This is a genomic window from Arcicella sp. LKC2W (assembly GCF_034931005.1).
GTDB lineage: Bacteria > Bacteroidota > Bacteroidia > Cytophagales > Spirosomataceae > Arcicella.
Genome location: NZ_JAYGIN010000014.1, coordinates 115344 through 173014 on the forward strand (window position 1 = coordinate 115344; position 57671 = coordinate 173014).

Annotated in this window: 43 protein-coding genes and 1 tRNA gene (1 of these 44 only partly in view); 17 read left to right on the forward strand and 27 right to left on the reverse strand. The window is 34.7% G+C overall.

Going from position 1 to position 57671, the window contains the following annotated elements; all coding sequences use genetic code 11:
* The 3 genes from VB796_RS12555 to VB796_RS12565 all read right to left on the reverse strand — a co-directional run.
* A protein-coding gene (locus tag VB796_RS12555) for a T9SS type A sorting domain-containing protein (RefSeq protein ID WP_323346893.1) crosses the window boundary here: on the reverse strand, positions 1–2348 show its 5' portion. The gene continues 46 nt to the left of window position 1, outside the view; 2348 of the gene's 2394 nt are visible here — the first part of the coding sequence; it begins with the start codon at positions 2346–2348; the stop codon falls past the left edge of the window.
* A gap of 132 nt (positions 2349–2480) precedes the next feature.
* On the reverse strand, positions 2481–3665 hold the full coding sequence (locus VB796_RS12560; RefSeq protein WP_323346894.1) for a trans-sulfuration enzyme family protein: 1185 nt from the start codon (positions 3663–3665) through the stop codon (positions 2481–2483).
* A 160-nt stretch (positions 3666–3825) separates the two neighbouring features.
* On the reverse strand, positions 3826–4500 hold the full coding sequence (locus VB796_RS12565) for an NUDIX hydrolase (protein WP_323346895.1): 675 nt from the start codon (positions 4498–4500) through the stop codon (positions 3826–3828).
* Positions 4501–4628: 128 nt separating this feature from the next.
* On the opposite strand from VB796_RS12565, the gene pyrE reads away from it, so the two are divergent.
* Positions 4629–5270 (forward strand): orotate phosphoribosyltransferase, encoded by a 642-nt coding sequence (gene pyrE / locus VB796_RS12570; protein WP_323346896.1) that lies wholly within the window; start codon positions 4629–4631, stop codon positions 5268–5270.
* Positions 5271–5366: 96 nt separating this feature from the next.
* Here the strand turns inward: pyrE and dprA are convergent, their stop codons facing one another.
* Together dprA and VB796_RS12580 are read right to left on the reverse strand one after the other, a co-directional pair.
* On the reverse strand, positions 5367–6482 hold the full coding sequence (gene dprA / locus VB796_RS12575; RefSeq protein ID WP_323346897.1) for a DNA-processing protein DprA: 1116 nt from the start codon (positions 6480–6482) through the stop codon (positions 5367–5369).
* A gap of 90 nt (positions 6483–6572) precedes the next feature.
* A complete protein-coding gene (locus tag VB796_RS12580) occupies positions 6573–6938 on the reverse strand; it encodes a MerR family transcriptional regulator (protein WP_323346898.1) in 366 nt (121 codons plus the stop codon).
* Positions 6939–7225: 287 nt separating this feature from the next.
* Here VB796_RS12580 and alaS point away from each other — a divergent pair, with 287 nt between their 5' ends.
* The 3 genes from alaS (at position 7226) to VB796_RS12595 (ending at position 11873) form a co-directional block, all read left to right on the forward strand.
* Entirely contained in the window at positions 7226–9898 is a 2673-nt protein-coding gene (gene alaS / locus VB796_RS12585; RefSeq protein ID WP_323346899.1) for an alanine--tRNA ligase, read from the forward strand.
* Between the two features lie 92 nt (positions 9899–9990).
* Entirely contained in the window at positions 9991–10989 is a 999-nt protein-coding gene (locus tag VB796_RS12590) for an aminodeoxychorismate synthase component I (protein WP_323346900.1), read from the forward strand.
* Between the two features lie 59 nt (positions 10990–11048).
* Entirely contained in the window at positions 11049–11873 is an 825-nt protein-coding gene (locus tag VB796_RS12595) for a hypothetical protein (protein WP_323346901.1), read from the forward strand.
* 315 nt (positions 11874–12188) lie between these two features.
* On the opposite strand, the gene VB796_RS12600 is transcribed toward VB796_RS12595, so the two are convergent.
* On the reverse strand, positions 12189–12941 hold the full coding sequence (locus VB796_RS12600) for a LytTR family DNA-binding domain-containing protein (RefSeq protein ID WP_323346902.1): 753 nt from the start codon (positions 12939–12941) through the stop codon (positions 12189–12191).
* Between the two features lie 40 nt (positions 12942–12981).
* Positions 12982–16056, reverse strand: a complete 3075-nt coding sequence (locus tag VB796_RS12605) for a two-component regulator propeller domain-containing protein (protein ID WP_323346904.1) — start codon at positions 16054–16056, stop codon at positions 12982–12984.
* 146 nt (positions 16057–16202) lie between these two features.
* On the opposite strand from VB796_RS12605, the gene leuS reads away from it, so the two are divergent.
* Both leuS and VB796_RS12615 read left to right on the forward strand, forming a co-directional pair.
* Complete coding sequence (leuS, locus tag VB796_RS12610) at positions 16203–19010, forward strand: leucine--tRNA ligase (protein ID WP_323346905.1); 2808 nt, start codon at positions 16203–16205, stop codon at positions 19008–19010.
* A gap of 92 nt (positions 19011–19102) precedes the next feature.
* Positions 19103–19744: an RluA family pseudouridine synthase gene (locus VB796_RS12615; RefSeq protein ID WP_323346906.1), complete on the forward strand. Its 642-nt coding sequence runs from the start codon at positions 19103–19105 to the stop codon at positions 19742–19744.
* 116 nt (positions 19745–19860) lie between these two features.
* Here VB796_RS12615 and VB796_RS12620 read toward each other — a convergent pair whose 3' ends face one another.
* Positions 19861–21213, reverse strand: a complete 1353-nt coding sequence (locus tag VB796_RS12620; protein WP_323346907.1) for an MATE family efflux transporter — start codon at positions 21211–21213, stop codon at positions 19861–19863.
* 174 nt (positions 21214–21387) lie between these two features.
* Here VB796_RS12620 and VB796_RS12625 point away from each other — a divergent pair, with 174 nt between their 5' ends.
* The 6 genes from VB796_RS12625 to VB796_RS12650 all read left to right on the forward strand — a co-directional run bounded on the left by VB796_RS12625 (position 21388) and on the right by VB796_RS12650 (position 28175).
* The gene (locus VB796_RS12625) at positions 21388–23076 is read left to right on the forward strand and encodes a M1 family metallopeptidase (protein WP_323346908.1); all 1689 of its coding nucleotides are present in this window, start codon (positions 21388–21390) and stop codon (positions 23074–23076) included.
* Positions 23077–23139: 63 nt separating this feature from the next.
* Positions 23140–24057 carry a sugar phosphate isomerase/epimerase gene (locus VB796_RS12630; RefSeq protein ID WP_323346909.1) on the forward strand — a complete coding sequence of 306 codons (918 nt, stop codon included), beginning with the start codon at positions 23140–23142 and terminating at the stop codon, positions 24055–24057.
* A 67-nt stretch (positions 24058–24124) separates the two neighbouring features.
* Positions 24125–25348 (forward strand): TCR/Tet family MFS transporter, encoded by a 1224-nt coding sequence (locus tag VB796_RS12635; protein WP_323346910.1) that lies wholly within the window; start codon positions 24125–24127, stop codon positions 25346–25348.
* Between the two features lie 181 nt (positions 25349–25529).
* Positions 25530–26117 (forward strand): hypothetical protein, encoded by a 588-nt coding sequence (locus VB796_RS12640; protein ID WP_323346911.1) that lies wholly within the window; start codon positions 25530–25532, stop codon positions 26115–26117.
* A gap of 146 nt (positions 26118–26263) precedes the next feature.
* A complete protein-coding gene (locus VB796_RS12645; RefSeq protein WP_323346912.1) occupies positions 26264–26998 on the forward strand; it encodes an outer membrane lipoprotein-sorting protein in 735 nt (244 codons plus the stop codon).
* A gap of 151 nt (positions 26999–27149) precedes the next feature.
* Positions 27150–28175, forward strand: coding sequence for a quinone-dependent dihydroorotate dehydrogenase (locus VB796_RS12650; protein ID WP_323346913.1), 1026 nt, complete (start codon positions 27150–27152; stop codon positions 28173–28175).
* Positions 28176–28555: 380 nt separating this feature from the next.
* On the opposite strand, the gene VB796_RS12655 is transcribed toward VB796_RS12650, so the two are convergent.
* The 13 genes from VB796_RS12655 to VB796_RS12715 form a co-directional block, all read right to left on the reverse strand.
* Positions 28556–29536: a hypothetical protein gene (locus VB796_RS12655; protein ID WP_323346914.1), complete on the reverse strand. Its 981-nt coding sequence runs from the start codon at positions 29534–29536 to the stop codon at positions 28556–28558.
* 12 nt (positions 29537–29548) lie between these two features.
* Complete coding sequence (locus tag VB796_RS12660) at positions 29549–30550, reverse strand: glycosyltransferase family 2 protein (protein ID WP_323346915.1); 1002 nt, start codon at positions 30548–30550, stop codon at positions 29549–29551.
* A 96-nt stretch (positions 30551–30646) separates the two neighbouring features.
* Positions 30647–30718 (reverse strand) — tRNA-Arg (locus VB796_RS12665).
* 309 nt (positions 30719–31027) lie between these two features.
* Positions 31028–32278, reverse strand: a complete 1251-nt coding sequence (gene hflX, locus VB796_RS12670) for a GTPase HflX (protein ID WP_323346916.1) — start codon at positions 32276–32278, stop codon at positions 31028–31030.
* Between the two features lie 169 nt (positions 32279–32447).
* A complete protein-coding gene (locus tag VB796_RS12675; protein ID WP_323346917.1) occupies positions 32448–34376 on the reverse strand; it encodes an AAA family ATPase in 1929 nt (642 codons plus the stop codon).
* A gap of 580 nt (positions 34377–34956) precedes the next feature.
* On the reverse strand, positions 34957–35793 hold the full coding sequence (locus VB796_RS12680; protein ID WP_323346918.1) for a DUF2911 domain-containing protein: 837 nt from the start codon (positions 35791–35793) through the stop codon (positions 34957–34959).
* A 140-nt stretch (positions 35794–35933) separates the two neighbouring features.
* Positions 35934–37091 (reverse strand): C1 family peptidase, encoded by a 1158-nt coding sequence (locus VB796_RS12685; RefSeq protein WP_323346919.1) that lies wholly within the window; start codon positions 37089–37091, stop codon positions 35934–35936.
* Positions 37092–37118: 27 nt separating this feature from the next.
* Positions 37119–37421 (reverse strand): hypothetical protein, encoded by a 303-nt coding sequence (locus VB796_RS12690; protein WP_323346920.1) that lies wholly within the window; start codon positions 37419–37421, stop codon positions 37119–37121.
* 160 nt (positions 37422–37581) lie between these two features.
* Positions 37582–38466, reverse strand: a complete 885-nt coding sequence (gene atpG, locus VB796_RS12695; RefSeq protein ID WP_323346921.1) for an ATP synthase F1 subunit gamma — start codon at positions 38464–38466, stop codon at positions 37582–37584.
* A gap of 173 nt (positions 38467–38639) precedes the next feature.
* On the reverse strand, positions 38640–40217 hold the full coding sequence (gene atpA, locus VB796_RS12700) for a F0F1 ATP synthase subunit alpha (RefSeq protein WP_323346922.1): 1578 nt from the start codon (positions 40215–40217) through the stop codon (positions 38640–38642).
* A gap of 527 nt (positions 40218–40744) precedes the next feature.
* On the reverse strand, positions 40745–41392 hold the full coding sequence (locus VB796_RS12705; protein WP_323346923.1) for a response regulator transcription factor: 648 nt from the start codon (positions 41390–41392) through the stop codon (positions 40745–40747).
* A gap of 42 nt (positions 41393–41434) precedes the next feature.
* Entirely contained in the window at positions 41435–42220 is a 786-nt protein-coding gene (locus VB796_RS12710; RefSeq protein WP_323346924.1) for a sensor histidine kinase, read from the reverse strand.
* A gap of 1072 nt (positions 42221–43292) precedes the next feature.
* The gene (locus tag VB796_RS12715) at positions 43293–43682 is read right to left on the reverse strand and encodes a hypothetical protein (RefSeq protein ID WP_323346925.1); all 390 of its coding nucleotides are present in this window, start codon (positions 43680–43682) and stop codon (positions 43293–43295) included.
* A gap of 234 nt (positions 43683–43916) precedes the next feature.
* Between VB796_RS12715 and VB796_RS12720 the strand changes: the two genes are divergently transcribed.
* The 3 genes from VB796_RS12720 to VB796_RS12730 all read left to right on the forward strand — a co-directional run bounded on the left by VB796_RS12720 (position 43917) and on the right by VB796_RS12730 (position 46620).
* On the forward strand, positions 43917–44234 hold the full coding sequence (locus tag VB796_RS12720; RefSeq protein WP_323346926.1) for a LytTR family DNA-binding domain-containing protein: 318 nt from the start codon (positions 43917–43919) through the stop codon (positions 44232–44234).
* A 116-nt stretch (positions 44235–44350) separates the two neighbouring features.
* Positions 44351–46102: an ABC transporter ATP-binding protein gene (locus VB796_RS12725; protein ID WP_323346927.1), complete on the forward strand. Its 1752-nt coding sequence runs from the start codon at positions 44351–44353 to the stop codon at positions 46100–46102.
* 71 nt (positions 46103–46173) lie between these two features.
* Positions 46174–46620: an NUDIX hydrolase gene (locus VB796_RS12730; protein WP_323346928.1), complete on the forward strand. Its 447-nt coding sequence runs from the start codon at positions 46174–46176 to the stop codon at positions 46618–46620.
* A 126-nt stretch (positions 46621–46746) separates the two neighbouring features.
* Here the strand turns inward: VB796_RS12730 and VB796_RS12735 are convergent, their stop codons facing one another.
* The 6 genes from VB796_RS12735 to VB796_RS12760 all read right to left on the reverse strand — a co-directional run bounded on the left by VB796_RS12735 (position 46747) and on the right by VB796_RS12760 (position 55095).
* The gene (locus tag VB796_RS12735) at positions 46747–47283 is read right to left on the reverse strand and encodes a GrpB family protein (protein WP_323346929.1); all 537 of its coding nucleotides are present in this window, start codon (positions 47281–47283) and stop codon (positions 46747–46749) included.
* 215 nt (positions 47284–47498) lie between these two features.
* Complete coding sequence (locus VB796_RS12740) at positions 47499–48419, reverse strand: hypothetical protein (RefSeq protein ID WP_323346930.1); 921 nt, start codon at positions 48417–48419, stop codon at positions 47499–47501.
* A 400-nt stretch (positions 48420–48819) separates the two neighbouring features.
* Positions 48820–49851: a hypothetical protein gene (locus tag VB796_RS12745; RefSeq protein WP_323346931.1), complete on the reverse strand. Its 1032-nt coding sequence runs from the start codon at positions 49849–49851 to the stop codon at positions 48820–48822.
* Positions 49852–50400: 549 nt separating this feature from the next.
* On the reverse strand, positions 50401–50763 hold the full coding sequence (locus VB796_RS12750; protein WP_323346932.1) for a transcriptional regulator: 363 nt from the start codon (positions 50761–50763) through the stop codon (positions 50401–50403).
* Positions 50764–50768: 5 nt separating this feature from the next.
* Positions 50769–51071, reverse strand: coding sequence for a type II toxin-antitoxin system HigB family toxin (locus VB796_RS12755; protein WP_323346933.1), 303 nt, complete (start codon positions 51069–51071; stop codon positions 50769–50771).
* Positions 51072–51228: 157 nt separating this feature from the next.
* The gene (locus tag VB796_RS12760) at positions 51229–55095 is read right to left on the reverse strand and encodes a pyruvate carboxylase (protein WP_323346934.1); all 3867 of its coding nucleotides are present in this window, start codon (positions 55093–55095) and stop codon (positions 51229–51231) included.
* 512 nt (positions 55096–55607) lie between these two features.
* On the opposite strand from VB796_RS12760, the gene pdxA reads away from it, so the two are divergent.
* Both pdxA and VB796_RS12770 read left to right on the forward strand, forming a co-directional pair.
* Positions 55608–56627, forward strand: a complete 1020-nt coding sequence (pdxA, locus tag VB796_RS12765; protein ID WP_323346935.1) for a 4-hydroxythreonine-4-phosphate dehydrogenase PdxA — start codon at positions 55608–55610, stop codon at positions 56625–56627.
* Between the two features lie 51 nt (positions 56628–56678).
* Entirely contained in the window at positions 56679–57560 is an 882-nt protein-coding gene (locus VB796_RS12770) for a TIM barrel protein (protein WP_323346936.1), read from the forward strand.
* The last annotated feature ends 111 nt before the right edge of the window (positions 57561–57671 follow it).

The following is a 57671-nucleotide window of genomic DNA, read 5'->3' on the forward strand; positions in this document are numbered from 1 at the left end:
ATAATCTTTAATATATAAACACCTTCATTTAAATTATTTGTTTTAATAGTCTTACCTTGTTGGATAACGTCAACTTGATTTCCTTTAAAATCAAAAACTTTAATTTCTCCTTCAATATTTATTTCCAAAGATTCTTGACTTGGATTAGGAAAAATCTTGAGTTCATCAATTTCATTGATAGGATCAATGCCTAATGGATTTATTACATTTATAGTAGCACTTCCAGATGTTACTCCAACTATTCCACAATTATTTACTACGGATGTTATAAAGTAAGTTTGTGTTGTAATAGGAGCAACAATTTTAGTAGTTTGAGATAATGAGGTCGCTTGGATTGTCTTCATATCAGAAGTTTGATAATACCAACCATCGCCTCCCATAAAATTTAGATTAAGTTTTACTTTTTGTCCTGTGTAAATTGATGTTGAACCTGTGATATTAGCTGAGGTAGAAAAATTTCTAACTCTTATTTCTAATGGGTCAGATTCTTCTGATAAGCATTCACCTTGCTTGCCGATTACTGTATATATTCCTGATCCAGTAACTGAGAAAGAACTAAAGAAAGGCTTTTTTTCAAAAATAACCTTATTTCGCTTCCAAATTAGGGAATCATAAATTGATTCATTACTGAATTGACTCCCCGCATCAAACGAAATTAAATTATTCTCACATAAATCAATAGGGTTCGATAGGCTATTTAAGAAATGAGGTTTTGCTAATTGCTTTCCAACCTCCACTTTTGTAGAATCTGAAAACCCACTACATGAACCGTTAGATACAAATGCTTTATAATAACCTGTTTCCTTAGGTCTATAAGTTTGAAATATCGCACCTCTTATTAGTTCATTGTTTTTAAACCACTGATAATTATGAACTGTTTTTGAATATGGATTAGCGGTAAGCTGTCCTACTCTTCCTGCACATAAAGAGGGTTGATAATTTATGATTTTGGTTTTAAGATTCTTACCAACAGAAACCTTAATTGTATCTGATGGTAAAACAACACACCCAGAGGCGGTTCCACCAACATTATATTTACCAGTTTCATTTATATCACTATATGAAATAAAATTCCTTGTTTGTATAATACCATTTTTATAAAGAGTTAAATTTAATCCAGCAGGAATTTTGTCGCTCAATAATTTTGTGATAGAACCTTCACAAATTTCATTAGAATAATTGTCAGGAATATTCAAATTTAATTTAAGTGTGTCTTTTCTCGAAATGCCTATACCGTTTGATATGACAGTACAATCACCTTGTGTTAAAGATAGTGTATATAATCCTTCGGAATTAACAGATAGGGAACTTTTATTTGCATCAGGAATATCAATACCGTTTTTTTTCCATTGATAATTGTATTGATTTAGTGGGTTTTGTTGAGTTTCAGAAATATAAAAATTCAAATATGTACCTGTCCCACAAAGATAATTATTCATTCCAATACCTGTTTGAATCGAATTTTTGATTGATTTATCAAAAAACACGTCTTTAGCAAAATTATTTTGCGAATCTTCTAAAATGGGGCACTTATCTATGAATTCAATTGTGTATTTACCCGTTTGTGTAGCCACTAATGTGTCTCTAATCATTCTGGGTAACTCTTTGCCATTTCTAAACCATTGGGAACGAACACTATCACTATAATAATCACTCTCAAATACAATAGCACCTCCTGCGCACTGGTACTCCTCTCCTCTTCTAAATAATGTGTTATATCCTACATTGCCTACAGTTAATCCGATGCTTTTTTTTGCGGCTTTACATCCTGCTTTTTGTATAGAAGCAACATAATTACCAGTAGTAGTCATTTTTAGAGAGGCACTTGTTGTTTGAATTATTCCATCTTTTTCCCATTTATAAGAAAAATCTTTTTGATTTCCAATTCCTGTTATGGTCGCTGTTAAGGCAGACCCATTACACAAAGTAGGGAATTCTTTAACCTCTCTTCCAATTAAATTTTCAACTAAAATGAATAACTCCTTTCTATCTGTAGATAACTCCGTACTTTGATTACTTATTACGGAAGGGCTTTGGGATACTATCCTAATTTTATAACTATTACTTGCTGTAAGTCCATAATATGATGGAAAAGATACCACTATAGGACTAAGTGTACCACTCCCAATCTCAAAAATTTGAGAATTAAAATTACCAGATGGATTTGATAGGTAAACTTTATAAACTGTTCCAGCGGGTAGTGTACTTGTAAATGGGACATTAATCGTTCCGCCTGGACAAAAAGATGTAATTCCTAAACTGTCAAGTATTATTGTTTGAGCAAAACCAGTGATAGAGTAGAAAGATAAAATGATAAATAGAATAATCGCTGAGTAACTCTTTTTCATGACTTGCGTTATGTACAATAAATTTAATCTTGATTCAGACAAATTATTTTTTAAATACCACTTTTAGAATAAATTTCACTGCTCCCCCCGATTTGCAATCGGGGGGAATTGGTTCAGCGACTGTGTCACAACTTACCCCACTAAAGAAGCCACCATCGCCTTCTCCAAAGCTTGTTCAAAATCTGCAATTAAATCTTCTACGGCTTCTAAACCAACGGCAATTCTTACTAAACCGTCCGTAATGCCTACTTCTGCTTTTTGGTCGGCAGAAAGTTTTGAGTGCGTTGTTGAGGCTGGGTGTGTAATAATTGTTCTGGTATCTCCTAAGTTGGGAGAAACAGAAGCAATTGTTAAATGTTTTGACATTTCGTTCACTACCTCAAAACCACCTTTTACGTCAATTGTTAGAATAGCACCACCCATTTTCATTTGCTTTTTCGCTAATTCATACTGTGGGTGCGAAGTCAAGAATGGATATTTTACTTCGTTTAACGCTGGATTTTTTTCTAAGGCTGCGGCTAATTTAGCTGCATTGTCAGAGTGTTTTTCCATACGTAAGTGCAAAGTTTCCAAGCTTTTCGATAAAACCCAAGCATTGAAAGGTGACATTGATGGCCCTGTATGACGAGCAAAGAAACGGATTTCTTTAATCAAATCTTCACGACCACAAATAACACCACCAAGCACACGACCTTGTCCGTCGATATATTTTGTGGCTGAGTGAATTATCAAATCTGCACCCCAATCGGCAGGCGTTTGGATAATTGGTGTTGCAAAGCAGTTATCAATCGCTAAAATTAAATTATGCTTGGCTTTCAACTGACAAATAGCTTCAATATCAATCAGTTCTAAACCTGGATTTGAAGGACTTTCGCAGAATAAAAATTTTGTATTTTCTTGAATGGCCGCTTCCCATTGTGCCAAATCAATGCCATCAACGAAAGTGCAAGTAATTCCCCATTTTGGAAGAATTTTTGTCAAAATTTGAATACAAGAACCAAAAAGTGCTTTTGAAGCCACCACATGGTCGCCTGATTGAAGCAAACCACCCATCGCTGCAAAATTGGCAGCCATTCCCGTAGCAAAGGCAATTCCGTCTTCGGTATTTTCAAGCATACACATTTTATCCACGAATTCGTCCACATTTGGATTCATGTAGCGTGAATAAATATTTCCTGGTTGTTCTTCCGCAAAAATGGCACGCCCTTGTTCGGCATCTTCAAAAGTGAAACTTGAGGTAAGATATAAAGGAACAGAATGTTCACGATTTTGAGAACGTTCCGCTTGGATTCTGATAGCTTTTGTTTGTTTTTTCATCTGATTAAATGTATTTAATTCAAAGGTATCAGCTCAAAACGGTGTGCGTTTCACACTAAAATTCCTTGAATGTTAATATTTCTGTAAAGTTACGGCAAAACTTAAAATGACTTGATTATTTATTACGGATAATTCGTATTCGCCATAATTTTCAAGTGCTTTATCTGTCGTAATACTTTTTAATAACATATCTGATAGAAGAATATGAATTTATTAAAGCTGATTTTACTTGACTTTTATTCATCCATTCTAATTTCTCAATATCTTCTTCCACTTGTGGTTTCATTTTAGAATCATTCAATAATTCCATAGCATACCACTTAGTTTGTTTTAAAATATCTTCATTTTTGTAAGTATAAGTGTGAAAAGTAGTACAAACTTTTTCTCCCAATTTTGCTTTTACACCACATTCTTCTTCTACTTCTCTGATGGCTGCTACTTTTGAATTTTCACCTTTATCAAGTTTTCCTTTGGGTAAATCCCATTTTTTTAAGCGATACATCATCAAAATTTGCCCAAAATTATTCATCACTATTCCACCCGCTGCTTTCAATACTTTATACTGAGATTTAATAAGTTGCTCAGTTGCTTCTTTATTTTCTGAAATTAGAATAATTGATTGTAAATGAGGTAGTTGCTCAGTTTTTATGATGGAGAAAAGGCGATTGATTGTAGGAGGGAGTACATTGATTATCATGACATGACCTTCCAAATTTTGAGGTTTGATAGACTCTAATTGAGCATCAATCAAATGGTCAAACTCGGTTGTAGATAAGGTTTGAGCCTTCTTCTGTCCGATGATTTTGATAATAAATTCGTTGATAAAAATTATCATTTGGTATGGTTGTTCTCTGTTTGGTTTGTTAGTTACGAGTTTACTAACTAATAACAAAATTAAACTTTTGTAGTGAAACATTACTGAGAGTTTCTAATTTTGTATGATAGAAATTAACAAAACCACCAATGACACAACGTACTCTCGCTGAAAATGTCGCTTCAATGTTACTTGAAGTTAAAGCTGTAAGATTGAATCCAGACCAACCTTTTAAATGGGCATCAGGCTGGAATTCACCTATTTACTGTGATAATCGTATCACGCTGTCGTATCCAAAAGTGCGTACTGCTATTAAAAATGGACTTGCCTCTGCTGTACAAGCGTATTTTGGAGATGTTGATATTATTGCAGGGGTTGCTACTGCTGGTATTGCACAAGGAGCTTTAGTTGCTGACTGGTTGGAATTACCTTTCTGCTATGTTCGTCCTGAACCTAAAAAACACGGAATGGGCAATCAAATTGAAGGAGCAACTATCAAGGCAGGGCAAAAAGTTGTTTTAATTGAAGACTTGGTTTCTACGGGTGGAAGTTCATTAAAAGCCGTTGATGCCTTGCGTGAAGCAGGAGCAAATGTATTAGGCATGGTAGCCATTTTTACGTATGGTTTTGAAATTGCCAGAAAGAATTTTGCTGAAAAAGATTTGAGTTTTTATACATTAAGTGACTACGAAACTCTTATTGGTGAAGCTGTTGAGAAAAAATATGTTACTGAAAGTCAAATAATTACACTTCAAGAATGGAGACAAAATCCTGCGGAGTGGGGAGCTTAATTTAGATTTTAGAGGATAGAGTTTAGATAATTAGGAGAAGAAAAATTCTATCCTCTATCCTCTATCCTCTATCCTCTATCCTCTATCCTCTATCCTCTAATAACTGACCTTATATTTCTTTCCCACCAAAGATTTTACAAATCCTTGAAATTCAAGATTTAATAACAACGAAGATATTTTAGCCATTGAAATTTGAGACTGCCAAGCTAAATCATCAATGTGCATTTCTTGATTTTTATGCAACAATGCCATTACCTGACTTTCTTCTTCGGTAAAACTTGAAAAATCAATTTCGGATTCTTTGTTTTTACCTTTTTCGTGTCCTGCCAAATCCCAGTTAAGGGCTTCTACAATGTCTTTTATACTCGTAAAAATCTGAGCTTTATTCTCTTTTATCAATTTATTACAACCTTCTGAAAATGACTTTCCAATCTGCCCTGGAACAGCAAAAACGTCTCTATGATAATTATTTGCATATTCTGCTGTAATTAATGCACCGCCTTTTACGGCTGCTTCTACCACAATTGTTACGTCCGACATTCCTGCAATGATTCTATTTCTTTGCGGAAAAAAACGTTGGTCGGGTTGCGTACCGAAAGTTTGTTCTGTCAATAATCCTCCAATTTCCTGCATTTGAATCGACGTATTTTTGTGTTGATACGGATAAATCAAATCAATGCCACTCGCCATTACACCAATTGTCGGAACATTATTTTTTAGACAAGATTTATGAGCAATGATGTCAATGCCATAAGCTAATCCGCTGACAATTAGTGGATTGAATGTGCTTAGTTCTGAAATAATTTGCTCCGTAACATTTTTGCCATATTCAGTAGATTGGCGAGTACCAACAATTGCAACCGTTTTGGTATTATTCAAATCAGCTTTGCCTTTGTAATAAAGCAAAACGGGAGAGTCATACAAAGTTTTGAGTCGGGTTGGGTATGTTTTATCGGTATAAAAAAGTAGTTCAACGCTTTGTTTATCAGCTTCTTGAATGATTTTCCAAGCGTTTTCTACGACCGATTTATCTTGCAAATTATGAGCAAGTGTTTTGCCAATATTCGGAATTTTAAGAAGTTTAGTAACAGGTGTTTTAAAAACCTGTTCAGCTGAACCACAATAACTAATAAGCTGACGGACAAGTACATCGCCAATTTTGGGAATGAGCGTAAGGGCAATTTGGTAGAGTTTGTCTTGTGTAGTTGACATTGAATTGTAGGGTGAAATTATTAAAAGCAGATTTTATTTTCTGAGAATGACGGATGATTTTAGGGTAGATTTATGCGTTTCGAGGAAGTTTTAATCTATTTCATCCTCTTCATTTAATTCTCCATTTTCGCTTTTTTCTAATGAATCTCTTAGAAAAGTCATGAAGGATTTTACTTCAATTAATTTATCAATAACGGCTTGATTTGTATTCTTTTTCTTCTTTTTTCCTTCCAATGCTTTTTTTGCACCTTCAATGGTATATCCTTGACCGTCAACTAATTCTACAATTTCTTTGAGGTGTTTTATATCATCTTGGGTATATTTTCTATCGCCCGCACGGTCACGTTTGGGTTGAAGCGTCGGGAATTGTTCCTCCCAAAAACGAAGCTTTGAGATATTCATTTCAAACATCTGTGCAACCTCAGAAATTGAATAATAACGTTTGGTAAGTTCCATAAATTAAAAACACGGTTAGGATTGTGTTTTGAAAACAAAGCTGATTAATTTCAGAAATCTGTATTTAGTTTTCGTAAACCTGTCAGGTATCAAAGACAATTTTATGTAAATTTGCAGACTTTTTAATTAAAATTTGAATATTTTTCAAGTTAAGACACAAATTATTCTTTCTGAAATATTCATTGGTTATTAGTTATCTGTTAATAGTTATGAGTTAATAGATTTATGCAAGAGGCTTTAATCCTGTCTTCAACTAATAACCAATAACTAATAACCAGTAACAAAACATGACTTCCAGACAAATACGTCAGCAATTTTTAGATTTTTTCGCTTCAAAAGGTCACTTAATCGTACCTTCTGCACCGCTTGTAGCAAAAAATGACCCGACTTTAATGTTCAACAATTCGGGTATGGCTCAATTCAAAGATTTTTTCTTGGGTAATGGCACGCCTCCATCAAAAAGAATTGCCGATACTCAAAAATGTTTGAGAGTGTCTGGAAAGCACAACGATTTAGAGGACGTAGGATTTGATACTTATCACCACACCATGTTTGAAATGTTGGGAAACTGGTCGTTTGGTGATTATTTCAAAAAAGAGGCTTTGCAATGGTCTTGGGAGCTTTTAACGGAAGTTTACAAATTACCAAAAGATAGAATTTACGTTTCAGTTTTTGAAGGAAATGAAAAAGATGGCGTTCCTTTCGACCAAGAAGCATGGGATATTTGGTCGGCAATGGTTGGTGAAGACCGTATTATTCTCGGAAATAAAAAAGATAATTTCTGGGAAATGGGCGACACTGGTCCATGTGGTCCTTGTTCAGAAATTCACATAGATTTAAGAAATGCTGACGAAGTTGCGGCAGTTTCGGGTAAAACGTTAGTGAATGCCGACCACCCGCAAGTGGTTGAAATTTGGAATAACGTATTTATGCAGTTTGAGCGTATGGCAGATGGTTCACTCGTGCCACTTCCTTCAAAACACGTAGATACAGGAATGGGCTTTGAGCGTCTGTGTATGGCAATTCAAGGCAAACAGTCGAATTATGATACGGACGTTTTCTCAAATACTATCAAATTTATTGGCGATAAAGCGGGTAAAACTTACGGTCGTAGCGACGAACCGTTCGATAAATGGGCTGACATTGCCTTAAGAGTAATTTCTGACCACATTCGTGCGATTGCTTTTGCCATTGCCGATGGACAATTACCTTCAAACAACAAAGCTGGTTACGTTATCAGACGTATTTTGCGTCGTGCGGTTCGTTATGGATATACTTATTTAGGATTCCGTGAACCGTTTATGAATACCATAATTCCATTATTGGCAGACCAATTTGATGGCGTTTTCCCAGAATTAAAAGCTCAACAAGACTTCATCCAACGAGTAATTTTGGAAGAAGAAAATTCATTTTTGAGAACTTTGGAAACGGGTCTGAAACGTTTAGATGATATTATTAAGATTACCCCTAAAAACGGTTCAATTGACGGAAATGTAGTTTTTGAATTATCAGATACTTTCGGTTTTCCTTCAGATTTAACGGCTTTAATTGCTCGTGAAAATGGTCTGTCAATTGACGAAGAAGGTTTTAAAACTGCTTTACAGGCTCAAAAAGACCGTTCTCGTAAAGATTCATCAAAAGAAGCAACGGATTGGGTAATTGTTTCGGATGAAGATTTTGATTTTGAATTTGTAGGTTATGACGAATTTGAAACGGAAGCAAAAATTATCAAATACCGTAAAGTGAAAACTAAGACTGGTGAAGAATATCACATCGTTTTAGACAAAACACCTTTCTATGCGGAAATGGGTGGTCAAGTGGGAGACAGTGGGCAGTTATCAGTTATCAATGAACAAGGAACCGTAAACATTAAGATATCTGATACGAAAAAAGAAAACGATTTATTTATTCATATTTCTACGGATAAAAACTTTGAGTCTTTCATTCAACTAATAACTAATAACCAATCTCCAGTAACCGCTCAGATTGACACTTCACGCAGACACAGAATTACACAAAATCACACGGCTACGCACTTAATGTTGTCGGCGATGCGTCAGGTTTTGGGTTCTCATGTTTCACAAAAAGGGTCTTACCAAAACGAAGATATTACTCGTTTCGACTTTGCTCATTTCTCGAAAGTAACAGACGAAGAATTGGCTCAAATTGAAACGATTGTCAATGAGAAAATTCGTGAAAATATCAAATTAGACGAAAAACGTAACGTACCAATTCAAGAAGCAGTTAATGCAGGAGCAACGGCTACATTTGGTGAAAAATATGGCGATTTTGTAAGAGTTATTACATTCGACCCTAACTTTTCAGTAGAACTTTGTGGAGGTACGCACGTGCCTGCAACGGGGGAAATTGGAATGTTCAAATTTGCGGCTGAAAGTTCAGTTTCTGCGGGTGTACGTCGTGTGGAGGCATATACGGGCGAAAAAGCATTGTCAGTTATCAATGAGCAGTTAGCCGTTATCAACGAAATTAAAGAGCTTTTCAAAGGACAATCTGACCTTGTAAAAGCCGTGAAAACTTTGCAAGAAGAACGCAACGCTTTAGCGAAAAAGATTGAAGTTTTAGAAAACGAAAAACTCCAAGAGACGAAAGAAAGATTGTTTGCCAAGATTATATCGGTAGGAGATATTAACATGATTGCGGAAGTAGTAGAAGTACCTTCTGCGGATGCTTTGAAGCAATTAGCTTACGAATTAAAAGCGAAAATTGGCGATTTGTACTGCGTTTTAGGGGCTGAAATTGGTGGAAAACCACAATTAGCCGTTATGATTGCTGACAATTTAGTAGAAAGCAAAAAACTTAACGCTGGACAAATTATCCGTGAAATGGCGAAAGAAGTGAAAGGCGGTGGTGGTGGACAAGCCTTCTTTGCAACTGCGGGTGGTTCAGATGTTTCTGGATTAGCAAAAGCGGTTGAAAAGGGGAAGAGTTTTGTGGCGTAGTCATTTAGTGATTATTAAAGTAAATAATCAATCAGTTTCAAGAATCCCTAAAAACGAAACTTTTTAGGGATTTTTGGTTGTTGAAATTTTAGATGTTCAAAAATCTTCCTTCCTCTGCAATTACGTTTGCCATCCAAAAAATGAATGATTTGGGTAGCAAACGTATTCCGTTTCTTTTCGTGATTGATTACGAAATGAAAGAACCAATTGTATTGACTTTGGAGGAAGTTGAGCAGGAAAATATTTTCTATAAAATTAATGAGAGAACAAATTTTTCCTTCTGTGAAAAGCCTTACGAAAAACCACTTTATTTAGAAAAATATCCCATCAGTTTTCAAGAATACCAACAATCTTTTGACGTTGTAAAAAATGCAATGTTGCGTGGTGATAGCTTTTTAACGAATTTAACAAAACCGACACCTATCAAAATAAATTTGTCTTTGCAGGAAATTTTCCAGAGAAGTCGAGCGAAATATCAGCTTTATTTTAAGGATAAATTTGTCCTCTTTTCTCCCGAAATATTTGTCAAAATTGAGAATGGAATTATTTCGTCGCACCCGATGAAAGGGACAATTTCGGCAGATATTCCTGATGCGGAAAGCGTAATTTTAAACGATAAAAAAGAATTTGCGGAACATACAACTATTGTCGATTTAATCCGAAATGATATTAGTATGGTGGCTGAAAAGGTTTGGGTTGAAAAATTTAGATACATCAGCCGAATCCATAGGCACGAAGGAGATTTGTTACAAGTTAGTTCTGAAATTTGCGGAAAATTACCCGAAAATTATCACGAACAAATTGGAACACTCTTGTTTAAACTATTACCCGCAGGTTCAATTTGTGGAGCTCCCAAACCGCAAACTTTGGCAATTATTAAAGAAGCCGAAAATTACGATAGAGGTTTTTATACAGGTGTTTTTGGGATTTTTGATGGTGAAAATTTAGATAGTTCAGTTATGATTCGCTTTATTGAAAAACAAGAAAATGGCAGATTGATTTTTAAAAGTGGAGGAGGAATAACGGTATATTCAGAGGCGAAGTCTGAATATCAAGAAATGATAGATAAAGTTTATTTGCCTATTATGTAACACGATTCTCCTGAATCGTATTACTAATTGTACGATTCTGGAGAATCGTTGTACATTTTATGTGGAAAAAAGAAATACATAAATTCTTAGAAATCAATCAGATAGCGTTTGAAGTTAATCAAACATTATCTGTTTTTGAAATATTATATTTACCTGATTTTCAACTGTATTTGCATCTAATTGACCTTAATGAATTCTCTTCAAATTCTATCTCAATTACTTATTTTCAAGACCTTTCTGAAAAAGTAAATATTCAAAACCAACGAATCATTCATCTGTGGGAAGACGTTTGGGCTGACAAAAAAGACTTAGTCCAATCTCGAATTTTAGCTATGATTGGTAAATTCTCACGCCTTAATGCCAGACATTGTTTTATTGAAAGAATTGATAAACCAACGGCTGATAAATTCTTGAATGAGAATCATCTCCAAGCTTCTGTTAAAGCAAAATTCAAGTATGGTTTGTTTCTAAAAACTCAATATGTAAAAAAGTTTTTAGATAAACAAAGTGTAGAAAATGAGTTAATTGCCGTAGCAACATTTAGCGGTGGACGAACATTGAAAGAAGGAGAACGTAAAGACTTTCGGTCGTATGAATTAATCCGTTTTGCTTCTTTAAAAGGTTTTGTGGTTGTGGGAGGTATGGATAAATTATTGAAGGCATTTATTGCAGAACATTCACCTGATGATATAATGTCGTATGCTGACCGTGATTGGTCGGATGGGAGAAGTTATTTGAAATTAGGATTTTTGAAGATAGGCTTATTAAATCCACAGTGTTTTGTAGTTGATGAAAATACTAACCAACGCTTATTAACTCATGAAGTTAATGTTGAAATTGTGAATGCAGGAAGTATAAAATATGTAAAGATTTTAAAGATTTAGGCATAAAAAAATCTTCGACTATATCAGAGGAAGATTTTATGAGTTTTCTTAAATAGTATGGTTAGACCATTAATTTGCAATCGGGAGTGGTGTAGATAATAATTGATTTGTAGAATAATACAATAATAGGAGTAGAGTAAGGGAGATTAAATTTTGACCAAACCATAAAATTTAATACTCCTTTATTAATAATTAGTAGAACTATGTTAATTTCTTCTCAAATGTAAGACGGTATCTTGAGTATAAAAAAAGACAACCCATATCTGGCATGATATGGGTTGTAGCTGGTACTTTTTAACCTTTATACGGTAATTGTCAATTGTTTGTTTTAAGCCATTCTAAGAAATCACTTTTTCTACGACGAGCAATTGGCAACTTGGTATCGCTACTCATTACAACTATTCCACCATCTTCATTAAGCACTTTTTGGACATGAAAATGAGCAATAAGATGTGAATCATGGATTCGGTAAAAATCATAATCCTCTAATAACTCTTGGTAGGTTTTTAAGTCTCTCGAAGACATCAATGGTTTTCCTTCTTGCAGGTGTATAATTGTATAGCCATTGGCGGCTTCACAATGTATAATTTCCTGAATTTCAATCATTTCCAGACCTTGTTGAGTGGGTACTGCCAATTTATTTTTTCTACTTCTTGGGTTTTGTAAAGTAGAAAGAAGGTTCTTTAAATCGCCTATTCCACGTTGATTTACCATTTGCTGTTTAGCTTTTTCGACTGTCTCTTTCAACTCATCGGCATTGATAGGCTTTAACAAATAATCTAAAGCAGAAAACTTGATGGCATTGAGGGCATACTGGTCAAAACCCGTAACGAAAACCACTTTAAAGGTAGGTTTATTGAAACGGGTTAGTAAGTCAAATCCAGTGCCGTTGGGCATTTCTATGTCTAAAAATATCAAATCTGGATTCAGTTTTGTAATCATTTCAAAGCCTTCGTTGGCTGATGATGCTACACCAAGTATTTGAATTTCAGGGCAATTTAAAGATAGCATTTTAGATAATGATTCACGTGCGTGAGCTTCATCATCAATGATTACGGTTGAAAACATCGCAGGAAATAAGTCTTTGGTTTGGTCATAAATTTATACTTCAAAGATACATGACAATCATGACTTTCGTGCCTATTGCAGTTTGATTTGTATCCTGCTTATCAATAATAGAAACTTCAATTTTAGTGTTTTCAATCAACTCAAGAGAGCGAAGTCGTTCTTCTGTAATTTCGGTACTTCTTGATTTATAAGGTTTTAGAGATTTGCTTTTAATTTCTGCTGCTTTTTGACGACCAATGCCGTTATCTTCAATAATACAGATTAATTTATTTTCATCTTGTTTAAATTGAATATGTAGAAAACCGTCGTTGTTTTCCTTGTAAACTAAGCCATGATTGATGGCATTTTCTACAAACGGTTGTAAAAGCATAGAAGGGATTTCTGTATCTAAACTTACCTCAGTATCAATTTGTATTTTGGATGTAAACTTGCCTTTAAATCTTAGCTCTTCCAATTGGATATAATATTCGAGAAGCACTTTCTCCTCACTCAAGGCAATATATTTATTGCGGGATGATTCTAAAAATAACCTCATCAATCTTGAAAATTTACTCAAAAAATTAGTGGCTTCTTCGGTATTGTTATTCAAAATAAAGTTTTGAATCGCACTGAGAGCATTAAATACAAAGTGTGGATTCATCTGTGCTTGTAAGGCTTGTAACTCTAACTCCGCAAACTTTTTATTGATTTCTGTTTTTTCTTCTTCCTTTTTTTTGATGTTTTTAGTTCTGATGAAGAAATACAAAATGATTAATGCCAAGATGACTGAGACAATAAATGTCTTAAACCAAAGAGTTTGCCAAAAAGGAGGATTAATAATAAAAGTGATTGGTTTTATAGGTTGTGAAGGAGTTCCATCAATGTCAAACCCCTGCAAATGAAATTCATATTTTCCTGATGCAAGCAATGAAAACTCTTTGTGTAAATCCTGAACCGAATGCCAAGCAGTATCAGTATTATCGTTGGAACTCAACATTTTATAATTGTATTTAATATTCTTATCGCTTTTAAAAGATAAGGCTACAAATTCTATATCCAGATTGTTTTGGCGATAATTTAGGTTGTATAAGGTGTGAATAGTGGTGTCTTGACGATTGATTTTGATGTTTTTAATAATAAGTGGGATATATTGTTTTTCTTTAGAAGATTGTGTGATTGTGTTGAGTGGAAGCGTTGCTAAGCCTTTACTTGTACCTACAAAAAGTTTTCCATCTCTTACCACAGTCGAATTTACTTCCAATGTAGGTAAGCCTTGAGCTAATGAAATCCTTTTGATTTTATAAGCGAAATGATGCCCCTTTATTATTGAATTTAAGACAAAAATTCCTTCATTGGTAGAGACAAACAAACGGTTATTTTCTTTTTCAAAATAAAGATGATTGATAATCATTCCTGACAATTCAGGGATTTCAAATGGTTTTTCTCGATAAAACCTATAAACGCCATAACCATCTGTACCTACCCAAAGAGCTTTTTCATTGTCTGTTTCAAAGCATGAAATAGGTTTAGATAAAATCGGTAATACCTTGTTGTATGGAATAAATTTAGCTACTTTTTTATTTAAATAAATTTTTTGTAACCCTTTATTTGTACCTGTAAAAATGATATGTTTTTCTCTATTGAAATACATGACATTTGTTTTCACCCCACGGCTATTAGGATGAATTGATAGTTTTAAGTAGTCAATAAAAAAAGTATTAAAATAATCTTTGAGGAGGCTTATATGCAGTGAGTTTGCTATTAAAAAAAGGTTTTCTGTCAGAAAAATGATATTTTTTACATTTAAGCCAATTAAAATATTTGAATTGTTTTGATGAACTGTAGTTTTATTGAACTCTAACTTTAACGTTTTCGGTGTTAAGTTTTTTGTATTAACCTCTGATAATGGGAAAAGCATCATGCTGGCATCATTCCATAAAATGATAGCTTTGGTAGTTGAATGTACAATTTTCTTTATTGGAATGTTTTTGTTTATATTGAGGTGTTGTAAATATAATTTGTTGTCCTTTGTGAGAATATATATATGTCCTTGATTATCTCCAATCCAAATCCTATCATATTTGTCTTTTGTTAGTGTCGTTACAGATATTTCATTTGAAATTTCTGATAAAATCTCCGATTTTAAAGCCTGTGATGATAACATAAGTAATCCTCTATTTTTAGTACAGAGCCATAAATTATTTTCATTGTCGAAGTAAATGGTATTTACATTGAAATTTTTAATAAAATCTAAACTCTTAATACGTTCTATATTTTCATTTATTACAAATGCATCATCTTCAGTTAACACTAATTTCCTGTTAATATTCCCCACGTTTAATATCAATGATAATTGTGGTGATGGAGAAGGAGATAAATCTTTGAGACGACGAGTCACATTTTTTTTATTCTTAAAAAAACAAATGCTATCATTGTTGGCATAAATGGTTTTGTCATCATCAAAAATAATTGAAACGGCTTTGTCCCAAAATTCGGGTTGTATATTAGATTTTGATTGAATAATGTGTTGTTTTTTTAAAATATTGTGTTGAAAGCCCTCTGAAAAAGCTCTTAAATGCCACACTTCAAGTCTATTATTATATTTTTTAGAGAAAAAACTATTATTCTTAATAAGAGGATATGACTCGGCATAATTAATTGCGGCAATTGAAGCCTTCTTTTTCTCAACATCAAGCAATAAAATATCTCTTTGTCCTAATATTATTTTCATTATATTTTTTGACTCACTAACGTAGCACCAGATATGTGTATCATGCAACTCCTTATAAGGATTCTCAATCACATGAAATTTCCCATCCTTCAAATCAAAATAAAAGAAAGCATTAGCATACGATAAAAACCATATTCGCTGTTGAGAATCTTCAGCACAGTGCCAAATGTCATTGTTGGGAAGTCCATTCTTGGTAGTGAATTTCTCGAATTTATAACCGTCAAATCTGGCAATTCCTTTGTCTGTACAAAACCACATAAAACCTTTACTGTCTTGAAATGCTCGATAAACGTGCGAACTCGGAAGACCATCATCAACGGTGTAGTTTCGGAAATGCGGAGTTTGGGCAAAGTTTTTTTGCGTAGTTAGGAGATATAGAAAATAGATAAGTAGCAGTTTTTTCATGACTCAAAATTACTGATTGTCTTTATCAATTCTATGTTAATTCCAATCGTTGTATTGGGTTTACTTTATTTAATCCCCATTAAGACTTATTTTTGTAATTCAGTTATGATTGATAACTGATAACTGATAACTGTTCACTGAAACAAATGGAATACAATCACAAAGAAATAGAACAAAAATGGAGACAGTTTTGGGAAGAAAAACAAACTTTCAAAACTGAAATTGATACCTCAAAACCGAAATATTATGTCTTGGATATGTTCCCGTATCCATCTGGAGCTGGTTTGCACGTTGGGCATCCGCTTGGGTACATCGCCTCTGATATTATTGCTCGATACAAACGTTTGAAGGGTTTTAATGTTTTGCACCCAATGGGTTTTGACTCTTTTGGTTTACCTGCCGAACAGTACGCTATCCAAACGGGGCAACATCCTGCTATTACTACCGAAGAAAATATTACCACTTACATCCGTCAATTAAAGCAAATCGGTTTTAGCTACGATTGGAGCAGAGAAGTGCGTACTTCGGACTCAAAATATTATAAATGGACGCAGTGGATTTTCATGCAATTGTTTAATCATTATTACGATAAGGATGCAAACAAGGCTTTGAAAATTACTGATTTAGTGGAAAAATTCGCAGCGTCAGGAAATAAATCGGTTAATGCGGTTTGTGATGAAGACACGCCTGTTTTCACTTCGGAGGAATGGAACGCAATGAGTGAATTTGACCAACAGTCAATGTTGTTAAAATATCGTTTGACTTACCCCGACGAATCGGTCGTAAACTGGTGTCCAGGTTTGGGAACGGTTTTGGCGAATGACGAAGTAAAAGACGGTGTTTCTGAACGTGGAGGTTTTCCTGTTGAGCAGAAAAAAATGAAGCAATGGGCTATGAGAATTACTGCCTACGCTGACCGTTTAATTGACGGGTTGAACGAAGTGGATTGGTCGGATGCTTTGAAAGAACAACAACGTAACTGGATTGGTAGAAGTACAGGTGCAAGCGTGAAGTTTAAAGTTGATGCTTCGACGGTTCAAGAAAATGCTCCAGAATCAATCGAAGTATTTACCACTCGTGTTGATACCATCTATGGCGTTTCTTTCATCGTAATTGCCCCTGAGCATGAATACGTGCCGTTTTTGACTACGCCAGAACAAAAAGAAGCCGTTGATGAATACGTGAAATGGGTAGCTTCAAGAAGTGAATTAGATCGTATGTCGGAAGTGAAAAAGGTTTCGGGCGTGTTTACTGGAAGCTACGTAATCAATCCTTTCAATGACGAAAAAGTGCCTATTTTCTTGGCTGATTACGTTTTGGCGGGTTACGGAACTGGTGCGGTTATGGGCGTTCCTTCGGGTGACCAACGTGACTGGAATTTTGCTACGCATTTCAACTTGCCAATTGTTCCAATTCTTGATGCTCAAACTGACGTTGAAACTCAAGCTGATAATACCAAAGAAGGAAAATATATTAATTCTGGTATCATCAACGGCATGGAATACAAAGAAGCAACCAAAACTTTAACGACTTATTTGGAAGAAAAAGGCATTGGAAAAGGTAAAATTCAATACCGTTTAAGAAATGCCGTTTTCAGTCGCCAACGTTATTGGGGCGAGCCAGTTCCAGTTTATTTTAAGGATGGACTGCCGTATTTAATTGAAGAATCGGAATTGCCATTAGATTTACCTGTAATTGATAAATATTTACCAACTGAAACGGGCGAACCACCTTTGGGACGTGCCGAAAATTGGAAGTATAAAGGCGAATATGAATACGAATTAAGTACCATGCCAGGTTGGGCGGGTTCATCTTGGTATTGGTATCGTTATATGGATGCTCAGAACGAGCAAGAATTTGCTTCTCAAGATGCTATCAATTATTGGAAAGCCATTGATTTGTACATTGGAGGTTCTGAACACGCTACGGGACACTTATTGTACAGCCGTTTTTGGAATAAATTCTTGAAAGATTTAGGATTAGTGCCAGAAGAAGAATTTGCTAAGAAATTGATTAATCAAGGCATGATTCAGGGGCGTTCTAATTTTGTTTATCGTGTGAAATCTTCGGTAGGAGCGGGCAAAAATCCTGTTTTTGTTTCTTATAATTTGAAAGACCAATACGAAACAACGGGTATTCACGTGGATGTAAATATTGTCAATAACGATATTTTGGACGTTAATGCTTTCAAAAATTGGAGAGAAGATTTTGCCAATGCTGAGTTTATCTTGGAAGACGGCAAATACGTTTGTGGTGTGGAAGTTGAGAAAATGTCGAAATCGAAATACAACGTTGTAAATCCAGATATTTTAGTGGATAAAGTGGGTGCTGATACCTTGCGTTTGTACGAAATGTTCTTGGGGCCTTTGGAACAAGCAAAACCTTGGAATACCAACGGAATTGACGGTTCATTTAGATTTATCAAGAAAGTATGGCGTTTATTTTACGACGATTTAGGTACTTTCAAAGTAAAAGACGAAGCTCCAACGCCAGCCGAATTGAAAGTTTTACATACGGCTATCAAGAAAGTGGAGGAGGATTTAGAGCGTTATTCTTTCAATACGGTTGTGTCAACATTGATGATTTGTGTAAATGATTTAGGGTCGTTGAAATGTTCTAAAAAGGCAATTTTGCAAGAATTAGTCATTTTGATGTCGTCATATACGCCACATATTGCCGAAGAATTATGGACATTATTGGGCAACGAAGCAGGAACAATTTCTTACGCTTCATTCCCCAAATTTAATCCAAGCTATTTGGTAGAAGCCAATTTTGAATATCCAATTTCTATCAATGGGAAGGTAAGAGCTAATATTTCTTTCCCTACGGATGCTATTCCTGCGGATATTGAAGCAGGTGTTTTAGCCAATGAAATCGTTCAGAAATGGTTGGAAGGCAAAGCTCCTAAAAAAGTAATTGTTGTGCCGAAACGTATTGTGAACGTAGTGATGTAATTTAATTTGTGATTGAGTGAATGGTGATTGAGTGAATAAAGGGTAAAACTTTTCCACTCAATCACTAAATCATTCAATCACTCAATATCCAATTGAAAATAGATATTCTCCACGAAGACAACGAAATTTTGGTTGTCAATAAACCCGCAGGTATTCCTTCTCAACCTGATAAAAGTGGTACTCCTTCACTACTGGAAATTCTTTCTGAAAATTACCCCGATTTATTTGTCATTCATCGTCTCGACCAACGTGTGAGCGGAATTATCGTTTTGGCTAAAACAGAAATTTCGGCATCGCAATTAAGTAAAGATTTTCAAACGAGAAATGTTACTAAAAAGTACCGTGCCATTGTAGCCAATCAACCGAAAGAAAAAGCAGGAAAATTGACACATTGGCTCTTGAAAGATGCTAAGAAAAATCAATCAAAGGCGTTTGAAAAAGAAGTGGAAAATAGCCAAAAAGCAGAATTGAAATATGAAACTGTAAAATCTTCAGAACGTTATCATTTGCTTGAAATAGAGTTATTTACGGGACGTTTTCATCAAATTCGTTCGCAGCTTTCCGCTATTGCTTGCCCTATTTTGGGAGATTTGAAATATGGTTATAAAAGAAGTTCTCCCGATGGAAGCATCTTTTTACAATCCTATTATTTATTATTCAATCACCCAAAAACAAAACAGGCACTCCAATTTGAAATTGAAATGCCTGAATTATGGGGGAAATATGGATTTTAGGTATGTGGTGATTAGTTATTGGTTATTAGGAAATGGATAAAATGCTTATTTGGGGTTATTATATTTTGAGAAAATACCCAACTACGTTTGAAAAATTATTCAAATTCTGCGTTGAATTACAAACTAATCCGCTTCACTTTATTATAAAAACGCCAGCTCAAAAGACTTGCCGAAGCGAATAAAGCCAAAGTCAAGCCAATCCAAATGCCAACGTGCTTTAAATCGTAATTAAATCCTAAAATATAACTCATCGGTAAACCTACGCCCCAATAGGTAAAAACGGTGATTAAAGTTGGTATATTTACGTCTTGAATTCCTCGTAAAATTCCCAAACTCACGGCTTGAACGCCATCGAAAAGTTGGAAGAATCCTCCCCAAATAATCAATTCTGCTGCTAAAAGTATCACCTGTTCGTCTTTGACATAACTGGCAAATTCTACGTTGAAAATCAATAAAATAACGGCACAAAATCCCATAAAAACTAAGCCTAAAACCAAAGCCGTTGTTCCTGCTCTGAAAATACCCATTCTACTTTTTTCACCTAAACTTGCCCCAACACGGATTCCTCCTGCAGCAGCAATGCCCGTTGCCGCCATATAAGTCATTGAAACGTAGCCAATTGCTACCAAGTGAGCAGCTTTGTGTTCGATGCTAATCCAGCCCATCATTACGACAGCTCCGTAAAATGCCGCAATTTCAGAAAAACCTTGTAAACCGCTCGGAATACCAATTTTTAGAATACTTCTCACAATGCTATTCAAACCGCTAAAAGAAACTTTTTCTTGAAAATAGGCTTTGAAAATATCTGTTTTGAAAGTGAAAAATACCAAAGCTGACATCATGTAAGTTCTTGAAATTAAGGTAGCTACGCCAGCTCCATTCAAACCCCATTCAGGAAAAATCCATGTGCCATTGATAAAACAATGATTGAGTATTACGTTCAGAATTAAGGCTGAAAAAGTAATATTCATGGATAATTTGGCGAAACCTAAACCGTCAGTAAAACTTTTAATAGCAGAGAAAATAAACGCAGGAATGGTTGAGATTGTAATAATCCAAAGATATTCTTGAGTTTGGGTTTTTATTTCGGCAGGTTGTTTCAAAATGTCGATATTCAGACCAATCAAAACAACTACAATGCAACAAAAAACGCTCATCAAAAGAGCAACCAAAATATTGGCTTTCAACAAACGATTGCATTCCGTAAAGTTATTTTCGGCCTGTGCTTTTGATACCAAAGGCGAAACAATTTGCAGACAGATATAGCCAATAATGGCAATGTTAATGAGAATTCCATTGGCATCGGCAGAGGCAGCAAGGGCTTGAACGGCCCCTTTGTCCATTCGTCCAACTTGTACGGTATCGGCAAAACCCATGAGCATAATGCCCAATTGTCCCGCAATAATGGGCAGTGCTAATTGGTAAGTGGCAATGATGTCGGATTTGTAGGTTTGGAAAAGCTTTTTCAAAATAAATTTGTTGATGTTTAAGATTGTTCTGCAAAATTAGTCATACCATTTTTAAGAAACTTATTTTGAAAAAAGATATGGTTGATTTTTTCAAAATTTAATATTTTTCTAATAACGCTCACGAAATATCTAAACTTTGCGTTTTTTTGTAAAAATATAATTATCCTACCATTCATGAATCAAACTCTTTTTCATCAAACTAAAAAACAAAATCTACTAATCCTTCTTTTTGTTTTATGCTCTTTTTCTCCAATTTTCGCCCAATTCTCTCGTCAGGATTCGCTCAGAGGAACACTTTCTGCGGTACGTTCTTGCTATGATGTCACGTTTTATGACCTCAAATTGAAGGTCATTCCAACGTCACAGACCATTGAAGGCTCAAATACTATTTATTATAAAGCTACGACCGACTTCAAAAAAATGCAGGTTGATTTGTTCGCCAATATGCAAATTGAAACGATTTCGCAGAATGATAAACCTTTGAAGTTTACAAGAGAAGGCAATGCAACTTTTATCCATTTTTCCGATATTCAGAAGAAAAATAAGAAATATGCAATCAAAATAGAGTATCGTGGAAAACCACAAATTGCCAGAAATCCACCTTGGGACGGCGGTTTTACGTGGAAAAAAGATCCAAATGGTAAAGATTGGATTGTGGTGTCTTGCGAAGGAACAGGGGCGAGTTTATGGTTTCCGAATAAAGACCATTTGTCGGACGAACCTGATTCTGTTAAAATCACTTGTGCCGTTCCAAAAGGTTTGATGTGTGTATCAAACGGTAATTTACGAAGTTCCAAAGAACTGAAAAATGATGCACCCGCAAGCAATAATAAATCATTGAATGGTGTTTCTTTTCAGCCTTTTATGGAATATGAATGGTTTGTGAGTTACCCAATTAACAATTATAATATTTCGTTGAATATCGCTGATTATGCTAATTTTAAAGACGTTTATACAGCTCAAGATGGGGATAAATTAGAGTTAGATTATTATGTTTTGAAGCCTAATTTAGAAAAAGCCAAAGCCCATTTCAAGCAAGTAAAACCAATGTTGGCTTGTTACGAAAAACTATTTGGCAAATATCCTTTTTGGAAAGATGGCTACGCTTTGGTGGAAACGCCATATTGGGGCATGGAACATCAAAGTGCGGTGGCGTATGGTAACAATTACCGAAATAATGAATATGGCTTTGACTTTATCATCATTCACGAGTCGGGACATGAATATTTTGGTAATTCTCTGAGTTGCAATGACCACGCCGAAATGTGGATTCATGAATCTTTTACCACTTATATGGAGGCACTTTATGTAGAATGTATGCAGAATTATGAGAAATCAATCAAGTATCTCGAAAAACAAAAAGCGGGAATTCGTAATGCTGAGCCAATGATTGGAGCTTTGGGTGTAAATTATCCGCAGCCAGATTCTGATATTTATTATAAAGGCACTTGGATGCTACACACACTTCGTAATGTTATAAATGATGATAAAATTTGGTTTGAGACTTTGAAAGGTTTAGCAACTAAATTTAGAATTTCCAATGTTACAACTGAGCAAGTAATTCAGTATTTTAATGAAAAAACAGGAATGAATTTATCCCCAATTTTCAATATGTACTTGAAAACTAAGCAAATACCAGTTTTACAATACCAAATAAATACTAAAAGTGACAATACCGTTGAGGTGCGTTATCGTTGGAAAGAAACAACGCCAACTATGCCAATCAAAGCAGGATTCGGAATTCAGAAATATGAAGTAATTTCACCAAATACAGAATGGCAAACCAAAATTTTTCCGAAAGTGGAAGGGCAAGAGTTTAAAATTGCTACGGAATTGTTTTATATCAAAACTGAAAAATTGTAACAAGTATTTTTAGTTTCAGTTTGTCTTTCAATAGAAATAATTAATCTCAAAACACTCTGAAAAATGTCTGAAATCTCACGTCGTAATTTTTTGTATCAAGCTGGCTTATTGGCTTCTGCTTCCCTAATTTCTTTAGATGGTTTTTCTAAAGTTCCCAAATTGCAATTAGCGTATTCTGGTATAACATGGGGCGGGAAAGACCTCGATGCGATGAAAGATATTGCTTCATTAGGTTTCAAAGGAGTTCAATTACGTGCCAATTCGTATGACACATATAAAACGAAAGTAAGCGAACTGAAAGACCAAATTATGGCAAATGGTTTAGCATTACCCATGTTTTCGAGTGGAAATGTAGAAATTGACCCTGCCAAAGAACAAAGTACGATTGATTATCACGTGGCACACGCCAGTTTTGTGAAAGCATTGGGTGGAACATCAATTCAATTGACCAATTCATTACGTAAAAATGGAGTACCTCCGACAACTGAACAATTGAAAAGATTGACCTTTGTGATGAATGAAATTGGTAAACAAACGGCTGATTTAGGAATTCAATCGACCTATCACAACCACATGAATCAATTTGGTGAAACGCCCGAGGAAGTTGATGCAATTGTACAAGATATGAATCCGAAGTATTTGAGATTATTGTTGGATGTTGCCCATTATCATCAAGGTGGAGGAAATCCTGCGAAGGCAGTTTTGGACTATAAAGACATTATTGAAGCACTACATATTAAAGACGTTCAAGCTCCATTGCCCGAAAAACCAGATGATAAAAAAGCCTATAAATTCGTAGAATTAGGACAAGGAAATGTTGATTTGAAGGGTGTTTTTGATAATTTACAAAAGATAAATTTCAAGAAATGGGCAATTGTAGAATTGGATGGTGTACCCGTTAAAACCCGTACACCCAAAGAAAGTGGAGAAATCAGTAAAGCATTTTTAAGAGACAAAATCGGATTTAAGTTTGCGGTCTGAGTTAATGGTTTAGGGCTTGTTTCATAAAAAATGAGTAACTTGCATATTAATCTATCCATCATTTCTCATGTCAACAAAGCGTAACCCTGCCATTATTTTCATTTTTATTACTATTGTTATTGACGTTCTTGGTATCGGAATTATTGTTCCCGTCATTCCAAAAATATTATTAGAACTTACTGGTAAAGGGCTTAGTGAAGCGTCGAAATATTCAGGTTTTTTGATGTCGTCTTATGCCATTATGCAGTTTATTTTTTCGCCAATTATTGGTGGATTAAGTGATAAATATGGAAGAAGACCCGTTATTTTAGCTTCGCTTTTTGGCTTTTTTCTTGACTATATGATATTGGTTTTTGCTCCGACCTTAGTATGGTTATTTGCTGCAAGATTAATTGCAGGTATCACAGGAGCAAGTTTTACTACTGCCACAGCGTATATTGCTGATATTTCAACGGATGAAAATCGCTCGAAAAACTTTGGTATGGTTGGTGCAGCTTTTGGACTTGGCTTTATCATTGGCCCTCCAATTGGCGGTATTTTAGGCGATATTGGTACTCGTGTTCCATTTATGTTTGCGGCTGGATTAACGTTGGTAAATGCCCTTTATGGTTATTTCGTGTTGCCCGAATCATTGGCGAAGGAAAACCGCAGAGAGTTTGATTGGAAAAGAGCAAATCCTGTTGGTTCACTCAAAAATATTGCTCGTTATCCTGCCCTTTTAGGCTTAATTGGCTCATTGTTTTGTTTGCAAATTGCAGGTCAAGCACATCCAAGTACATGGTCGTATTTTACGATGAAAGAATTTAATTGGACATTGAAAGAAGTTGGATATTCATTGGCATTTGTAGGTTTAATGGTTGCCATTGTACAAGGTGGACTTAATAGAATAATCAATCCAAAGTTAGGAGATAGAAACTCAATAATCATTGGTTTGTTGTTTTATGGCATTGGTTTTATGCTTTTTGCTTTTGCTACAAAAGGTTGGATGATGTATATTTTTATGGTTCCTTTTGGTTTGGGAGGAATTGCTGGCCCAGCTCTTCAGAGCTTAATAACTAAGCAAGTAGCACCCAATGAACAAGGAGAATTGCAAGGCGGAATTACAAGTATGCAGAGTATCACAACCATAATTGGACCTTTATTTGCATCAAATCTATTCTCTTATTTTTCTGCTGAAGATGCTCCAATCTTTTTTCCTGGAGCGGCATTTTTTATGGCAGGTTTAGTAACATTCTTCGCTTTGGCAATTGCCTTGAAATCTTTTCCAAGAAGTAAAGAAGCGGTGGTATAAGAATCAAGTTGACATTCTTAAATTCTTTAGGTTTGTAAAAGAACAAAGCTTTCAACTGATTAAAAGCCAGATTATTGCCTTGTTCGCTTTTCGCAAATCGCTTACTATATCAAAAAACTCCTCAGAAATGGCTTAATTTTTGAGGAGTTTTTTATTGAAATATCATTAACATACCGCCACTATGTTTCAGCGAAAAATATTCATAAGCCTATTTCTTGGAATAATTACCTTTCAGTTACTCTTTGCCCAAAATGTACATTATGATGTTTTGACGCTTAAAAAAGAACAATTTTCGATGCCCAATCGAAAATTTTATATTCAGAAAATCATCTGTGATTTCTCCCAACCCAAATACTTCGTTACCCGAAAAGGAGTATTGAATAAACAGAAAACCATTATTTTGGGTGATAGTATTCAGAAAGTTATTTTGACTTATCTTAAACCATCAAATACTTATCGTGGTGGACTTGTCCCCGTGTTGATGCGAATCAAAGAGTTGAAAATTAGAGAGCAACGGCATTTTTTGAAAGAAGAAGGAATTGCTAAAATGAGCGTAGAGTTTTACATCGAAACAGATGCTAAACCTGTCAAAATCTTTCAATCAAATGCTTTCAGAACCTATTCAGGTTTTATGAATATCACCAATCAACACGATGAAAATGTACGTGCAATTATAAAAGCTTGCATGATTGATTTTAATAATGCCAAAATTGATTTTTCGAAGTATGTTATTCCTAACAAAATTTTTAAAGCAAAACGTACTTCATAATATAAATATTATTTGCATTTTCTTGCCATTTATCCGTTCTTCTAACTGATTATCACGATAATATTTTGTGATGAATATTTTCCTTCCTACATTTCGTTATAATTAAAAGAGAATCTTTTAAACAGAACTTAAACTAAAATTTTAAAATGAAAATTACAAAATTTGTTGCTTCAGCGTTTATTGTTTTGGCAACTTCTGCTGCTTCTTTTGCTCAAAATGTTGATGAAATTGTAACAAAACACATTGAAGCAATGGGTGGTGCAGATAAATGGAAGACCGTAAAAAGTATGCAGATGAATAATAAATTCTCTGTGCAAGGTATGGATATCGAAAGCAAAACTACAATTGTTGCAGGTAAAAGTTTGAGAACTGAAGTTTCTGTAATGGGACAAGATATTATAACAGCAGTTGACGGAGAAACAGGTTGGATGCAACGCCCAGCAATGATGGGTGGAACAGGTGAACCAGAAGATATGCCAGGGGCATTAATTAAAGAAACCCTCAAGCAAACAAATTTAGGAGGTTCTTTACTCAACTACAAAGAAAAAGGAGCTACTCTTGAATTGGTTGGAAAAGAAAAATTAGACGGAGCAGACGTTTATCACTTGAAATTGGTTGAAAAAAATGGCGATATTACGAACTTATTTATTTCGGCATCAACTTATTATACGTTAAAGTCCGCAGGAAAAAGAAATGTTCAAGGACAAGATATTGATGCTGAGGTTAATTTTTCAAACTTTAAGCAAATTGATGGTTTGACATTCCCTTTTACAATGGAAACGCCAAGCCCAATGGGTGGAACAATGACGATTGAAACAGAATCAATCAAATTGAACCCAACAGTTGACGAAACTATTTTTAAGAAACCTGGTAAAAAATAAGTAAATATCAATTTTCTATTTCAAATAAATGAAAAACCCTGCAAGCATTTTAGTGTTTGCAGGGTTTTTCATTTTTGGTTTTCGTAAATTTGTAACTCAATCATTTATAACAGAGTTTTGGTATAATTTCACAACTCTATTTTCTAAAAAAATGTACAAATACATTCTCCAACCCCTTCTGTTTAAGCTTGATGCTGAAAAAGCTCATTATGTTACTTTCGACTTAATTAAGTTTTTATTCAAAATTCCGTTTGTTCCGCAAATATTTAGAGCCATTTATCATTACGAACATCCAAGTTTAGAACGTGAAGTTTTTGGACTAAAGTTTAAAAATCCAGTAGGTTTAGCCGCAGGTTTTGATAAAAATGCCTTGATGATTGATGAATTTTCAAATTTAGGTTTTGGCTTTATCGAAATCGGAACGCTTACACCAAAAGGTCAACCAGGAAATGACAAACCACGTCTTTTTAGACTAAAACCTGACCAAGCTATTATCAACCGAATGGGCTTTAATAATGACGGTGTAAAGGTAGCAGTAGAAAAATTGAAAGCACGGAATAGTAATATTTTGGTAGGTGGAAATATTGGTAAAAATAAAGTAACGCCCAACGAAAACGCAGTGGATGATTATTTAATCTGTTTTCACGAGTTGTTTGATTACGTAGATTATTTTGTAGTCAATGTAAGTTCACCAAATACACCAAATTTGAGAGCTTTACAAGAAAAAGAGCCTTTGAAGAATCTTCTGCAAACCCTTCAAAATGAGAATATAAAGAAGGTGAAGCAAAAGCCAATTTTGCTTAAAATTGCTCCAGATTTAACGGAGTCTCAATTAGACGACATTGTTGAAATAGTACAAGAAACAAAAATTGCGGGAGTTATTGCAACTAACACAACAATTTCGAGAGAAGGCCTAAAATCTGACCAAAATTTAGTGCAAGAAATGGGTGGATTAAGTGGAAAGCCAGTTACCAAACGTTCAACAGAAGTGATTAAATATTTGTCAGAAAAATCGAATAAATCATTCCCAATTATTGGCGTAGGAGGGATTCATACGGCAGAAGATGCGATTGAAAAACTAAAAGCGGGAGCGTCGTTAGTTCAGATTTACACAGGATTTATTTACGCTGGTCCTTCGTTAGCGAGTGATATTAATAAGGCATTGGTAAGAGGATAATTAATTTATTCTTGGTAGAGACAAGGCACAGCCTTGTCTCCATTTTAAAAATCCTCACTACAATTAATTGCCTTGTCTCCATTTTAAAAATCCTCACTACAATTAATTGCCTTGTCTCCATTTTAAAAATCCTCACTACAATTAATTGCCTTGTCTCCATTTTAAAAACCATCACTACAATTAATTGCCTTGTCTCCATTTTAAAAATCCTCACTACAATTAATTGCCTTGTCTCCATTTTTAACAATCCTCATCTACAATTAATTGCCTTGTCTCCATTTTAACAATCCTCACTACAATTAATTGCCTTGTCTCCATTTTAACAATCCTCATCTACAATTAATTATTTTTAAAATCCTCTACAATTAATTGCCTTGTCTTCATTTTTTAAAATTATCAATAAAATTGATTGCCTTCCAAGCTGCTTTTTCAATCAATCTAAACACGATATTCTTCTCTTTTTTGGGTGGATTGTATTTTCCGTAAGCAGGAATTACGTTCTTGAAAAACTGATAATGATTCTTCAATAAAGCCGAATTATAAGTTTTGAATAAACTCTTTAATACAGGGTAATTGCTTGTTTTTGAGGTTTTTATATGTCTCGAAAGTAATTCTGGTTTTTCTGGACTATAACCGCTAAAATGGAAAAATAGTAGATTTTCTTTTCCGTTCATCACATACTTCCCATCGACAAATTCTACTTTTCTTTCATGTAAATTCCAGTAAGCAAGGTTATATGCAGGGCTATATTCTATCAGAACTTTTTCGTAAAAAACAGGAGCAAAGTTGACGCATAATTGGTCAATTCCCATGCCATTACAGAAATCATAATAACCGTAATCTTTCAAATGAGTCTTCCACCAATTCAAAAATTTGAAGGTGTTTTCTGAACGCTTCATTCCCACAAATCCCGTATTGTAAAGTCCAGCGTTGAGGAATTGTTTTTCATTCCATTGTTCCTGTAAATCAATGGGTTGCGTAATGTGTGGTGTAAGAATAATATCAAAAGTATCTAAGTTTTTGATGATAGGCTCAACACTTTCTAATACCCACAAATCGGTATCGAAATATATTAGTTTATCTAAATCAGGATATTTTTCAAAGAGATAAAGCCCAAAAATAGGTTTGCAAGCCGTTGCGACTTCCATCACGGTATATTCACCTTTGAATCCTGCTAAATTAACCTCTTGAACTTCCGAAATTGGAATTATTTTGTACGGAATCTCAAAATCTGTTACAGGAATTTCGTCCACCAAACCAATCATTAATTCATAATCAGGATTTGATTTTTGTAAAGATTCGCCCATTGTGAGGGCTTGATACAAATAATTTGCCGTACAGACTGTGTATATTAATTTCATTCTATATTTTTTCTACTCTAATAAATCACCAATTGCCGCTACAAAAGGAGCTTTCCAAGAAGCTTCTTGGTCTTTATAAAGATGATAATCGCCTGATAATAATAACTTTAGCACAGGAAATAGTCGGGCTAAATGAAAAGGAGAAAGTGACCCACGAACTTCGAAGAAATTGATAATTCGGTCTAATTGCTTGAAATTAGGATTATTTTCGTCAATTCTTTCCGTTAAGGCTTTTTTCAAAGTACAAAAATAGTCGCTTTTTGCTAAGAATGGGGCAAGTTTTTCGGCTCTTGGTCGAGAAAATCTGTCTTTTAGACTAATTGCTTTGCCACTTTCTTTCGGACGAGTACCAATTTGTTGAAAACTATGCTGACGATAAGAGATTAAACGTTCTTCAATAATGCCAATTTTATCCAACATTGCCGCCATTATCGTAATCCAATTATCATGAATCATTTCGGGAATATGCATTGGAAAAGGAATGATTTTTTCAATTAATTCTTTCCTAAAACCCATCATACAACCCGCTGAACGATTTCCAGCCAATAGTATTTCGATTTCCTGTCCATTTTTCCATTGTTGCCTTTGCCATTCATGAAAACGTACAACTGACCAAAAGTTATTTCCAAGACTTTCACCTTTTTCATCAACCAATTCGGCATCAGAAAAAACGGCTACTTTATCAGTATTGTTTTGGAAATATTGGTGGATTTTAGCCAATTTATCAGCATGCCACAAATCGTCTTGGTCGCACATCAAGATAATATCTCCTGAACAAATTGAGATAGCTCGCTCAAAATTCTTGGTAACTTTTAAGGAAGTATCATTTTTGAAAAATTTGATATTTAGTACATTCTCAAATTCTTTGATAATTTCAGAAGTGTTATCTGTCGAGCAGTCATCAGTAATAATTACCTCAGTTGGCAATAAAGTTTGATTGGCTAAACTTTGAAGTTGCTCTCGTAAAAATCGAGAACCATTGTATGTACAGAGGGCAATAGATATGGTTTGCAAAAGAGGTAATTTTAATGGTCTATTATTCTCCCAAATGTTAAAATAATGTTTAAAATATTTAAAATACGATTCTGGAGAATCGTGGTACATAAAAAGTGGCTCCAGCGGGAATCGAACCCACATCGAACGTTTAGGAAACGCCTATTCTATCCGTTGAACTATGGTGCCTTTTCAGTAAACAGTTATCAGTTAACAGTAATTTGAGAATCGAAGCGGAACGCCGCTCGCTCGCATCAAACGTTTAGGAAATGTTCCGTTGTGGAGCAATATTCTATCCGTTGAACTATGGTGCCTTTTCAGTAAACAGTTATCAGTTAACAGTTAACAGTAACTATTTGCCAGTAATTTTAGAATACAAATTTCTTGAAAACTTGTTTAAAATCAAATACATAAAGAGAACTCTTCTTTCAAGGTTTCTGTTTTCGATAACTGATAACTGATAACTGATAACTGATAACTGATAACTGATAACTGATATTACTGATTATTAGTAACTGAAAACTCTTCTTCATTCAGCCAGTTAGGAAAAATCTGAATGTGTCTGTCTTTTACCAATGCTAAAATCGCATCTCTTAACTCGTCGATATTTTCCTTTTGTTCTGCCGAAATAAAAACAGTTGTTGGTTGTGGTAAATTCATAAACGAATTTTTCAAAAACTCCGTAACTTTTTGAATTCTGATTTGCTGATTTACAGGTTCATCGCCCGAGCCAATTTGCCAATCATGAATTTCAACTTCTTCGGTCGAATATAAGTCTATCTTGTTGAAAACCAATATAGTAGGTTTGTCTGCTGCACCAATATCAGCTAAGGTTGAGTTTACTACATCAATATGTTCTTGATAATTTGGATGTGAAATATCAACAACATGGAGTAAAATATCTGCTTCTCTAACTTCATCTAACGTCGATTTGAAAGACTCAATTAACATGGTAGGTAATTTACGAATAAATCCCACGGTATCAGAAAGTAAAAATGGAATCGTCTCGAAAGTTACTTTTCTAACTGTTGCATCTACCGTTGCGAAGAGTTTATTTTCTGCAAAAACATCCGCCTTTGCTAATCTTCTCATCAAGGTAGATTTGCCCACGTTGGTATAACCCACTAAGGAAACACGCACCATTTTGTCACGGTTTTTACGTTGTGTAAATGCCTGTTTATCAATCTGTTTCAACTTTTCTTTCAAGAATGAAATACGGTCATTTGCAATACGACGGTCAGTTTCCAATTCCTTTTCACCTGGTCCACGCATACCCACACCACCACGTTGTTTGGAAAGGTGCGACCACATTCGGGTTAATCTTGGTAAAATGTATTGTTGTTGAGCCAACTCCACTTGTGTACGAGCTTGTACCGTTTGGGCTCTCATCGCAAAGATGTTGAGAATCAGTAAGCTACGGTCAAGAATTTTGACTTCTTTTTGAAATTTAGCGAATTCTGTTTCAATATTTCTGATTTGAATCGGGGATAAATCGTCATCAAAAATGACCATATCTACATCTTGGTCGATTACAAAAGCAATAATATCCTGTAATTTTCCCTTTCCAACATACGTTCTATTTTCTGGCTTTTCTAATTTTTGAGTAAAAGTATAAAGCGTTTCAATTTGTGAAGTATCGGCAAGGAAAGCTAATTCGTCTAAATATTCTTTAGTTTGTTCTGCGGTTTGTTTCTGTGTTTGTACAGCTACCAACACCGCTGTTTCTTTTTGTTCTTCTGTACTGTGCATATAATTGTAGCTATTTGTTTTAGAACACTTAGCTCTGATTTTTGGTAAACGATTACTGAAAATAATCTTCAGTATAAAACATATTTTTGTAAAATAACCTTTATCTATCTAAAAAGTTAAGTTTTGACTTTGATATTATATATTCATGATTTCTAATGTGTTTAAGCTTTTACGACTGATTCAAAATCCCCTCATAATTGGCTAAATGCAAATAATTCTCTTCCTTTACTTCAAATTTATGACCAAATTGCTCGGCGATTTTTACAACTTCCACAGGTTTTAAACTGCCTTTTTGAGCTAATTCTTTGGATAAGAAAACCAAAAAATCTTGGTTTTTTTCTAAGAGTTCTTTCGTTTCGTTCGTCAAATCTCTAATCATTCTTTCAATAGCCCAATCTGTTACGCTCAAATCCATGCTATAAGGTCCAGAATGTGCATAATAGGCTTGATAATTTTTATCGAAACCGTATTTGCGAATGTATTCCATTATCATGGAAGTGGCTTCTTCACGGTCGAATGAGCGAGAAATAGTCGCTTTTTCTTCGCCAAAAATCATTTCCTCTGCAATTCCTCCTGCTAAAAATATCTTAATTTTATTGATGATATTTTCTTTAGACAAATGAATTAAATGCGGAAAGGCAAATCCTTGTGCATAACGTGAGGCAACTCTTGATTTCAATTGAAGAGGAGCGAGTCCTAACAAAATTCCGTAAGCAATAGCGTGACCAGATTCATGAACGGCAATATTTGCCACCATATCGGGTGAATTATCTTGACGAATTTGGTCGATTTTACCAACGTAATCTAATTCAATAGTCTTTTTGCCAGCTAATTGTGCGACAATTTTCTTTCTGTCAAAATCATAGTCCATTGCAATGTGCATGAGATTTCCCATGAAAGCTTCAAACAATAATTTTGATAAATTGGCTTCAACAATATCAGTTATACTCGAAAAAACAGGACGAACTCCTTGTACTGGAAATACACCGTTTTGATAAATTAATTGATTAAGATTTCCCGTAATTTCTATATCAATACCAAAATGTTCTTTGTTCTTTTTGACAATTTTGAGAATTTCTTCTTTAATTAAATTTTCAAAATCTCCTTTTCGTAAAGACTTATAAATCAGGTGAATATTGCCAAAACGAGCTACTTGTTCGGGTTTGAATTTCCGAGAAAGGGCATTTTTTATATCAACAATTGTAATTTTTTCGGTATAAGCTCTAAAAATATCGGCTTCAATGTCGGTTTCGCCCGTTTCATTTGCCATTGAATAGGCTTCGTCCAAATTTCCAGAGATGATAATCAGGGTTTTCGCATGATTGATGGGTTCATAAACCTTCTTTTTCTCACGAGTTTGTTGCATCATCATCAGGACATCTTCCTCACGCATTTCCGCAATTTCTGATACACTTTCTTTTAAATCAAAAATCTTTTTCAAACTTTGAGCTTCCCAAACGCCAACGGTTGCTTCTTCTTCGTCATAATTCCCACCCATCGGATTCATCGGGTCGGGTGGCATTGGTGGGGCATCTTTTAGCTTTTGCTTCCGTTTTTGTCGTTGCATTGCTGCATACAAATAACGTTGAAGATAGTCGTCAATGGATTCTTTGGCATCTCGTTTTGCCAATTTTCCATCAGATAATAATTCCCAAAAATCTTGGAAACGAGTATTTAAAAGCGGTTTTCCTTCTGAATCTATTGTATAAAAACGCTGAATTTCATCAAATAAAACGATAGCTGGTTTAGCATCATTTACACCATTCGTTTCTAAAATGGAAGAAACATTACTATTCCAAGTGCTTTCGCCATTTGAAAGTTCAACTTCTACAAATCGGTCTTGATATTCTAATTTTGAAACCAACTTTCGGATTAAATCCGTTTTTCCAACACCTGTCATTCCCCACAAATTGACAATAATGGGGCGGGTCAGAATTTCAGGCATCAAATACCAAATTTGTATATAATCAACTAACTCGTCAATGATGTAGTCGATACCGATAAATTCACGTTTCAACTCTGTCTTAATGGTTTCAAGACGTTGTTTTTTTGTGTTTATCTCTTCGAGATTTATATTTATTTTAGGTTGAATTGACATTTTTTTCTGAATGTGAGTGGTTATTAATTGATGGTTTGATAGAAGTATGAAAATTATTCTAACAGATTAATAACCAGTCATGATATTAAATATTATTAGGATATACACGCAAAAGCACAAATGTATTTACTCAAAAATACATATAATGATTTTATGTTTATGAAATACGCCAATAAAATGTATGAGAAATTGATAATAAATTGATTTGCCCATCGGGGGCTTGTCCATGATTTGGATTTTGCAGAAACCGAGAGGAGCTTTTTAGCAGAAAGTATGTCTTAACTTCATGATTACTATGGCTTTGTGCTGCCGTTTAAATTTTGGTGGTGCAAAGATGTGAGTAATTTCTGGGAAATGCAAATTTTGTAGATAACCGTCTGAACTGAGATTGATTTGATTATTTGGTTTTTATGTTTGAACTGAGATTGATTTGATTATTTGGTTTTAGAATTTTTTATTTCAGAACTAAGGCTGATTTGATTATTTGATTTTAGGGTTTTTTATCTCTGAACTAAGACTGATTTGATTAAATCTTAAAATTCTTTAATCAAATCAATCTTGGTTCAGACATAAATATTAATTATTTCAACGAAGCAATTAATTTCTCATTTAAAGCTACATAATCATCGTTTTTAGCTTCTTTAGCTGATTCGATAGATTTATTTGCTGTTGCAATTGCTGATGCTTTATCACCTAATTTTGCTTGAATTTTAGCTTTTAAGTGAATAATCCAGAATGCTTTAGGATTTAATTCGATAGCCTTGTCAGCCCAAGTTAAAGCTTTTGAAAGGTCTTTTCCTGTTTCAAAATAATAACTTGCCGCTTGAAAATACGGACGATTATCAACTGTCATTGCTGATTCAATTGATTTGGCAATCTTAGCATCAATATCTGCCACAACTGGAATAGCAATAGCTGTTTTTTCCCACATCACTTGAATATCAGCACTTGCAGGCATAACATTGGTAATTTGCATGGTAAAAGTCTCTACCGACGTTGGTAAAGTCATAGGTTTTACTTTAAATTTAGCAACATCTTCGTCTGCTTTGTAGCCATCAATTCCCCAATTGTTGAGACCTTTATTAAGGATAACTTCCCACTCATCTTTGTTTGGAATAGAATAAAGCACATAAGTTCCTGCTTTAACAGCAACTCCACCAACTTTAACATCTTCGCCGAAAGTAATTCTGGTTGCCGCATTGGCACCTGTTCTCCATAATTTCCCGAAAGGTGCTAAATCTCCAAAAACAGTACGTCCTTTAATATTTGGACGAGAATAAACGATTTCGATTGAAGATAAGGCAAAATCTTGCTTGATAGTTTGGGTTGGACTTGGTGCTGGGGTTTTGATTCCTTGAGCATTTACACCGAAGCTTACTAATACAGTCGCAATGATTGCGTAAAATAATTTTTTCATATAATATGTTTTGTTTGAATATCGGCAAAATGAGCGTTTAAATTTTGCCTGATTTAGTTTGAAAACGTCGTAAAAATACTAATAGTTTCCTTCAACAAAAAATACCTTCAGCTTTCAGTCGAAGGTATCTTATTGTATCTTTAGCGTTTTCGTTTTTTAGGAGATTCTTCCTCTTCTTCCTCCTCTTCTTCTTCCTCATATCCTGAAACTTGATAATCATATTCTTCATCATCAACAGCATATTCGATACAGAGTTCTTCAAGAGCTTCAAGGAATCCATCTTCGTCTTCAGTATCAAGATAAAAATCATTCATAGAAATTTCACAATTCCCGTCTTCATCTTCTTCTGATACTTCATAGTCGAAATAATAGCCTTCTTCTGATTCTGTGTATTCTTCTAATAATGCTTCTAAATCCTCAATAAAACCGTCAGGGTCTTCAGTGAGTAAATAAAAATCTTCAATCACGGTTGATTCCTCATCGGTAAATGAAGAACTTTCGTCTTCATCCCAAACCTCTTCTCCATAATTAGACTCGTCGATTGCCTTAATAATCCAAGAATCATGTCCATTATATTCATCGTGAATTACATAGGCGTAGGGAATATAGCAATATCCTTTATCGCCCCACTCTTCTCCCCAAGAATTTCTAACAATAAAAACCTTGTCAGGGTCAGAATAACCAACCGCCAACATTGCGTGCCAACCATGAGTATCACGAGTTTTCTCCGATTTTTTGGGCATTGGCACACGTCCTTTATTGTTACAGGCATCATCAAAAGAGTCAAAAGTATTCAGAGCAAAAGCAATTGGATAACCTTCCGCTAAAGCACTTTTCCAAACCATTAAATCTGTTTCTAAATGTTTTGAATCTATGATTTTAAAACTTTCTGCTTCTGAATATGCTTCTGAATTGGGTTCTTCCAATATTAAATCATCTTCATTTGGCCAGTTGCTTTCTGAACACGCACCATATTCTTTCAAACCGTTAATGGCAGTTTCCATATATGAGCCAGCATCTTCTTGGTGCATATCGTCTAAATATCGAGCATTATAATATACAAATAGTCGGCTAACGTCGGTATCATCTTCTAATTCTCTTTTTGTTAGATACTCATACGCACCAGCAAGAGCATTGGCTACGCAACTATTACCGACTTGCTCTTCAACGGCAGTCATGAATTTTCGTAAATCTACTTTTGGAGGAAGTTTGTCTATTTTGTTATTTGCCTTGTATTTATTGATACTTGCAGGAGCTTTGGCAGGCAAACGATACCCGCCAATTTTGGGTGAATTCATGGTTTGTAATTGTGTGCTTGTGTGTAATTATTCAGTAAAACTGCCTATAATAAAGAAAATCAATCCAATGAGAAGGATGTCAATGGTGGGTAAGGCATTGATGGTTATTGCCAAGACATAGTTTTTCTTAAAAAATGCTATCCAAGAAATTATTTGAGCAATAACAATTAGAATTGGCAATACAATCATGCAGCTAAATAGAATCCATGTTTTGGAAGATTTTTCAGAGCCTGGTGAATCAAACATCATCGGTGACATGATTGCACTCATTACCGAAGGAATCAATATTAGTAAAAAGATAATATTGATAATAATTATAGCAGTTTTCATTTTGTGTTTAGTGATAAAAATTTGCTGAAATAACATAATTTTTTGAAATTATCAAATCATTTTTTAGGATGCGGTAGATGAAAATTAGGGAATGAGCCTAAAACAAACAAAAAAGGCTTTCCAATTTCTTGGAAAGCCTTTTGAAGAATATTCTTTAATACTATGCTGCTGCCAATGCTTCTGCACCACCAACGATTTCGAGGATTTCGTTGGTAATAGCTGCCTGACGTGAACGGTTGTATTGTAATTTCAATTCTTTAATTAATTCGCCAGCGTTATCAGTTGCTTTATCCATTGCTGTCATTCTTGCTCCGTGTTCTGAAGCATTAGATTCTAAAACAGCTTTGTAAACTTGCAATTTCAATGCTTTTGGTAATAATTCGTTGATAATTTCTTCTTCTGATGGTTCAAAAATATAATCAACACTTGATACTTTTACTTTCTCTTCTTGTTTCTCAATGATTGGCAACAATTGCTCTGCTCTTAAAATTTGAGTCGCAACGTTTTTAAATTCATTGTACACAACTTCTACGGTATCATATTTGCCATTTTCAAAACCAGTCATGGCTTCTTCTGCGGCTTCACGAACTGAAGTAAAGCTTAAACGAGTAAAAATATCAGCATATTTTGTATTAACATTATAACCACGACGAGAAAGATATTCTCCTCCTTTCTTACCGATAGCCATAATTTCTACATTACCAGCGGCTTGTTGAGAAGCATATTTTTCGTTAATAAGATTAACTACCGCTTTCCCTACATTGGCATTGAATGCTCCACACAAACCACGGTCAGAAGTAACAGTAATGATTAATACATTATTTACTGGACGTACTTTTGTATATGGATTATCTTTAGCACCTTCAGCATTTGCCGAAACTGTGGCAATCATTTCAGTTAACTTCTGCGAGTAAGGACGCATTTGAGTAATGGCATCTGTTGCACGACGAAGCTTTGCTGCCGAAACCATTTTCATGGCTTTGGTTATTTGCTGAGTTGAATTTACCGATACTATTCGGTTACGGACTTCTTTTAATGAGGCCATGTTTGTTTTAGTTATGAGCGATGAGTTATGAGTTTTGAGATAATTGCCATTACTGGTATTTGCTCAATTTCATATTTTCATACTCTTGACTTCATAATTCGATTGTAAATTATAAGGTACAAATTATCGGTGATAACACCTTATAATTTATACCTTATAACTCATACCTAAAATTAAGCATATTTAGGAGCTACTTCTTTTGATACTTTCGTTAAAACGTCAGTTAAAGAATCATCAAATTTACCTGCTTTCAAGGCTTCCATTGTTGATTTTTGCGTAGCGTTCATTACGTTTACGAAGTCTTTTTCAAACTCACGAACTTTACTTACTGCTACATTATCTAAAAGACCTTTTGTTGAAAGGAAAATCATCGCAACTTGGTCTTCAACACGTTGAGGCTGACCGTTTTGTTGTTTCAACATTTCAAGGTTACGCTTACCACGCTCGATAGTCAATTTAGTAGAAGCATCAAGGTCTGAACCAAACTTAGCAAACGCTTCCAATTCACGGAATTGTGCTTGGTCAAGTTTCAAAGTACCTGCTACTTTTTTCATTGATTTAATCTGAGCGTTACCACCCACACGTGATACCGAGATACCTACGTTGATTGCTGGACGAATACCTGCGTTGAAAAGGTTTGATTCTAAGAATATCTGACCGTCAGTAATTGAGATTACGTTAGTCGGGATATAAGCAGAAACGTCACCCGCTTGTGTTTCGATGATTGGAAGGGCTGTCAATGAACCACCACCTTTTACCAAATGCTTGATAGATTCTGGAAGGTCATTCATGTTTCTTGCAATCTCGTCAGAAGTGTTAATCTTTGCAGCACGTTCTAATAAACGACTGTGAAGATAGAAAACGTCTCCTGGATATGCTTCACGTCCTGGAGGACGACGAAGAAGAAGAGAAACTTCACGGTAAGAAACCGCTTGTTTCGATAAATCGTCATAAATAATCAATGCTGAACGACCTGTATCACGGAAGAATTCACCGATAGCCGCACCCGTAAACGGAGCAAAGAATTGCATTGGAGCAGGGTCTGAAGAAGATGCCGCAACGATTACAGTGTAATCCATCGCACCAGCTTTACGAAGCGTTTGCTCGATTTGCTTGATTGTAGATGCTTTCTGTCCACAGGCTACATAAATACAGTAAACTGGCTTGCCTGCGTCATAAAACTCTTTTTGGTTGATGATAGTGTCAATACAAACGGTAGTTTTACCAGTTTGACGGTCACCAATAACCAATTCACGTTGTCCACGACCTACTGGAATCATTGCGTCAATCGCTTTGATACCTGTTTGTAATGGTTCTGTTACAGGTTGACGGAAGATTACCCCTGGAGCTTTACGTTCCATTGGCATATCGTACAAGTCTCCTGCGATAGGTCCGTTACCATCGATTGGTTCACCAAGCGTGTTAACTACACGACCGCAGATACCGTCACCAACTTTGATTGATGCAATTTCGTCAGTACGTTTTACGGTATCGCCTTCTTTAACGCCTTTTGCATCTCCTAACAATACTGCCCCTACGTTATCTTCTTCGAGGTTCAATGCTAAGGCTCTAAGGCCATTATCAAAAACGAGTAATTCACCCGCTTGTACTTTAGTGAGTCCGTAGATACGGGCTACACCATCACCGATTTGCAATACGGTACCTACTTCTTGGAGTTCAGCCTCTGATTTCGCTCCTGAGAGTTGTTCTCTCAAAATGGCTGACACTTCATCTGGTCTGACTGATGCCATTATTATTATTGTTTTGTGATTTTTTTCAGTGAATAGAGAATTTTAACAGGATTGAAGTATTGAAAAGTGAAAAATATTGATTTCTCATATTTTGATACCTCATTTGCTAAAACACTCTATATTTTCGGGTGCAAAATTATGGAAGAAATTTAACAATTCCATGATTTAAAGAAATTTTCGTGCTGAAATGTTATACTTTTTTGGGATTGAGAAAATGAGGGGGTAAGAAGCTTTCGCTTTTTGTGGTATAAAACGGACTTGTTTGTGATGTTTTATACGCATATTGATAATTTAAAGAGCGTGGTTGTCGTTGAAATAATCAGTTTTGATTTTGGAATGCTATTACTTTGATTGATAAAAATGTTTACGGAATTATCAACTATTTGTCGCAGGACAAAATTAGACTATTGATGAAACAGATAAATACCCCCAAGTGAGTTATGATTTTTCTTTCAATTTATCCATATTAATCCGTTGAATAAGTACAGTTTGTGGTCTATCTTTATTCTCCGACAAACTCCGAATGTTTATAATACAACGATGCCTAATCTGATGGCTTCAACGGCAAGACCAACTCTGGATTTTACACTTATTTTTTGAAAAACCTGTTCTCTATATCCATCAATTGTTCGTGGGCTACAACACATTTTATTTGCGATTTCTGTATAGGTTAATTCTGTACAAGCCATTTTGATGAATTCAAGTTCACGGTCATTTAAGCCTAATTCTAATAGGGGATTTTTAACTTGTTCTGGGTTTAAGCTTTTGAGTAGTTTGTCTGTAATGTATTCGGTATAATAAAATCCCTTTTGAATAATGGAATCTAAAGCTAAGGTTAATTCTGAAGGACGACATCCTTTTAATAGGTATCCCTTTGCTCCATTTCTCAACATTTCCACAATTGCTTCTTCTTTATCATACATAGAAAGTGCTAAGACTTTGACATCGGGGTAGTTGTTTTTGAGCCATAAAGCTGTTTCATAACCATCCATTTCAGGCATATTAATATCCAAAAGTACAATGTCAGGAATTAAATGAAGCTTGAATTGTTGTATTAATTCTACTCCATTTTCTACTTCGTACATGACTTCATAGTTATCCATTCGTTGGATTAGTCCTGCTAAAGCTTTGGCAACCAATGCGTGGTCATCTGCGATTACTATTTTATATTTCATTAGAACGGAAAGTGGTGAATACAATCATTTGAATTTTCTAACTCACAACTTTAGAAGGATTTGTGTTCCTTCTCCTAAAACAGAATTAATTTTACATTGTCCACCAATTAAGTCCATCCGTCTTTGGATATTCCGTAAACCTGCACCTGATGAATTGATGTTGTTGGTTTCAATGGCTGAAATGTCAAATCCTTTACCATTGTCTGTTGCGGATAATTCAAAATTATTGGAAAAATAATGAAGTGTAATGTTGATTTTCTTGGCTTTGGAATGTTTGATGGCATTATTCAAAACTTCTTGCACAATTCTAAAAAGAACAATTTCTCGTTCGTAACCTAATTTTCGTTTTTCACCTAATACCGAAATTTCGGTTTGAAATCGTTTCGTTTTGCGAATACGTTGTAACTCATGTGAGATACTTTCTTCCAAACCAAAATCATGTACAAAATCACCATCGAGGCTTTTAGTTAAAGCTCGTAAGTCATTGATTGACTGAGTGATAATTTCATTTGTTTGTTTGATAGATTCGTGTTCAATATTGTCTGATTCTTCCAAAACATTCAAATTTATCTTTGCTACCGAAAGCAACTGCCCTATATTATCGTGCAATTCCTGACCAATGTGCTGAAGCGTTTGATTTTGTACCTCTATCTGAGATTTTAGAATTTCTTGGTCGTAAGCTGTTTTTAGGGCTTGCTTTTCTTGGAGGTTTTGCGTTTGCTTTTTATAAAAAAAAGATAGAAACAATACCACAAAAAGAGCCAAACTAATAAAAATTAAGGTGCCTAAAACAACCGTAATAACTATTGGTAAACTTGTTTGTTGCATAAAATTGCTTTTGTAAACATAGAATATAAAAAGATGTTTAATATCGGGTTAATAGAATATAATAAATCTCCCATTTGAGGATCAATATTTCTAATTGGAGTTATTAAAGCTACTGTAAAGAATGTTCCTGTCCAGAAAAACAAGTTGCCAATACCTATCCAAAATATTGATTCGTTTTTTAGGTTTATTACTTCTTTTGTGCTGTATAATTCTTTAAAATAGAGCAAAGTAATAATGATAATGAAAAAGCCTCTTAGATTAAATATAAAGTAATGTTTGGTAAAGCCTAAAATGAAAAAATACCATAAACAAATAAGGAAATAAAAAATTTGAGAGAAAATTATTCCATACTTTATGGTTTGATTATTAATATACTGATAGAAAAAAAATGAGATAAAAAAGTATTCGATAGGGGCAAAGATGATATATACGTATTGGCAGTTCTCTCCAAAATAATCAATATATTCTGAACACAAGTCAACCAATAATGTAAGCATCAGATAGACTGGTAAAAATTTAAGAGTTTCCTTTAACTTTTTGATGTTGAGAATTCCTATAATATTTGCAGTTATCAGTGATATGAAATAAAAACAGATAAAAATATTATTAATCATTTAGGATGAATAAATGTTGCTTCTGAAGCAGTTTTAAGTTTAATTCATTCCAATTAAACTCAAAACTGTTTCGAAGTAAGTATTCGTTAAAATTAGTTTAATACTGCAATTGATTAATTCAAAATAAGTTATAGCAATAATACATAGTAAGCAAGAAGAACAAATAAATTGATATTATAAATATTGTCGTCATGTCGTAGGGACGTATCGCATACCAATGCTGTCAACTTAATAAATTTATTTGTCTAACGCTGTCAGGGTTTTGAACCCTGACAGCGTTGAAACTGGAATTGTCTCAATTTTGGAACAATTCAAAAGCCCTTAAATTGACAGCATTGGTATTAGATACGCCCTTACACAATATCAATTTATTAATTCTAAACAATTAATAGAACCAGTTTTAAGCAAATAACTACTCAGGTTCTTTTGCCATGACGATTGGAGTGAATTAGAAATAGTTACTTCCCATTTCTTGGACAACAACAAATTATATTTTCATCGATTTCACCTGTTTGAAGAGCTTCAACTTTCATTAGTTGTTTTTCGTTCGAATCTAACGTGTTAGTGGTGTTAATACTACCAAGAGTTATGCCAATCACTGACATTGTTAATCTATCATTTTCATCTAATCCTGGGTAAATTCGTATTCCAATACAATCAGGTTGTTTTAATAACTCTGAAATAATTGTTGTTCCAAAATCATAAAAAAAGGTATGTCCGTCAGGGAAACCCAATTGTGTTTGAAAGGTATTTGAAAACTTTGTAATAGTCTGAGAAAGACGAGTTTCATTCGAAGAAATGATTCCTCCAATAGGATGTTGTTTTTGAGGGTCACAGAAATCTAACATAACGATTAGGGGTTTAAAATGGAAGTATTTTTTATCTCCTAAACCTAAAAATTATTTCTCAATTTCACAATCAAATCTTATTATATGGTCGTAATTCTCATAAAATAAGGCACTTGTCAAAAAATACCGTAAAAATACGGTAACAGATTCCGTATTTCTCCCCTTGATTTTTAGTTATGCTTATTCGCAATTTTACTGTATAAATTATAGTTGAAACTCAACCCATACAAATCTATGCAAACTGCTACTACTAATCTTTTCGGAAATCCTTATGTATTGGGCAAACGGACAATACTTTTTGCGAATGAAGTGCTTTATTTTGAAGGAGATATAAATTATACTTATATCCATCTTGTTTCAGGGAAACAAAAATTGCTCTCTAAAACTTTACTTTTTATCGAAAACCAAGTTGATTCTGAAAAATTTATTAGAATTAGTCGGAAACATTTGGTCAATAAAAAATTTGTTTTGAAAAGCGGACGAAGTTTTGTTGTATTGATAAATGGTGACATACTACCCGTTTCTCGTCGCCGAAGAGGAATTTTAAGGTAGCTATTTTCTCAATTTTATTCATAAGGACTTTTTGATTTCTATGTTATTCCAGCATTCCAAACCATTTCTAATTTTCTTATGTTAATTTTGAGAAGACAAACCAATTATTGCTCAAATTGAAAAAAGAAGAAAAAAGCGGTCAAATATTTGACGTTCAAATACTCAGTAGAATTTATAGTTTTCTTAAACCTTATCGTTTAAGATTTTGGTCGTTAGTGACACTTATTATGGTTTCAGCGTGCGTTGTGCCACTGAATCCTCTGTTGATTCGTTATACGATAGATAATTATATCTCTTCGGGCAATTACCCTAAACTCGCTCTGATGCTTTTGGCAATGATTGGGGTTTTGCTTTTGCAGGGCTTACTTCAATTTGTAAGTGCCTTTATGGCAGGTTGGCTTGGGCAAACGGTTATCCGTGATATTCGGGTGAAATTATACGCCAAAATTCTCCGTCTTCGTTTAAAATTCTTTGATGACACACCTATTGGGCGTTTGGTTACTCGTACCGTTTCGGATATTGAAACGCTTAATGACGTATTCTCTGAGGGTTTGGCGGCTATTGCAGGAGATATTTTACAGTTGGTTTTGATTACGGGTGTAATGCTTTATACCGATTGGCGTTTGACGCTCATTTGCCTTTGTACCGTACCTTTTATGGTAACATCGACCTACATTTTCAAAGAATATATCAAAAAGTCTTTCAATGAAGTTAGGCTTGCCGTTGCCAATCTCAACTCTTTTGTGCAGGAACACATTACGGGTATGAATATCGTTCAGATTTTCAATGCGGAGAAGTTAGAATATGATAAGTTTTTGAAAATCAATGAAGTACACCGTGATGCTAATATTAAATCTATTTGGGCGTATTCGGTTTATTATCCTGTGGCGGACGTTATTTTGGCGGCTGGTACGGGTTTGATTGTGTGGTTTGGGTCAAAGCAAATTTTGGCTCATGACATGACTTTGGGTACGCTCACGGCATTTATTATGTTTATGAATTTGTTTTTCCGACCCATCCGTTTTCTTGCTGACCGTTTTAATACGCTCCAAATGGGAATTGTTTCTACGGAAAGAATTTTAACGCTCTTAGATTCAGAAGATTATGCCGTAAATGATGGAAAAGTGAAGGCTGATAATTTGAAAGGGGATGTTCGTTTTGAAAATGTTTGGTTTGCGTATAATGACGAAGAATATGTACTGAAAGATATTTCTTTTCACGTAAAAGAAGGTGAAACGATTGCTTTGGTAGGAGCAACGGGGGCAGGTAAATCTTCTACGGTGAATCTTTTAAGCCGTTTTTATGACATCAATAAAGGCAAGATTTTTATTGACAATATTGATTTGCAAGAATACGAATTGGATAGCCTTCGCAAGCAAATTGGGGTCGTTTTACAGGACGTTTTCTTGTTTTCGGATACCATTGAGTATAACATTACTTTAGGAGATAAGCGAATTACGAGAGAAAAAGTAATTGAAGCCGCAAAATTGGTTGGGGCTCATGAATTTATCGAAAGATTGCCCGATGGCTACGATTATAATGTAATGGAGCGTGGTGCAACGCTATCGGTTGGACAACGTCAATTGATTTCTTTTGTGCGAGCATTGGTGCATAATCCTAAGGTAATTGTGTTGGATGAAGCAACGTCGTCGGTGGATACAGAAACCGAAGAAATGATACAAAATGCCATTGCTAAATTGATGAAAGGACGTACTGCTATTGTAATTGCCCATAGACTTTCAACGATTCAAAATGCGAGTAAAATTTTGGTTTTGGACAAAGGAGAAATTAAAGAATCAGGTACGCACGAAGAACTTTTAAGTAAAGACGGCTGGTATGCTGATTTACATAATATGCAATTTGTGTAGTGGTGAATTAATTAGTGGTGATTTGTGAATTAAATCACTAAATCACCATTCACTAACTCACTCAATAATAAATGAATCAAGAAATTATTAACCAATACGGAAATCACCTTCGAGTGCGAGTATGCGGAATATGCGTAGAAGACGGTAAAATTCTCTTGATAAATCATTCGGGTATGAATGCAAGCGGAGAGTTTTGGTCGCCCCCAGGAGGTGGTTTACAGTTCGGCGAAACTATTGTGGATTGTCTTAAACGAGAGTTTTTAGAAGAAACGAATACAATAATTTCTGTTGGTAATTTCCTCAAAATCAATGAATTTATAAAACCTCCGCTTCATGCCATTGAGTTATTTTATGAAGTAAAAATCGAATCTGGCGAAATTCAAATTGGCTTCGACCCCGAAATGGAAAAACAAATTATTAAGGATGTAAAATGGCTGAGTTTTGAGGAGGTTTTACAAAAAGAGGAGGGAAGGTTTGCGAGGGTTTTGTCGGAAATATTGCCCACTTTAGATATTTGATTTCGGAACCATAAAGAGTTTGTCGCAAGATAAAATCAGACACGGATAATACAGATTTTCACTGGGACGTACAGTCTGATAAAATCAAGAATAATCTGTTAAATCTGTGTTCTATTTTTGTCTGCTTTAATAACCTTTGCCAATTTTTGCTCTTTCTATGATGCCATCAATAAAATCTTTCGCTTTCAATTCTTTCAGTGCTGCATATTTCTTTTTGTCTTGATTGATAGCTTCTGCAATTTCATATTTTAGCTTTTGATATTGGATTCTTGCCGTTTCATCCGACCGTAGATAATCTCTGAATAAAATATGCCTTTGTAGTTCTTCGCTATCATTTGGACAAACGTATAAATGGTGAGTTATTTTGTCTAAAACTTCATTTTTTACTATCTTACTTCGTTTAAAAACTTCTCTGTTTTCAATGCCTTGATTGCCATTATGAAAATACCCGATTGACTCTAAACGTGTTTTAATTGCTTCAAAATCGGTATTCCTGTCGTAAATAACGTCAATATCAATAATGTGTTTTGCGGCCAGATGAGGTACAGAAGTGCTTCCGATGTGTTCAATGGCAATAATATGATTGGATAGTGTTTCATGCAAAACTTTATGGATTGCCTCAAAATCATTTTTCCAATTTGGATTATATTCTTGAATGAGCATTTTGCTGAGAATTTGAGAGTATTTGTTAAATATTCAGTTGCTTGCTTCTGGCGAGTAACGACTATTCTACGGCTTCAAGCCGAAGTCCCAGCTCACACCGATTTGAAATCGGTTTGGTAATGGTCTTGCGTTTTTAACGCAACATAAATACGTCAAAGACGCTTAACCAAACGACCCTGATTGCAAATCAGGGTCAGCGAGGCACACTCATACTTTTATAATTCTGGTAAATAAATTACGTTTAATTCTTTTAGACATTCTTCTTTTGATTTGTAGTTAGAATCTTTTACGAACTTTATTTTCTCATTTTCAATAAATTCTGCACGGGAATGAGGAAATATTTTTGTATTTCCCTTATTTTTATAAATGAAATTTTCTCCTGCTGCACTTAACTTTATGCTCTTTAGTGCAGTTTCTTCTGTTATCGCAACATTGAATCCCTTACCTGCTGCTCTTACACTTGGATACATTATACCATCAAATCTTTTGTTTGTTACAATTTCTGAATAAATCGCTGAAATCATATAGTCTTTATGATCCTGAATATTTGCTTCAGAAAACTTTTCTGCTAGAAAATCAAAAAACGAAATAGACTTGTTTTTTAGATTTATCTCAGCATTTGAAAGAAATGTTTGATATGCTTCATCTAATTCTTTGAGGTATTTACTTGCATCAATAAACTTATCACGAGGGATTATAGCTAAAAGCTTAATTGGCTTTATTAATGTCCATTTCCCATAAGTTATTTTTTTTATTCCTTGTAAAGTTTTATTTCTAAAACTTGGAAGAGCTTCTAACATTCCTACACATCTCGGGTTTACACCTTCTATTATTTTAGTAGGGACTATAACGCCATAAAACATAGTTTTGTTTGGAGTGCTTGCCCTTTGATAGCATTCATTTACTGCCTGTGGTTTAAAATTTAAGTCGCTAAAATTGATAAATGTTTCATATTCCTCATTGTCCATTCTTTTATTTGGTCTGGCTCTAATGAATGCATTGCCTATGTCCAAAGTAACTTCTACAAATGCTACACCACCTACATTTTTTAAAATTTCTTCAATCCTTTCTCTTGCATTATCTTCTTGAACATTTATTGATTTTAAATTCTCAATAATAGATTGTATTTTACTCATGATTTTAAATGTCTAACGTGTAAAATTTATTTTTTTAGTAGGTAGCTTCGCCCCGTGGCATCCTTACCAGACAACTTGTTAAAGCGGAAATTTGGAAGATATTATTCGCAATTAACTAAAAATCAAGTATTTGTATTGATGTTATGACAAATTGTCAAGCGAGGATACCGTGACATGAAATAGAGCGGTTCTACCGACCCCTGATTACAAATCAGGATAAACGATGTATCCATTGGTCTTGTAAATGCCATTAGAAGCCACGTAATTGCATATTTATCTTTGGTTAAGAATAAGGAATCAGCTAAATATAATTTAGTCCAGCATACACTAATTATTAATCGGTGTGGTAATGGTCTTGCGTTTTTAACGCATCATAAATGAGTCAAAGACGCTAACCTCGCTAACCCTGATTGAAAATCAGTGTTAGCGAGGTATCAAGACATTTTATGCAACACTCAAAATTATAATCCTCAAGTTTGATATTTAACAGTGCATTTTGTCTATGATTAAATTTCCACTTTAATAAATTCATAAACTCATTTCTTGCTTTATATTTTATAATTAAGTGTGCTTTCCAAAATGTAATTATATTTTCCCATCCCATATTTTCTAAATAAGTCAAATTAACATCTTTTAAATAATTATTTGATATACTATCTATGAGACTACTCTTTATTTCAGTAATAGGTTTTGAATGTAAAAAATCATATTTACTTAGATTCCACAATTGATTACTATGTTTGCATAGATTATTCCTTTCTCTTATAATATCATTAACATTATTTTGAAAATCTTTCATGTCAAATTCTTTATCAATTTTAACTGAATCTGATTTTTTTTCAGTATACCATTTAAATTGTGTGCAAGATTGGCTAATAATAATTTGCTCAATGTTATATTTTAGAGGGAAGAACTTGTTGAAGGTTTCAGTTAGAAGTTTGTCATTGATTTCATTATTTAAATATCTTTCTATGGTATAATTGTTAGATTTAAACCAATTCCTAATTTCGGTTACTAATTCAGTTTTTCTAAATTCATCTTCTATTCTTGTAATAGGTGCTGGCATAATAAAGTTCCTAAATCCTCGGTTTAGTCCCTCACAATTTGGATTCAAATGGTATTTTAATTTACCTTTAAGTTCAATAATGTAGCCTAAATCATCTTTTCTTTCTTCTACCTGACGATAATAAATATTATTTTCTTCACCCGATAGTAAGGAAAAATTTTTATATAAAAATTTTATATCATTTTTATTGAACATTTTGTAAAATCTCCAATTGTCATAATATTGTTTGAATATTGCCATTGCATCTTCAAAATTAAAAGATTTTATATCAGTATTGTTTATCAATTGTTTGTAACTACTTTCGGTTAGATAGACAAATTTTTCGTTTCCTTTATCCAACTGGTCATTAGGTTTATTTTCGCTCATCGTGTTTTTGATTTTTCTAAGAAATTATTTATTGAACTAATATTTTGAAGTTACATACAACTCTTGTATTATAGGAATAAATTTATTTTAATTTACTCTATCATAGATGTTTCGAATGATTATGTCGAATAGCGTAAGTACCCACAATTTCCAAACTACCCTCCAAACCACAAAAAACAAGGGTGAGAATTGTAAAATCCTCACCCTTGTTTACTGATGACTGATTACTGAAATTATCTCCCCATAAAATCCCCGCCTGCAATTTCCTTTAACCCTTCCACAGAACGATTAAATTCGTAAGCGTAAGATTCTACTGATTGCCCGTCTAAGTTAACGTTAATTGTATTTCTGATGAAAACACTGTTTACGTTGTCGTTGGCAAAATATTCTTCATAAGTAAGAATAACAAATTAATTAATAATATTAAATATTGTCATCATGACGTAGGGGCGTATCGCATACGCCCAAAAAGTCGAGATGTGGGCGTATGCGATACGCCCCTACACAATATCAATTTATTTATTCCAAATACTTATTCGTCTAAAACTACTAATATGCCAATAAAGTAGATGCTGGGATTCCAAAATTCTGATAAAGCGTTTTTATCATTTTCAAAGTCAAAGGTTTTTTTCTGTTTAACACTTCTGAAACCCTTGATTTTGTGCCAAAATATTTGACCAAGTCTTTTTGTGTAAGATTATTTTCTTCCATTTTATACTTGATAGCCTCAATGGGGTCAAGCTGTGGCATGGGATAATGTTCTGCTTCGTATTTTTCAATCACCATTAAAAGCAATTCTAACATATCTCCTTCCTTGGTATTGGGTTTTGCAGCCCAAACCTCATTCAATTTTTTAAACGATTCCTTGTATTCAGCTTCGTTTTTTATTGGTTTGATTTCAAAATTTTCCATAAGATTTAATGATTTTCTACTGTTTTAGCATCTATTTTGTCATACTCTTTGTGAGTGCCAACAAATTTTATCCAACACGCTTTAAATTCGTAGTTGAAGGAGACAATTAGCCTGAATTTATTTTTAGCGATATTAAAAACGATTCTTTCATTGCCCACATAGTCAGCACCTTTAAAATCTGCAATTACTTCCTGTGGAGTATCATAATTTTCATTATTCATTTTTTCATACCAACTCAATAAACCCGTTTTAGAGTCTATATAAATCTCCCAAAATTCTTTCAAAGTGCTTTTTGCAACTATTCTCATAATGATACAAATATACTATTAGTTCCAGTATTTGGAACTTTGTTTAGGCTAAATTTATTGCTTGTTTCCAAACTACCCTCCAAACCACAAAAAACAAGGGTGAGAATTGTAAAATCCTCACCCTTGTTTACTGATAACTGTTTATTGTTTACTGAAATTATTTATTCATAAAATCCCCCCCAACAATCTCTTTCAACCCCTCAACAGAACGATTAAATTCATAAGCGTAAGATTCAACGATTTGTCCTTCAAAATGTACGTCAATCGTATTTCTGATGAAAACACTGTTGACATTATCTTCGGCAAAGAATTCTTCGTATTCGTCTAAAATAGCTAATAATTTGATTGGGCTGGTTAATTTGTATAATTCTCCAACGGTCTTATCTGCTTGATTATCAGTTGATACGAATGCAGGATAGCCTTCTTCTTCAATCATGAATAATTTACCTTGAGCGTTTGCCATACCAACAAATTCAGCGTTTTTCTCAATGAATTTGTGCAATTCGTTTCCTGCTTCTTTGCGGAGTGTTCCATAAACGAAAAGGTATTCTTCGGTGTTTGGCTCTGGTAATTTCGCTTCTTCAACCGTCAATACTAAATCGTCTTGCTCAACTACCGTTCCTTCTGTGAGTACCACTCTGCCCACAATTCCTTCAAATGGTGATGATACAATTGATTCCATTTTCATGGCTTCAATGATGTATAACGGTGCATTTTTCTTGATTTCGTCGCCCGCTTTTACCAAAACTCTGCTCAAACGTCCTTGTAATGGAGCTCCAATATCACCTTTTGCAGATGCTTTATCGTGTTTCTGACGTACCACTTTGATGGTTTTGTCTAACACTTTAATTCTACGAGCTTGTCCGTTCAATTCAAAAGTAATATTTCTTAAACCTGCTTCGTCTGGTTCAGATTGGTTTAAGTATTTGACAATGATCGTTTTACCTTCGTCAATCGTAATTAAAATTTCTTCGTCTGGTTTCAAGCCGTACAAGAATGCAGGCGTTGGAATCAAAGATACCTCACCGTAGATCTGTTGATTTTTGTAGTAATCTTCATATACTTTCGGGTACATTTTGTACGAAAGATAATCTAATTCTCCTTGCTCATTTTCTGGGAATTTAGACTGGAAATCAGCGAAGTCTTTTTCAAACTCAATCGGCAAAATTGAATCATTTGGGCGAGTCGTCATTGCTGCTTCACCTTTCAAGATAATTTCTTGCAATTGTTTCGGGAAACCTCCGTAAGGCTGACCCAAACCTCCTTTGAAGAAATCTTTAACCGACTCAGGGAACGAAAGCGTTGCCCCACGAGCATATACGTCTTCGGGTTTTAATGAATTGGCAGTCATGAAAATTGCCATATCACCCACTACTTTCGACGAAGGCGTAACTTTCACGATGTCGCCAAATAATTTGTTGGCTTCGTGGTAGTTATGCTTCATTAATTCAAATTTATCACCCACGCCCAAAGCAATTGCTTGTCCACGTAAGTTGGTATATTGTCCACCGGGAATTTCATTATCATACACCTCAGCCGTACCTGCTTTCAATTCAGATTCAAATGGATAATACATTTGGCGTACATCTTCCCAATAGTTTGAATATTGGTTCAATAACGGTAAATCCATTGCACATTCACGCTCGTGTCCTTGCATCATGGCAACCACTGAGTTGAAGTTTGGTTGAGCCGTCAAGCCTGACATAGCACCCAATGAACAATCCACAATATCAACACCTGCTTCGATGGCTTTCAAATAGGTTGCCGCTTGAATTGAAGAAGTATCGTGCGTGTGTAAATGCACAGGAATTGATAATGCTTGGCGTAATTCTGTTACCAAAAGATTGGCTTGGAATGGACGCAAAAGTCCTGCCATGTCTTTAATACACAAGATGTTAGCTCCTTCGTCTTCCAAAGTACGAGCCATATCTAAGTAATATTGTAACGAATATTTTTCATTCGTGAAAACATCACCTGTATAACAAATTGAGGCTTCTGCAATGGCATTGGTACGTTCACGAACGGCTCTGATGGAAACTTTCATAGCTTCAACCCAATTCAATGAGTCAAAAATTCTGAAAACATCAATACCCGTTTCGGCAGATTTTTCTACAAATTTCTCAATCAAATTATCAGGATACGCCGAATAACCAACTGCATTTGAACCTCTGAAAAGCATTTGCAAAAGCATATTCGGCATTGCTTCACGAAATTCTTGCAGGCGTTTCCAAGGCGATTCGTTCAAGAAACGCATCGCTACGTCGAACGTGGCACCACCCCAAACTTCCATTGAGAATAATTGTGGGAAGTTTTTAGAATAACTTTCGGCAACTGCCATCATATCTTTGGTACGCACACGAGTAGCGAGTAAAGACTGGTGACCATCTCTGAAAGTGGTATCGGTATATAAAATTTGCTTTTGTTCTTTGATATACTGACTGAATTTCTCAGCACCCATTGAGTCCAGAAGTTGTTTGTTACCTTTTGGATGTTCGCCAAAAGTATCAAACGCAGGAACTACTGGTGTTCTGAAAGAACGGTCTAATTTTACTTTTACATCAGGATTTCCATTAACAACCACATCACCTAAATAATAAAGGATTTTAGTAGAACGGTCTCTTGAAGTTTTGAAATTGAATAATTCTGGATGTGAATCAATGAATTGAACTACGCATTTTCCTTGTTGGAAAACGGGGTGAGCAATTACATTACGCAAGAAAGGAATGTTTGTTTTTACCCCACGAATACGGAATTCAGTCAAGGCACGAGCCAAACGTTGAGAAGCTCCTTTAAGTGTACGTCCACGTGCGGAAACTTTCACCAACATTGAGTCGAAATAGGGTGAAATTTTAACCCCTGGATAAGATGACCCTTCATCTAAACGAATACCAAAACCAGCGGCATTACGATAAGCGATGATGGTACCAAAGTCTGGTTTGAAACCATTGGCAGGGTCTTCTGTGGTGATACGACATTGAATGGCATAACCATTTAAAGGAATATCTTCTTGCTTTAAAATATAAATTCCGTTGTCCGAAAGTTTATAATTCATTGCAATTAGAATCTGCGTTCTCACAATATCCACACCTGTAACTTCCTCAGTAATAGTATGTTCTACCTGAATACGTGGATTTACTTCGATAAAGAAAATGTTTTCGTCTTTGTCAACCAAAAACTCAACTGTACCTGCATTGTAATAATCTACTGCTTTACCAATTGCCAAAGCATGAGCGTATAATTTTTGACGAGTTTCTTCTTTCAAGCCAAAAGAAGGAGCAATTTCTACCACCTTTTGGAAACGTCTTTGTACCGAACAGTCACGCTCATAAAGGTGAACTAAATTGCCGTGTTGGTCGCCAAGTAGCTGAACTTCAATATGTTTTGGTTGGTCGATAAATTTTTCAATAAAGATAGTATCGTCACCAAAGGCATTTTTTGCTTCGTTTTTTGCTTCGTTGAATGCTTTTGAAAATTCTTCTTCTTCACGAACAACTCGCATACCACGTCCGCCACCACCTGCGGCGGCTTTTACCATGACAGGGAAACCGATTTTCTTAGCTTCCGAAAGAGCAATTTCTCCATTGATTAATTCCTCTTTTGAGTCTTCAATCATGGGAACATTGGCTTTGCGAGCGGCAACTTTTGCAGCAACTTTATCGCCCAATGCGTCCATTGCTTCGGGAGATGGTCCAATAAATTTGATTCCTTCTTCACGACAACGACGAGCCAACGTTACATTTTCAGAAAGAAAACCATAACCTGGGTGAACCGCATCTATTTTCTTTTCTTTACAAAGTTTGATAATTCCTTCAATGTCCAAATAAGGTTTTAAAGGCTCATCATCTTTTCCGATTTGATAAGCTTCATCAGCTTTATATCGGTGAAGAGAGTAACGGTCTTCAAAGGTATAAACCGCTACCGTGCGAATCCCCAATTCGGAGGCAGCACGCATAATACGAATCGCAATTTCACCACGGTTGGCGATAAGGATACTATTAATTTTTTGAACGTATGATTGAGCCATTTTTATATTTATTACTTATCTAAAATTAAGGACTAAATTGAACTTTAACCGAATAAAACACTTTATACCATACAAAATTCAAAAAATAATTGGGTATTTTGTATAATTCCAATAATAAAATTTGGTTATATTGGAAAGATGCAATTTTCTTTGGGTTCGGTACTATTTTTACTATCCAATACGATTTTTATAGAATGTTGATTTATTTACAAATGTGTTTGTACATATTTTGTTGGAACAAATTTAAGGGATAAAAACATTTTTATCTGTCCTGCAATCAAAGTAATCTGCGAGTTTTAAATACTCAAGGAATGGCTATATTTTAATAATCAAAAAACAAAAAAGGTTTGGGTAATGCTCAAATCTTTTTTGTTTCAATAGAATTTATGAAATTGCAGGAATGTTTAGAGATTGGTTATCTGTAATTAGTTGCTGAATCTTTAGAATTTATCTTTTAAACTTCACCAAGAACAAATAACCAATTGCTAATTACCAATAACAAATTACAAAACGTGGAACATCAAAAACCAATTATAGGCATTACCCTCGGCGATTATAACGGTATCGGACCCGAAGTAATACTAAAAGCCCTTACTAATAAACGTATTTTACAGATTTGTACGCCAGTTATTTATGGCTCACAAAGGGTTGTCGGCTTTTATCGTAAAGCATTAGAACTTAAGGATTGGACATTAAATCCGATTCAATCTATCCAGCAAGTCAACCATAAACTCACGAATATTATTAATTGCTTTGAAGATAAAGCAACCGAAGTTACGCCAGGAAAAGTTACTCAGGAAGCAGGTGCAGCAGCATTGGCGTGTTTAGAAAAAGCAACCGAAGATTTAAAATCTGGAGCGATTCAAGCTGTGGTAACTGCACCGATTAACAAACATAATATTCAATCAGAAACTTTCAAATTTCCAGGGCATACCGAATATTTTACCGAAGCATTTGAGGCTAAGGAATCATTGATGTTTTTGGTTTCAGATGTTTTAAGAGTTGGCGTTGTAACAGGGCATATTCCTCTTGGACGAGTTCGTGGGGCAATCAATCAGGATAAAATCAGTCAGAAACTTTCTTTAATGTTTGCATCTTTGAAGAATGATTTTGGAATTCAAAAACCTAAAATTGCGGTTTTGGGATTGAATCCTCACGCTGGTGAAGATGGATTGTTAGGCGATGAAGAAAAAACGACCATTACGCCAGTCTTGGAACAATTCAAGAAAAAAGGTAATTTAGTTTTTGGACCTTTTCCGTCAGACGGCTTTTTTGGTGCAGCACAATTTAAGCATTATGATGCCGTTTTAGCGATGTATCACGACCAAGGGTTGATTCCATTTAAGTATATATCTTTTGAAATGGGTGTAAATTATACCGCTGGACTTTCGGCAGTCCGTACTTCGCCCGACCACGGAACGGCGTATGATATTGCAGGCAAAAATACAGCTTCGGAATCATCCATGTTACAGGCTATTTTTACGGCTATTGATGTTGTGAAAAATAGAAAAGAAATGAGTTCAGAAGGGTAAATCAAATTAAATATCGCATTATCTCATTACTATAAATAACCAATCAAAACAATGTCAATTGAACAACAATCTCGTAGAGACTTCCTTAAAACTGGTGCTTTAGCGGCGGCTGGTTTTACTTTATTAAGCAGTGATTTATTTGCAGGTGGTAAGAAACCCGCAGCTCGTAATATTGGTGTACAATTATGGTCTGTAAAAGACGATATGGCAAAAGATGCCGCAGGAACGCTTGCTAAAGTTGCTAAAATGGGCTACAAACAAGTAGAAGGTTTTGGTTATTCTGACGGAAAATTCTTTGGTTTATCAGCAACTGAATATGCAAAAGTATTGGCTGATAATGGTTTGAAAATGCCTTCTGCTCACGGAATGGTAACGAGCAAAGACTATACAAACGGACAGTTGTCGGATGCTTTCAAGAAAATGGCTGATGATGCTAAAAAAGTAGGTCAGAAATTTGTAATCGCTCCATATATGCTTGACCCAGACCGTCCAAATGGAAAACAAATGGCTGAAATGTTCAACAAAGCAGGTGAATATTGCAAGTCTTTAGGCATGAAGTTTGGCTACCATAATCACGATTTTGAATTTGTAAAATATGACGGCGTAAGTTTATACAAAACGCTTTTGGATAATACAGAGAAAGATTTGGTAACTTTTGAAATGGACTTATATTGGGTGAAATATGCGAAAGAAAATCCAGCAGCATGGTTCAAAAATTATCAAGGACGTTTTACGCATTTCCACGTAAAAGACCACGACCCAATCAAAAATGTAAGTGTTGAAGTTGGAGAAGGAGATATTAACTTTCAAGAGATTTTTAACTCAAAATTATCAGGTGCAAAATACTTTATCGTAGAATTAGAAGCTTACAAACGTACTCCATTAGAAGGAATCGAAATCAGTTTAAAGAACTTGAAAAAGTTGAAATTCTAATTTCTTTAATATTTTTGCGAGTAAAATGAACCTGTCAGTAATTTGACAGGTTTTTTATTTGGTAGGACAGGTTTTCAACCTGTTTTTATAGAATTTGTTGCATGACAGGTT

What these genes read in the sequence shown, in the direction of transcription:
- VB796_RS12560 (WP_323346894.1), bottom strand. Translation starts at nt 3,665, where the DNA reads ATGAAAAAACAAACAAAAGCTATCAGAATCCAAGCGGAACGTTCTCAA.
- VB796_RS12565 (WP_323346895.1), bottom strand. Translation starts at nt 4,500, where the DNA reads ATGATAATTTTTATCAACGAATTTATTATCAAAATCATCGGACAGAAG.
- pyrE (WP_323346896.1), top strand. Translation starts at nt 4,629, where the DNA reads ATGACACAACGTACTCTCGCTGAAAATGTCGCTTCAATGTTACTTGAA.
- dprA (WP_323346897.1), bottom strand. Translation starts at nt 6,482, where the DNA reads ATGTCAACTACACAAGACAAACTCTACCAAATTGCCCTTACGCTCATT.
- VB796_RS12580 (WP_323346898.1), bottom strand. Translation starts at nt 6,938, where the DNA reads ATGGAACTTACCAAACGTTATTATTCAATTTCTGAGGTTGCACAGATG.
- alaS (WP_323346899.1), top strand. Translation starts at nt 7,226, where the DNA reads ATGACTTCCAGACAAATACGTCAGCAATTTTTAGATTTTTTCGCTTCA.
- VB796_RS12590 (WP_323346900.1), top strand. Translation starts at nt 9,991, where the DNA reads ATGTTCAAAAATCTTCCTTCCTCTGCAATTACGTTTGCCATCCAAAAA.
- VB796_RS12595 (WP_323346901.1), top strand. Translation starts at nt 11,049, where the DNA reads ATGTGGAAAAAAGAAATACATAAATTCTTAGAAATCAATCAGATAGCG.
- VB796_RS12600 (WP_323346902.1), bottom strand. Translation starts at nt 12,941, where the DNA reads ATGTTTTCAACCGTAATCATTGATGATGAAGCTCACGCACGTGAATCA.
- VB796_RS12605 (WP_323346904.1), bottom strand. Translation starts at nt 16,056, where the DNA reads ATGAAAAAACTGCTACTTATCTATTTTCTATATCTCCTAACTACGCAA.
- leuS (WP_323346905.1), top strand. Translation starts at nt 16,203, where the DNA reads ATGGAATACAATCACAAAGAAATAGAACAAAAATGGAGACAGTTTTGG.
- VB796_RS12625 (WP_323346908.1), top strand. Translation starts at nt 21,388, where the DNA reads ATGAATCAAACTCTTTTTCATCAAACTAAAAAACAAAATCTACTAATC.
- VB796_RS12630 (WP_323346909.1), top strand. Translation starts at nt 23,140, where the DNA reads ATGTCTGAAATCTCACGTCGTAATTTTTTGTATCAAGCTGGCTTATTG.
- VB796_RS12635 (WP_323346910.1), top strand. Translation starts at nt 24,125, where the DNA reads ATGTCAACAAAGCGTAACCCTGCCATTATTTTCATTTTTATTACTATT.
- VB796_RS12640 (WP_323346911.1), top strand. Translation starts at nt 25,530, where the DNA reads ATGTTTCAGCGAAAAATATTCATAAGCCTATTTCTTGGAATAATTACC.
- VB796_RS12645 (WP_323346912.1), top strand. Translation starts at nt 26,264, where the DNA reads ATGAAAATTACAAAATTTGTTGCTTCAGCGTTTATTGTTTTGGCAACT.
- VB796_RS12650 (WP_323346913.1), top strand. Translation starts at nt 27,150, where the DNA reads ATGTACAAATACATTCTCCAACCCCTTCTGTTTAAGCTTGATGCTGAA.
- VB796_RS12655 (WP_323346914.1), bottom strand. Translation starts at nt 29,536, where the DNA reads ATGAAATTAATATACACAGTCTGTACGGCAAATTATTTGTATCAAGCC.
- hflX (WP_323346916.1), bottom strand. Translation starts at nt 32,278, where the DNA reads ATGCACAGTACAGAAGAACAAAAAGAAACAGCGGTGTTGGTAGCTGTA.
- VB796_RS12675 (WP_323346917.1), bottom strand. Translation starts at nt 34,376, where the DNA reads ATGTCAATTCAACCTAAAATAAATATAAATCTCGAAGAGATAAACACA.
- VB796_RS12680 (WP_323346918.1), bottom strand. Translation starts at nt 35,793, where the DNA reads ATGAAAAAATTATTTTACGCAATCATTGCGACTGTATTAGTAAGCTTC.
- VB796_RS12685 (WP_323346919.1), bottom strand. Translation starts at nt 37,091, where the DNA reads ATGAATTCACCCAAAATTGGCGGGTATCGTTTGCCTGCCAAAGCTCCT.
- VB796_RS12690 (WP_323346920.1), bottom strand. Translation starts at nt 37,421, where the DNA reads ATGAAAACTGCTATAATTATTATCAATATTATCTTTTTACTAATATTG.
- atpG (WP_323346921.1), bottom strand. Translation starts at nt 38,466, where the DNA reads ATGGCCTCATTAAAAGAAGTCCGTAACCGAATAGTATCGGTAAATTCA.
- atpA (WP_323346922.1), bottom strand. Translation starts at nt 40,217, where the DNA reads ATGGCATCAGTCAGACCAGATGAAGTGTCAGCCATTTTGAGAGAACAA.
- VB796_RS12705 (WP_323346923.1), bottom strand. Translation starts at nt 41,392, where the DNA reads ATGAAATATAAAATAGTAATCGCAGATGACCACGCATTGGTTGCCAAA.
- VB796_RS12710 (WP_323346924.1), bottom strand. Translation starts at nt 42,220, where the DNA reads ATGCAACAAACAAGTTTACCAATAGTTATTACGGTTGTTTTAGGCACC.
- VB796_RS12715 (WP_323346925.1), bottom strand. Translation starts at nt 43,682, where the DNA reads ATGTTAGATTTCTGTGACCCTCAAAAACAACATCCTATTGGAGGAATC.
- VB796_RS12720 (WP_323346926.1), top strand. Translation starts at nt 43,917, where the DNA reads ATGCAAACTGCTACTACTAATCTTTTCGGAAATCCTTATGTATTGGGC.
- VB796_RS12730 (WP_323346928.1), top strand. Translation starts at nt 46,174, where the DNA reads ATGAATCAAGAAATTATTAACCAATACGGAAATCACCTTCGAGTGCGA.
- VB796_RS12735 (WP_323346929.1), bottom strand. Translation starts at nt 47,283, where the DNA reads ATGCTCATTCAAGAATATAATCCAAATTGGAAAAATGATTTTGAGGCA.
- VB796_RS12740 (WP_323346930.1), bottom strand. Translation starts at nt 48,419, where the DNA reads ATGAGTAAAATACAATCTATTATTGAGAATTTAAAATCAATAAATGTT.
- VB796_RS12745 (WP_323346931.1), bottom strand. Translation starts at nt 49,851, where the DNA reads ATGAGCGAAAATAAACCTAATGACCAGTTGGATAAAGGAAACGAAAAA.
- VB796_RS12750 (WP_323346932.1), bottom strand. Translation starts at nt 50,763, where the DNA reads ATGGAAAATTTTGAAATCAAACCAATAAAAAACGAAGCTGAATACAAG.
- VB796_RS12755 (WP_323346933.1), bottom strand. Translation starts at nt 51,071, where the DNA reads ATGAGAATAGTTGCAAAAAGCACTTTGAAAGAATTTTGGGAGATTTAT.
- VB796_RS12760 (WP_323346934.1), bottom strand. Translation starts at nt 55,095, where the DNA reads ATGGCTCAATCATACGTTCAAAAAATTAATAGTATCCTTATCGCCAAC.
- VB796_RS12770 (WP_323346936.1), top strand. Translation starts at nt 56,679, where the DNA reads ATGTCAATTGAACAACAATCTCGTAGAGACTTCCTTAAAACTGGTGCT.